General features: G+C 72.5%; 49 protein-coding genes and 2 pseudogenes (2 of these 51 cut by a window edge). 23 read left to right on the top strand and 28 right to left on the bottom strand.

What is annotated here, in order from left to right; all coding sequences use genetic code 11:
* The 3 genes in view from ettA to ACZ7GZ_RS02335 are tightly spaced (at most 6 nt apart) and all read left to right on the top strand, a layout consistent with a single transcriptional unit that may run on beyond the window.
* Nucleotides 1-53 carry the 3' end of an energy-dependent translational throttle protein EttA gene (ettA, locus tag ACZ7GZ_RS02345; RefSeq protein WP_471020134.1) on the top strand. Its footprint begins 1612 nt before the window's first position, so the window shows 53 of its 1665 coding nt (coding positions 1613-1665); its start codon lies off the left edge, out of view; its stop codon occupies nucleotides 51-53.
* A 6-nt stretch (nucleotides 54-59) separates the two neighbouring features.
* Complete coding sequence (locus ACZ7GZ_RS02340) at nucleotides 60-473, top strand: acyl-CoA thioesterase (protein WP_471020131.1); 414 nt, start codon at nucleotides 60-62, stop codon at nucleotides 471-473.
* Nucleotides 470-1147, top strand: a complete 678-nt coding sequence (locus tag ACZ7GZ_RS02335) for a DUF8185 domain-containing protein (RefSeq protein WP_471020128.1) — start codon at nucleotides 470-472, stop codon at nucleotides 1145-1147. Before ACZ7GZ_RS02340 ends, ACZ7GZ_RS02335 begins: the two co-directional genes overlap by 4 nt.
* Nucleotides 1148-1159: 12 nt before the next feature.
* Here the strand turns inward: ACZ7GZ_RS02335 and ACZ7GZ_RS02330 are convergent.
* Together ACZ7GZ_RS02330 and ACZ7GZ_RS02325 are read right to left on the bottom strand one after the other, a co-directional pair.
* Nucleotides 1160-1366: pseudogene (locus tag ACZ7GZ_RS02330) on the bottom strand (ABC transporter ATP-binding protein); the annotation flags it as partial.
* 56 nt (nucleotides 1367-1422) lie between these two features.
* On the bottom strand, nucleotides 1423-1827 hold the full coding sequence (locus ACZ7GZ_RS02325) for a globin (protein ID WP_450794811.1): 405 nt from the start codon (nucleotides 1825-1827) through the stop codon (nucleotides 1423-1425).
* A gap of 79 nt (nucleotides 1828-1906) precedes the next feature.
* Between ACZ7GZ_RS02325 and ACZ7GZ_RS02320 the strand changes: the two genes are divergently transcribed.
* The gene (locus ACZ7GZ_RS02320; RefSeq protein WP_471020125.1) at nucleotides 1907-2881 is read left to right on the top strand and encodes a methyltransferase domain-containing protein; all 975 of its coding nucleotides are present in this window, start codon (nucleotides 1907-1909) and stop codon (nucleotides 2879-2881) included.
* Nucleotides 2882-2909: 28 nt separating this feature from the next.
* On the opposite strand, the gene ACZ7GZ_RS02315 is transcribed toward ACZ7GZ_RS02320, so the two are convergent.
* The 4 genes from ACZ7GZ_RS02315 to ACZ7GZ_RS02300 all read right to left on the bottom strand — a co-directional run bounded on the left by ACZ7GZ_RS02315 (nucleotide 2910) and on the right by ACZ7GZ_RS02300 (nucleotide 9761).
* Nucleotides 2910-4556 carry an FHA domain-containing protein gene (locus ACZ7GZ_RS02315; RefSeq protein WP_471020123.1) on the bottom strand — a complete coding sequence of 549 codons (1647 nt, stop codon included), beginning with the start codon at nucleotides 4554-4556 and terminating at the stop codon, nucleotides 2910-2912.
* 35 nt (nucleotides 4557-4591) lie between these two features.
* Complete coding sequence (locus tag ACZ7GZ_RS02310) at nucleotides 4592-5932, bottom strand: vWA domain-containing protein (protein ID WP_471020121.1); 1341 nt, start codon at nucleotides 5930-5932, stop codon at nucleotides 4592-4594.
* 100 nt (nucleotides 5933-6032) lie between these two features.
* The gene (locus ACZ7GZ_RS02305) at nucleotides 6033-7382 is read right to left on the bottom strand and encodes a PP2C family serine/threonine-protein phosphatase (RefSeq protein ID WP_471020120.1); all 1350 of its coding nucleotides are present in this window, start codon (nucleotides 7380-7382) and stop codon (nucleotides 6033-6035) included.
* Between the two features lie 3 nt (nucleotides 7383-7385).
* Nucleotides 7386-9761 (bottom strand): serine/threonine-protein kinase, encoded by a 2376-nt coding sequence (locus ACZ7GZ_RS02300; protein WP_471020118.1) that lies wholly within the window; start codon nucleotides 9759-9761, stop codon nucleotides 7386-7388.
* On the opposite strand from ACZ7GZ_RS02300, the gene ACZ7GZ_RS02295 reads away from it, so the two are divergent.
* On the top strand, nucleotides 9721-10032 hold the full coding sequence (locus tag ACZ7GZ_RS02295) for a hypothetical protein (protein WP_471020116.1): 312 nt from the start codon (nucleotides 9721-9723) through the stop codon (nucleotides 10030-10032). The two genes, ACZ7GZ_RS02300 and ACZ7GZ_RS02295, sit on opposite strands and share 41 nt — an antisense overlap.
* A gap of 19 nt (nucleotides 10033-10051) precedes the next feature.
* On the opposite strand, the gene ACZ7GZ_RS02290 is transcribed toward ACZ7GZ_RS02295, so the two are convergent.
* The 11 genes from ACZ7GZ_RS02290 to ACZ7GZ_RS02240 all read right to left on the bottom strand — a co-directional run bounded on the left by ACZ7GZ_RS02290 (nucleotide 10052) and on the right by ACZ7GZ_RS02240 (nucleotide 23654).
* Entirely contained in the window at nucleotides 10052-11326 is a 1275-nt protein-coding gene (locus ACZ7GZ_RS02290) for a coiled-coil domain-containing protein (protein ID WP_471020114.1), read from the bottom strand.
* Nucleotides 11327-11377: 51 nt separating this feature from the next.
* On the bottom strand, nucleotides 11378-12424 hold the full coding sequence (locus ACZ7GZ_RS02285; protein ID WP_471020113.1) for a glutamate ABC transporter substrate-binding protein: 1047 nt from the start codon (nucleotides 12422-12424) through the stop codon (nucleotides 11378-11380).
* Between the two features lie 8 nt (nucleotides 12425-12432).
* A complete protein-coding gene (locus tag ACZ7GZ_RS02280; RefSeq protein WP_471020111.1) occupies nucleotides 12433-13866 on the bottom strand; it encodes a hypothetical protein in 1434 nt (477 codons plus the stop codon).
* A gap of 220 nt (nucleotides 13867-14086) precedes the next feature.
* A complete protein-coding gene (locus tag ACZ7GZ_RS02275) occupies nucleotides 14087-15142 on the bottom strand; it encodes an RICIN domain-containing protein (protein WP_471020109.1) in 1056 nt (351 codons plus the stop codon).
* 109 nt (nucleotides 15143-15251) lie between these two features.
* Entirely contained in the window at nucleotides 15252-16238 is a 987-nt protein-coding gene (locus ACZ7GZ_RS02270; RefSeq protein WP_471020106.1) for an N-acetylglucosamine kinase, read from the bottom strand.
* Nucleotides 16229-17494, bottom strand: a complete 1266-nt coding sequence (locus tag ACZ7GZ_RS02265; RefSeq protein ID WP_471020103.1) for a 6-phospho-beta-glucosidase — start codon at nucleotides 17492-17494, stop codon at nucleotides 16229-16231. The genes ACZ7GZ_RS02270 and ACZ7GZ_RS02265 overlap by 10 nt, the downstream gene beginning before the upstream one ends.
* Before the next feature lie 6 nt (nucleotides 17495-17500).
* Nucleotides 17501-18334, bottom strand: coding sequence for a carbohydrate ABC transporter permease (locus ACZ7GZ_RS02260; protein WP_471020101.1), 834 nt, complete (start codon nucleotides 18332-18334; stop codon nucleotides 17501-17503).
* A gap of 3 nt (nucleotides 18335-18337) precedes the next feature.
* Nucleotides 18338-19279 (bottom strand): carbohydrate ABC transporter permease, encoded by a 942-nt coding sequence (locus ACZ7GZ_RS02255; protein ID WP_471020098.1) that lies wholly within the window; start codon nucleotides 19277-19279, stop codon nucleotides 18338-18340.
* 3 nt (nucleotides 19280-19282) lie between these two features.
* Nucleotides 19283-20581: an ABC transporter substrate-binding protein gene (locus ACZ7GZ_RS02250; RefSeq protein ID WP_471020096.1), complete on the bottom strand. Its 1299-nt coding sequence runs from the start codon at nucleotides 20579-20581 to the stop codon at nucleotides 19283-19285.
* 95 nt (nucleotides 20582-20676) lie between these two features.
* The gene (locus ACZ7GZ_RS02245) at nucleotides 20677-21888 is read right to left on the bottom strand and encodes an ROK family transcriptional regulator (protein WP_471020093.1); all 1212 of its coding nucleotides are present in this window, start codon (nucleotides 21886-21888) and stop codon (nucleotides 20677-20679) included.
* 656 nt (nucleotides 21889-22544) lie between these two features.
* Nucleotides 22545-23654, bottom strand: coding sequence for a mechanosensitive ion channel family protein (locus ACZ7GZ_RS02240; protein ID WP_471020090.1), 1110 nt, complete (start codon nucleotides 23652-23654; stop codon nucleotides 22545-22547).
* Nucleotides 23655-23980: 326 nt separating this feature from the next.
* On the opposite strand from ACZ7GZ_RS02240, the gene ACZ7GZ_RS02235 reads away from it, so the two are divergent.
* Nucleotides 23981-24517, top strand: coding sequence for an HNH endonuclease (locus tag ACZ7GZ_RS02235; protein ID WP_471020088.1), 537 nt, complete (start codon nucleotides 23981-23983; stop codon nucleotides 24515-24517).
* Nucleotides 24518-24894: 377 nt separating this feature from the next.
* Here the strand turns inward: ACZ7GZ_RS02235 and ACZ7GZ_RS02230 are convergent.
* Nucleotides 24895-25380, bottom strand: a pseudogene (locus ACZ7GZ_RS02230) (RNA polymerase sigma factor); the annotation flags it as partial.
* A gap of 146 nt (nucleotides 25381-25526) precedes the next feature.
* Here ACZ7GZ_RS02230 and ACZ7GZ_RS02225 point away from each other — a divergent pair.
* Genes ACZ7GZ_RS02225 through ACZ7GZ_RS02215 form a run of 3 tightly spaced genes read left to right on the top strand, consistent with a single transcriptional unit; the run spans nucleotide 25527 to nucleotide 28185 of the window.
* Nucleotides 25527-25760, top strand: coding sequence for a hypothetical protein (locus tag ACZ7GZ_RS02225; protein ID WP_471020085.1), 234 nt, complete (start codon nucleotides 25527-25529; stop codon nucleotides 25758-25760).
* Nucleotides 25761-27851: a 4-alpha-glucanotransferase gene (gene malQ, locus ACZ7GZ_RS02220; protein WP_471020083.1), complete on the top strand. Its 2091-nt coding sequence runs from the start codon at nucleotides 25761-25763 to the stop codon at nucleotides 27849-27851. It begins immediately after the preceding gene.
* Between the two features lie 58 nt (nucleotides 27852-27909).
* Nucleotides 27910-28185, top strand: a complete 276-nt coding sequence (locus ACZ7GZ_RS02215) for a hypothetical protein (protein WP_471020081.1) — start codon at nucleotides 27910-27912, stop codon at nucleotides 28183-28185.
* A 167-nt stretch (nucleotides 28186-28352) separates the two neighbouring features.
* Here ACZ7GZ_RS02215 and ACZ7GZ_RS02210 read toward each other — a convergent pair whose 3' ends face one another.
* Nucleotides 28353-28931 carry a TetR/AcrR family transcriptional regulator gene (locus tag ACZ7GZ_RS02210; protein WP_471020078.1) on the bottom strand — a complete coding sequence of 193 codons (579 nt, stop codon included), beginning with the start codon at nucleotides 28929-28931 and terminating at the stop codon, nucleotides 28353-28355.
* Between the two features lie 70 nt (nucleotides 28932-29001).
* On the opposite strand from ACZ7GZ_RS02210, the gene ACZ7GZ_RS02205 reads away from it, so the two are divergent.
* Entirely contained in the window at nucleotides 29002-29592 is a 591-nt protein-coding gene (locus ACZ7GZ_RS02205; RefSeq protein WP_471020075.1) for a dihydrofolate reductase family protein, read from the top strand.
* Nucleotides 29593-29624: 32 nt separating this feature from the next.
* On the opposite strand, the gene ACZ7GZ_RS02200 is transcribed toward ACZ7GZ_RS02205, so the two are convergent.
* The gene (locus ACZ7GZ_RS02200) at nucleotides 29625-30203 is read right to left on the bottom strand and encodes a TetR/AcrR family transcriptional regulator (RefSeq protein ID WP_471020072.1); all 579 of its coding nucleotides are present in this window, start codon (nucleotides 30201-30203) and stop codon (nucleotides 29625-29627) included.
* A gap of 156 nt (nucleotides 30204-30359) precedes the next feature.
* On the opposite strand from ACZ7GZ_RS02200, the gene ACZ7GZ_RS02195 reads away from it, so the two are divergent.
* A complete protein-coding gene (locus ACZ7GZ_RS02195) occupies nucleotides 30360-31829 on the top strand; it encodes an FAD-dependent monooxygenase (RefSeq protein WP_471020069.1) in 1470 nt (489 codons plus the stop codon).
* Here the strand turns inward: ACZ7GZ_RS02195 and ACZ7GZ_RS02190 are convergent.
* The gene (locus ACZ7GZ_RS02190) at nucleotides 31826-32332 is read right to left on the bottom strand and encodes a MarR family winged helix-turn-helix transcriptional regulator (protein WP_471020066.1); all 507 of its coding nucleotides are present in this window, start codon (nucleotides 32330-32332) and stop codon (nucleotides 31826-31828) included. The genes ACZ7GZ_RS02195 and ACZ7GZ_RS02190 overlap by 4 nt on opposite strands.
* A 100-nt stretch (nucleotides 32333-32432) precedes the next feature.
* On the opposite strand from ACZ7GZ_RS02190, the gene ACZ7GZ_RS02185 reads away from it, so the two are divergent.
* From ACZ7GZ_RS02185 to ACZ7GZ_RS02165, 5 genes are all read left to right on the top strand, one after another.
* Nucleotides 32433-33809 (top strand): MFS transporter, encoded by a 1377-nt coding sequence (locus tag ACZ7GZ_RS02185; protein ID WP_471020063.1) that lies wholly within the window; start codon nucleotides 32433-32435, stop codon nucleotides 33807-33809.
* The gene (locus ACZ7GZ_RS02180; RefSeq protein WP_471020060.1) at nucleotides 33806-34732 is read left to right on the top strand and encodes an EamA family transporter; all 927 of its coding nucleotides are present in this window, start codon (nucleotides 33806-33808) and stop codon (nucleotides 34730-34732) included. Before ACZ7GZ_RS02185 ends, ACZ7GZ_RS02180 begins: the two co-directional genes overlap by 4 nt.
* 40 nt (nucleotides 34733-34772) lie before the next feature.
* Nucleotides 34773-35699, top strand: a complete 927-nt coding sequence (locus ACZ7GZ_RS02175; protein ID WP_471020058.1) for a DMT family transporter — start codon at nucleotides 34773-34775, stop codon at nucleotides 35697-35699.
* A 62-nt stretch (nucleotides 35700-35761) separates the two neighbouring features.
* Entirely contained in the window at nucleotides 35762-36235 is a 474-nt protein-coding gene (locus tag ACZ7GZ_RS02170) for a hypothetical protein (RefSeq protein ID WP_471020055.1), read from the top strand.
* Nucleotides 36236-36273: 38 nt separating this feature from the next.
* Nucleotides 36274-37185 carry a LysR family transcriptional regulator gene (locus tag ACZ7GZ_RS02165; RefSeq protein WP_471020053.1) on the top strand — a complete coding sequence of 304 codons (912 nt, stop codon included), beginning with the start codon at nucleotides 36274-36276 and terminating at the stop codon, nucleotides 37183-37185.
* Between the two features lie 80 nt (nucleotides 37186-37265).
* Here ACZ7GZ_RS02165 and pepN (ACZ7GZ_RS02160) read toward each other — a convergent pair whose 3' ends face one another.
* A complete protein-coding gene (gene pepN, locus ACZ7GZ_RS02160) occupies nucleotides 37266-39842 on the bottom strand; it encodes an aminopeptidase N (protein WP_471020050.1) in 2577 nt (858 codons plus the stop codon).
* A gap of 112 nt (nucleotides 39843-39954) precedes the next feature.
* Here pepN (ACZ7GZ_RS02160) and ACZ7GZ_RS02155 point away from each other — a divergent pair, with 112 nt between their 5' ends.
* Nucleotides 39955-40461: a DUF1203 domain-containing protein gene (locus ACZ7GZ_RS02155; RefSeq protein ID WP_471020047.1), complete on the top strand. Its 507-nt coding sequence runs from the start codon at nucleotides 39955-39957 to the stop codon at nucleotides 40459-40461.
* Between the two features lie 133 nt (nucleotides 40462-40594).
* On the opposite strand, the gene ACZ7GZ_RS02150 is transcribed toward ACZ7GZ_RS02155, so the two are convergent.
* From ACZ7GZ_RS02150 to ACZ7GZ_RS02140, 3 genes are all read right to left on the bottom strand, one after another.
* Nucleotides 40595-41614: an aspartate-semialdehyde dehydrogenase gene (locus ACZ7GZ_RS02150; protein WP_471020044.1), complete on the bottom strand. Its 1020-nt coding sequence runs from the start codon at nucleotides 41612-41614 to the stop codon at nucleotides 40595-40597.
* 322 nt (nucleotides 41615-41936) lie between these two features.
* A complete protein-coding gene (locus ACZ7GZ_RS02145; protein ID WP_471020041.1) occupies nucleotides 41937-45224 on the bottom strand; it encodes a S8 family serine peptidase in 3288 nt (1095 codons plus the stop codon).
* A gap of 154 nt (nucleotides 45225-45378) precedes the next feature.
* Entirely contained in the window at nucleotides 45379-45921 is a 543-nt protein-coding gene (locus ACZ7GZ_RS02140; RefSeq protein WP_471020039.1) for a CGNR zinc finger domain-containing protein, read from the bottom strand.
* A 112-nt stretch (nucleotides 45922-46033) separates the two neighbouring features.
* On the opposite strand from ACZ7GZ_RS02140, the gene ACZ7GZ_RS02135 reads away from it, so the two are divergent.
* From ACZ7GZ_RS02135 to ACZ7GZ_RS02115, 5 genes are all read left to right on the top strand, one after another.
* A complete protein-coding gene (locus ACZ7GZ_RS02135) occupies nucleotides 46034-46480 on the top strand; it encodes a VOC family protein (protein ID WP_471020038.1) in 447 nt (148 codons plus the stop codon).
* Nucleotides 46481-46482: 2 nt separating this feature from the next.
* Nucleotides 46483-47442: a pyridoxamine 5'-phosphate oxidase family protein gene (locus tag ACZ7GZ_RS02130; RefSeq protein WP_471020036.1), complete on the top strand. Its 960-nt coding sequence runs from the start codon at nucleotides 46483-46485 to the stop codon at nucleotides 47440-47442.
* Nucleotides 47443-47451: 9 nt separating this feature from the next.
* Complete coding sequence (locus ACZ7GZ_RS02125) at nucleotides 47452-47940, top strand: NUDIX hydrolase (RefSeq protein WP_471020033.1); 489 nt, start codon at nucleotides 47452-47454, stop codon at nucleotides 47938-47940.
* 200 nt (nucleotides 47941-48140) lie between these two features.
* Entirely contained in the window at nucleotides 48141-49895 is a 1755-nt protein-coding gene (locus ACZ7GZ_RS02120; RefSeq protein ID WP_471020031.1) for a TIGR03767 family metallophosphoesterase, read from the top strand.
* 265 nt (nucleotides 49896-50160) lie between these two features.
* Complete coding sequence (locus ACZ7GZ_RS02115) at nucleotides 50161-51357, top strand: glycosyltransferase (RefSeq protein WP_471020200.1); 1197 nt, start codon at nucleotides 50161-50163, stop codon at nucleotides 51355-51357.
* 3 nt (nucleotides 51358-51360) lie between these two features.
* Here the strand turns inward: ACZ7GZ_RS02115 and ACZ7GZ_RS02110 are convergent, their stop codons facing one another.
* The 3 genes from ACZ7GZ_RS02110 to pepN (ACZ7GZ_RS02100) all read right to left on the bottom strand — a co-directional run bounded on the left by ACZ7GZ_RS02110 (nucleotide 51361) and on the right by pepN (ACZ7GZ_RS02100) (nucleotide 56187).
* Nucleotides 51361-52164, bottom strand: a complete 804-nt coding sequence (locus ACZ7GZ_RS02110) for an SGNH/GDSL hydrolase family protein (protein WP_471020029.1) — start codon at nucleotides 52162-52164, stop codon at nucleotides 51361-51363.
* A 171-nt stretch (nucleotides 52165-52335) separates the two neighbouring features.
* Complete coding sequence (locus ACZ7GZ_RS02105) at nucleotides 52336-53385, bottom strand: hypothetical protein (protein ID WP_471020028.1); 1050 nt, start codon at nucleotides 53383-53385, stop codon at nucleotides 52336-52338.
* 207 nt (nucleotides 53386-53592) lie between these two features.
* Nucleotides 53593-56187 (bottom strand): aminopeptidase N, encoded by a 2595-nt coding sequence (gene pepN / locus ACZ7GZ_RS02100; protein ID WP_471020027.1) that lies wholly within the window; start codon nucleotides 56185-56187, stop codon nucleotides 53593-53595.
* 138 nt (nucleotides 56188-56325) lie between these two features.
* On the opposite strand from pepN (ACZ7GZ_RS02100), the gene ACZ7GZ_RS02095 reads away from it, so the two are divergent.
* Nucleotides 56326-56346: the 5' end (the start) of a mycothiol-dependent nitroreductase Rv2466c family protein gene (locus ACZ7GZ_RS02095; protein WP_471020024.1), read on the top strand. Its footprint extends 624 nt past the window's final position; the window shows 21 of its 645 coding nt (coding positions 1-21); its start codon is at nucleotides 56326-56328; the stop codon falls past the right edge of the window.

The raw sequence follows: 56346 nt of genomic DNA, 5'->3' as shown, positions 1-56346 counted from the left end.
CGGACGCCGCGCGTCCGCACCGCGCCACCTACAAGAAGCTGACCCGGAGCTGATCGGTCTTGCGCCACATCTACCGCTGCCCGCTGCGCTGGTCGGACATGGACGCGTACGGGCATGTCAACAACGCGATCTTCCTGCGCTATCTGGAGGAGGCTCGGATCGACTTCCTGTCCCTGCGGGGCGAGGAGTCCAAGCAGGGGTCCGTGGTGGCGCGCCATGAGATCGACTACAAGCGGCAGCTCGTCCACCGGCCCACGCCCGTGGACGTCGAGCTGTGGGTCACGGAGATCAAGGCCGCGTCCTTCACCGTCTCCTGCGAGGTGAAGGACGCGGAGGCCGTGTACGTGCGCGCCCGCACGGTCATCGTGCCGTTCGACTTCGAGGGGCAGCGGCCGCGCCGGATCACCACCGAGGAGCGGGAGTTCCTCCAGAAGTACCAGGACGACGCCGACGAGGAGGCCGTCGCCGCATGACGGTGCTGCACCTGGCCGACGAGACGGAGGCGGCCGACTTCGCCGCCTTCCTCTCCCGGCTGCTCCACTACGACCGTGGAGCCGCGGTGCGCCTGCAGGCGGCCGGCACGGCGCTCGCCGTCTTCGGCCGCCCGCCGTCCTTCGAGGTGCTGGCCGTACGCGCGGTACGGCTGGCGAAGCCGTACGAGAACGGGCTCGAGGTCACCCTCGACGTGACCGTCTCCGCCGGTGAGCTCCTGGAGTCCGTGGACGAGCGCGCGGCCACGGCCGCCGTACCGGCCGCGGTCACCGGTCCCCCGTGGGCCGGGGTGCTGCCGCCGCGCGGCGGCTGGCAGGCCGAGCCGGGGCTGCCCGCCCCGGACGCGCTGCGGGCGACCGTCGCCGCGGCGGTCGCCGAGTTCCGCTCGCGTACGGAGGAACTGGCGCCGGACGGCCGTACCCGCGCGGAGCTGGACCGGATCGGGCGGGACATCTGGTCCCGGGACATAGCGGGCACCGGGCTTCCGGTGCGGGCCGTGCACGCCGCCCAGTCCCTGGGCTTCCTGCGGCCGGGCGCCGGTCCGGCCGACACCGGGCTGTTCTCCTGCGGGGCGTGGCTCCGGCTGCGCACTGCGTATGGGTCCGTCGCGGTACGGCGGGCCGGGCTGGGGTCCCTCGGCGTCAGCGTGCGCTGAACCGGCCGTGCATCACTCCCCGCGTCGCCTGCCGTCCGGCCATACCCCGATGTGGTCCGGTTCCAGCTCCAGGGCCACGCGGTCGCGCACGCCGAAGGCGCGCAGGTGGTCGGCGGGGAGCTGGAGGCGGCCCGCGCGGTCGAGCATGGCGTACCCGCGGGCGACGACCGTCTCGTGGCCGGTCGCGGCGTCGATCTCGCTGCGCCGCAGCACCTCGGTGTGACCGGAATGCGGCTGCATGCGACCCGAATCCGGCGTGCAGTGACGGCTGTTCGTCAGTCAGGCGTGTTGACCATCGACGCGGCGGCGTACGTCAGGTAGTTCCACAGCGTCGTCTCGTGCTCCTCGGACAGCCCGAGTTCGTCGACGGCCACCCGCATGTGCCGCAGCCAGGCGTCGTGTGCCGCCCGGTCCACCGTGAACGGGGCGTGCCGCATGCGCAGCCGGGGGTGGCCGCGGTTGTCGCTGTACGTCGTGGGGCCGCCCCAGTACTGCATCAGGAACAGGGCGAGGCGCTCCTCGGCCGGGCCCAGGTCCTCCTCCGGGTACATCGGCCTGAGGAACGGGTCCTCGGCGACTCCCTCGTAGAAACGGTGGACGAGCCGGCGGAAGGTCTCCTCCCCGCCGACCTGCTCGTAGAAGGTCTGCTCCTGAAGCGTGCCGCGCCGAATCTCATTCACCTGTACATCGTCTCAGACCGGGTGACCCAGGACTCAAGGCTTAGGACCCCGGGGAGCGGCTCGCCCCTACTGTGGACCCATGGGCGCCTACGACACCGAGACCGACCGCCTGGCCGCCGTCGCGCGGGCCGCGCTGGTGCGGGAGATCGACGCCGACGGGGCCTTCGCCGAGGACCCGGTGTGGCGGGAGACGTTCGCCGCGGTGCCCCGGCACCTCTTCGTGCCGTACTACTACGTCGCCGGTGCGCGCGGCTATGAGCGCCGCTGGGGCGAGAGCCCCGACCCCGACGCCCGCGCCCGCTGGGTACGCGGTGCCTACGCGGACATACCGCTCGCCACCCGGCTGCGCGACGGCGAGCTGCTCTCCTCCAGCAGCCAGCCCTCCCTGATGGCCCGGATGCTGGTCGCGCTGGAGGTCGAGGACGGCAACCGGGTCCTGGAGGTGGGCGCCGGCACCGGCTACAACGCGGCCCTGCTCGCCCACCGGCTCGGCGACGACGACCTCGTCACCACCATCGACCTGGAACCGGAGATCACCGAGGCGGCCCGCCGGCACCTGGCCGCGGCCGGACACCACCCGGCCGTCGTCACCGGCGACGGCGCGCGCGGGGTGCCCGAACGCGCTCCCTTCGACCGGATCATCGCCACCTGCGAGCTGTCCACGATCCCGCGCGCCTGGCTCGCCCAGTGCCGCCCCGGCGCCCGGATCCTGACCCCGCTGGCCACCGGCCTGCTCGCGCTCACGGTGCGGGACGCGGCACACGCCGAGGGCCGTTTCCTGTCCTCGGCCGCCTACTTCGTACCGCTGCGCGGCGCGGGCAGGCCGCAGCCGGAGGTGTCGCTCGCCGGGCTGCCGGGCCGGGCCCGCGAGCAGGAGACGTTCCGTTTCCTGCTCGCCCTGACCCGGGGCACCCTCGATCCGCGGGACGCCTACGCGCTGTGGGAGCGCGAGGGCATGCCGGAGCGCGAGCGGTACGGCGTCACGGTCGGCGGTGAGCACACCTGGGCGTGGCTGGACGAGCCGGAGGGGCCGTATGCCTGGCCCCTGCCCTGACTCCTGCCAGCCGCGGCCCTGACTCCTGCTAGCCGCGGCGGATGGTGATCGTCGTCCAGGCGCCCACGTGCACCCGGTCGCCGTCCTGCAGCGGAACCGGCACGAACGGCTGGATCGGTTCCTCGGACATGTTCACGGTGGTCCCGTTGGTCGAGTTCTGGTCGACGACCGCCCAGCTGCCGTCCGGCTGCTGCACCAGCACCGCGTGCTGGTGCGAGACACCCGGGTCCTCCGGCGGCACCGCCAGGTCGATGTCGGGGGTGTCGCCGGTGGAGTGCCGGCGGCGGCCGATGGTGATCTGGTTGCCGCTGAGCGTGCGCTGCTGCTCGGGCGAGTACGCGGGCAGGTTCAGACCCGCGGCCTCGGGGCCCGAGCGGTGCATCATCGCCATGAAGTACGCGCGGTCCGGGCCGATGGTCGCCGTCCAGGTGGCCGGTCCCGCGGGCTGGTGCGGGAAGCCGGGGCCGCCCGGCGGCGCCTGCGTGGCACCGGGCTGCGGGTAGCCGTATCCGCCGGCCGGGCCGCCACCGGGGCCCTGCGGCTGCCCCGGTCCCGAGGGGCCGGCGGACGACGGCGGGGAGATCACCCAGTCGTCTTCACCGCCGCCGAAGGACGGGCCGCCGGCCGGGGGCCGGCCGGTCTCGTGCGGGAACGCGGGCGGCGCGGGCGGGCCGGACTGCTGGTACGCCCGCGGGGCACCGCCGGGACCGGCACCGGGGCCGGGCGGCGGGGGCACCGGACGCGAGGGGTCGCCGAAGCCGGAGGGGCCGGGCGCGCCGGGGCCGCCCTGGGTCGGCGCCGGGCCACCGGGGCCGGAGGGCTCACGGCCGTACGGGCCGCCCGGACCGGACGGCTCACGACCGAAGGACGGCGGACCGGCGGGACCACCCGGACCCGGGCCCTGCCCCTGCCCGGGGCCCTGTCCCTGACCACCGCCGAAGCCGGAGGGGCCACCGAAACCGCTCGCTCCCCCAGGACCAGCGGGCCCGCCGAAACCACCGGGCCCACCAGGACCACCGGGCCCCTGACCCTGGCCCTGTCCCGGGCCGCCGCCGAAGCCGGAGGGTCCGGAAGGGCCACCGGAACCCGGGCCCTGGCCCTGGCCGCCGAAACCGGACGGACCGCCGGGACCCTGGCCCGGACCGCCGCCGAAGCCGGCGGGGCCGGGCGAGGCCGGCGGTGCCGACGGGCCGCGGTCGCCGCCGCCCGACGGGCCGCGGTCGCCGCCGAACGGCGTCGGGCCCGACGGCTCGCTGCCGAAGGACGGGATCGGCTCGGCGGGCCGGTTCACCTGCGAGGGCCGCGAGCCCTGGTACTCGTACCCGTCACCGCCGCCGTACGTCGCGCTCGGCGGCTGGAACCGCGGCTGCGGCGAGCGCGGCGCGGCCGGGGTGTACGAGGTGGCCGTGTTGGTCAGGAAGTTCCACCGGCACTCCTCGCAGAAGGGCGCGCCGCCCTCACGGGGCGTACGGCACTGCGGGCACAGCTCCGGCTCCGGGGCCGACGCGGCCGGCGGGCGTCCGCCGGCCGGGCCGCCCTGCGGGGGCGGGAAGCCGTAGCCGCCCGCGGGCGGGGGCGGCGGCGGGGGCGGAGGTACGGCACCGGCCATGCGGTGACCGCAGACCTCGCACCAGTCGTCGGAACCCGACTGGTGTCCGTTCGGGCAGGTCGGCATGTCGGCGCTTCCCCTTCTCCGGATGCTCTACTGGGTCACTTCTTTACACGAACAGTCTTTGTGGACCGGGTCTCCAGAGTCATCTCATCCGCCTCCGCGACCTTCGTCTTCAACCGCACAGTACCTGTCGCGGCGTCGACCACGTCCACCACCTTCGCAAGCAGTTTCGCAGTATCGGCGTTCCCGGAGGCGTTGGCGAGCTGAACAGCGCGCCCCAGTTTGGCCGTTGCTCCATCGAAATCGCCTGCTTTGCGAAGGTCCAGCCCTTGCTGGATGGCTTGTGCCAGTTCGGCCTGCCCGGTGTAGTGGGCGACCTGGGGGTTGATCGAGGTGGAGGCCACCATGTCGTCGGTCCATACCGCGCGTACCAGGCCCTGCGCCCCCAGGTTCTGTACCGATCCGTCCGGTTGTGGCACGACCAGGGAGACCCGGGCGGCGAGCATCTCCTGGCCGAGCCCGGCCGGCGGGACCTGAACGCACAGGTGGTAGTCGCGGGACTCGTCGCCCCAGGACCCCGTCGGGTAGTCCCCGGCGCGCGGCCCGGCCTCGGTGCGGCGGTCGGTCAAGTCCTCGACCGCGGGCGCCACTTGCTTGACGAAGCGGATGCTCGTGCCGACCGGCGTCCACACCCTGAGCGAGACGTCGGCGACCTCCTTGCCCATCGCCGTCTCCATCATCCGCGTGAAGTCGGCGGCGAGGCCGGCCGGGTCGGCGACGATGTCGGCCGTGCCGAGCAACGCGGAGGCGATCCCTGTGACTTCTTTCACTTCCCAGTCGGTACCCACGCCCCGCGCGTCACAGGTGAACCGTCCGGCACAGGCCTCCAGCGTGGCCCTCAGATCCTCCGGCGACTCGTGCTCGTTGCGGCCGTCGGTGAGCAGGATGCCGTGCCGGATGGTGACGTCCGCCGAGTTCAGCAGCCGGTCCGCCAGGCGCAGCCAGGTGCCGATGGCCGTGCCGCCGCCCGCGCTGAGCCGCCGCAGTGCCTGCTTGGCCTGCTCGCGGGTGGCGGCGTCGGCGACCGCCAGCAGGCCGCCGCCCGGATAGACCTCCTTGGCCACGTGCGTCCCGCCGATCACCGCGAAGTGCGTGCCGTCGCGCAGGGCGTCGATCGCGGCGGCCGTGGCGTCCCGGGCGCCCCGCATCTTGGTCGGGGGGTAGTCCATGGAGCCGGAGCAGTCGACCATGATCGCCACCGCGGCGGACGGGCCGCGGCCCTGCGGGTAGACCGGGGCCGCGGTGCTGCCGACGGTGCCGCCGCCGGTCGCCGTCACGGTGACGATGGCGTTGACCTCGCGCCCGCCCTCGGGCAGGTACTCGTTCTGGTAGACGTCCATCGAGAACTGCGGCACCTGAGGCTTCGCGAAATTGGCCATGCGTACTCAAATCCCCCTCGACCGCCCTGCTGACACAGGGCGATGGCTGTGAAGGGACCGGTCCCCTCCGGTCCTTTGAGGCTTCCCCGCGTCCGCGGCCTCAGGCCGATCCTGCCCCCTGGGGCGGCGCGGGGAACGGCACGACGGCCACTGTTACGTTGTCGTGGCCCCCGCCGTCCAGGGCGTGGCCGACCAGGACCCGGGCGCTGTGCAGCGGGCGCGCGGCCGCGTCCGCGGGGATGACCTCGGACATCTCCTCGGCCGTCTCGGCGTAGTTCCACAGGCCGTCGGTGCACACCACCACGACACCGGACCGGTCCGGCTTGAAGGACGCGGTGTGCGGCTCCAGTTCGTAGGCGTCCGCGCCGAGCCAGCCGGTGATCGCGTGGGCGCGCTCGTCGGCATACGCCTCGGCCTCGCTCATCAGACCGGCGGCGACCATCTGCGCGGCCCACGAGTCGTCCTCGGTCAGCCGGGCCGCGGGGGCGCCGCGGTCGTCCGGCACCCAGTAGACGCGGCTGTCGCCGACCCAGCCGACGACCAGCAGCCCGGCGGCGACCACCGCGCCGACGATCGTGCAGGCCGGGGCGTTCTGGTGCGGGGCGTGCTCGCGGGCCGTGGCGGGTTCCTCGGCGAGCGCGTTGACGGCCTGGGCGGCGGCGACGATCGCCTCGTGCATCGCCGTCTGCGGATGCGTGCCGCGCGGCAGTGCGGCCAGCAGGGTGTCACCGGCCGCCTGGGACGCGGCCGTCGACGCGTCGTCGGGGCGGGTCGCGGAGGACACACCGTCGCAGACGATCGCGAGGACGGCCGGGGTGCCGTCGGGCAGCGTGGTCCGGCCGACGGTGAAGGCGTCCTCGTTGCGGTGGTGGCGCAGGCCCCGGTCGCTGACGGCGGCCACCGGGCCCGACTCGCGTTCCACGTGGTCGCGTTCACGGGGCTGGGCGTGCCCGCAGTTCTCGCAGTAGCCGTCGCTGTCCACCCGGCCCGCCCGGCAGGCCACACACACCTGTGCGGGCTCCTCGGGTGCGGCGGTGTTCTCGGGGTTCTCGGCCACGCGCGGGTCGGGCGCCTGCAGCGGGTACTCCTCGGGCTCCGCGGGCCGGTCGAAGCGCACCCCGGAACCGGCCTGCTGCTCCGCACCCCCTTGAGGACCGGACTCGTGCTCGGGCAGCGGTGTGCCGCCGGAGTCGGTGCCGGGCAGGTCGGCCGGCAGATGCACCGCCGGCGGGGTGCCGGAGCCCTCCGGCTCGGGGGCGGGCCAGTCCACGCCGTCCCCGGAGGAGCCGGTCGCGGAGCCGGTCATGGTGAGCGTCGGATGGTCCTGCGGCGGCGCGGGTACGACGGAGAGGTCGTACCCGCACGCTCCGCAGAAGAGGTCGCCCGACTCGACGGGCTCCGCGCAGCTCGGGCACTTCGACAGTGCGGCCTGCTGGGGCATCTGCGACATCAACTACACCCACGTCCGGGGGCGGTAACGGTTCGCCCGTTCCACCAGTTCGATCCTCTCCTCGCCGCCGGGCGCCAGCCGGGCCAGCGTGCGGTAGGCGCGCTCCAGGCCGAAGCGGAGGCCCCGCTCGTCCAGACCGCTGCCCAGCAGCACCCGTCCGCCGGCGGCTTGCCGGGTGCCCTGGCCTCCGGAGAGTATCCAGTCCAGCGCCGAGCCGAGCACTTCCGTGGCCAACTGTTCGCGCCGCGCCGGGTCCAGGCCGTACGCGTCCAGCGCCTCGACCTGCCCGGCGGCGGCGGTCAGGTCGTCCAGGAACGGTACGTCACCGCCGTCCGCGGTGCGCTGTCTGAGCCGCGCCCGGACGGCGGCGACCCGGGCGGCCGTGTAGTGGATGGAGGACTCCGGCACCGACTCCAGGGTCCGCACGGCGCCGTGCCGGTTCCCGGCCGCGAGCTGCACCCGGGCGAGCCCGAAGGCGGCGCTCACAAAGCTCGGGTCGGTCGCCCACACCAGGTGGTAGTACTCGGCCGCGTTGTCCAGCTGGCCCAGGATCTCCGCGCACAGGCCGAGCGCGAGCTTGGGCGCGGCCTCACCGGGGAAGGCGTCGTAGATCGCGTCGAAGGCGAGCGCGGCGCCCTCGAAGTCACCGGTGACCAGGGCGACCACACCCCGGTACCACACCACCCGCCAGTCGTCGGGCCGTTCCTCGTCCAGTGTGGCCAGGCTCATCAGCGCGGCCTGGTGGTCTCCGCTCTCCAGCCGGGCGCGGATCTGCCGGAGCCGGGTCTCCACGGTCCGCGCGGGCGCCGCGTCGAGCGCGCTGATCAGCTCGGCCGGCGCGGAGGCGAGCAGACCGGCCAGGAAGCCCGCGCTCGGGTCGCCCGGGTCGACCAGCGGGACCGGCAGGGCGAGGGCGGTGGCGGGGGTGTCGACGGCCTTGACGAGAGCGGCCGGAAGCGGCGCCGGGGCGCCGTGCGGCACGGGTGCCGGCACGGCCCCGCCGACTCCCGGACCGGGGGCTCCCGGCGCGGACCCGCCGGCGGCCGCGGCGGCTCCGGACCCGGACCCGGGACCGGCCGCCCCTGGCGCGAGCCCACCGGCTCCGGGACCGGGCGTCCCCGGCGCGGGCACACCGGCACCGGTGGCCGTGCCCGTGGCCGTCCGCTTCCGGCCCCGTACCTCGCGCGCCCCCAGCAGGGACACGTCACCGTCCAGCCTGGGGAACAACTCCCGGTCGATGACCCTGACTTCGGGACCGAACAGCGTCGACAGGGCGGGCCGCGCGTGCCCGGTCTGCAGTGAGACCACCTCCCGCAGCACGCCGGTCAGCTGCTCGGCCATCTCCTGCGCGGAGGCGAACCGGCGGGCGGGGTCGGGGTCGGTGGCGCGGACCAGGAGCCGGTAGAAGGACTCGTAGCGGCGGAAGACGTCGATGGTGTCCGGGTCGGGCAGGGAGTCCGCGTAGACGTTCGTGTAGCCCTGGAAGTCGAAGGTGAGCACGGCGAGCGTACGGCCCACGGTGTACAGGTCGCTCGCCACCGACGGACCCACCTCGGCGACCTCCGGCGCCTGGTAGCCGACCGTGCCGTAGATCGCCGACTCCTCGTCGTCCATGCGGCGCACCGCGCCCATGTCGATCAGCTTGAGCTGGTCCTCGGTCTGGATGGCGTTGTCGACCTTGAAGTCGCAGTACAGGAGGTTGCGGCTGTGCAGGTGACCGAGGGCCTCGAGCGCCTCGATGCCGTACGCGCAGGCCTGCTCCACCGGCAGCGGATCGCGCCGGCCGTCCGGCGTGCGGCGGGCGTTGGCGATCTCCTTCAGGGACTTGCCGCCGACGTACTCCATGACGATGTAGCCGTCGAGGGAGCCGGTGCGCTGGTCGAGGTGCTCGACGAAGTTGTAGATCCGCACGATGTTGGCGTGCTCGATCTCCGCGAGGAAGCGCCGCTCGGAGATCGCCGCCGCCATCGCGTCCTGGTCGCCGGTGTCCAGCAGACCCTTGAGGACCACCCACCGGTCGGAGACGGCCCGGTCCACGGCGAGGTAGATCCAGCCGAGCCCGCCGTGCGCGAGGCAGCCGGCGACCTCGTACTGGCCGTGCACGATGTCCCCGGCCCTGAGCTTGGGCACGAAGGAGTACGGGTGGCCGCACTTGGTGCAGAAGCCTTCCGTGCGCCCCGGGTGGTCGCCCCGGGCCCGGCCCACCGGCACCCCGCAGTCCGAGCGCGAGCAGAACCGCTTCCGCTCGGGCACCTCCGGGTTGTCCAGCACCATCGCGCGCGGGTCGGGCCGGGGCACCTGCGGCACGCTCACCAGCCCGGCGCCGAGCCGCCCGCGCGTGGAGGCGCCGGAGGAGGAGCCGGAGCTGCGCACCGACACCGAGCGCCCGGTGGACCGGCCCGACAGGGACCGGGAGAGCCGCCCGGACACCGAGCGGCGCGACTTCGAGGACTGCGAGGACGTACGCGAGCTGCTGCGGGAACTGCCGCTGTCCGCCGCGCCCTTGGTGAGCCCGGTGGGCGGTGAGCCGACCATGCCTCCCCCAGAGGGGGGACCCCCAGCCGACACCACCGGTGCCAGCCCGCAGGTGTCGCAGTACAGCTCACCGCCGCCGACGTCCTCGTACGACCCCTCGCAGGCCGGCCGCTGACAGGACTGCCCCGGCTGACTCATGGCTGCTCCCCCTTACGGACCTCCGGTGCGCCCGCGCCGCCGAGCAGCTCGGACGCCAGCTGCTGGTAGCGCAGCACGGCCTGTTCGGCCACCCGCAGGTCACAGGGCGCGCTCCACAGCATCCGCCGGGCCGCGTCGTACCGCTCGACCAGGAACGGGTCCTCGGCGAGCCCGTGCCGGGCGACCTTCGCCTTGTAGGCGTCCAGCCGGCCGCGCAGTTCGGCGCGGACCGCGAGCGGCGCGGTGACGGCGGTCAATGACTCGCGGGCGCGCAGCAGTTCGTCCTCGGCCTTCTGCTCCAGCGACTCCAGCAGCGGGGACAGCCGGTGCCACTGGGCCTGCCGCCGGTACTCGGCCGCCGTCGCCAGCTGCTCCTGCAGCACCGTCGGCGGGCCGCTGACCACCGGCACCTCGGTCGCCGCGATCTTCGCCAGCACCTCGCCGCGCGCGGTGCGGGCCTCGGCGAGGGTGCGGTCCGCGCGCGAGAGCACGTCCCGCAGCCGGATCAGCCGCGCCTCCGCGTCCTGCCGGACCGTCAGCACGGCGTCGATCTCCCGGCGCACCTCCTCCAGGGCGCGTGCCTCACGGTCGTACACCATGGTGTCCGGACGGCCGCCGCCCGGCGCCGAACTGCCCTCGGCCGGCACCCAGAAGGCGAGCGGGTCCGCGACGACGTCCTCCCGCAGCCTGGTGAGCGTGCGTGTGATCCGCTCCAGGTCGTCACCCGCCGGGTGCTCGCCGGGGCGTACGCCGACGGAGTGCGCGAGCGTCCGGGTGCGCTGGAGTTCCGCGGCGAGTAAATCGATCCGCGCGGGCAGCGCCGACCACACCGCGTCGGCGGCGACGACCAGGTCCAGGCTCGTCGCGTACAGCTCGTTCATCCGGTCCACCAGCGCGGCCAGCGAGAAGGACTCGCTGAGCCGGCCGTTCCCGGCGACGGTCACGGACTGCCCGCGCAGCAGCTCGGTCAGCTCCAGCAGGTCCTCACGGCTGGACCAGCGGCGCCGGGCGCGGATCTCCCGGGCGGAGCGCAGCGCGTCCGCGTAGGCGTCGAAGTACCCCCACAGCAGGGTGATCCGCGCCTCCGTGGCCTGCCAGCGTTCCCTGGTCACGCCGGCCAGTTCGGCGCCTTCGAGGAGTCTGCGGCCCGCGTGGTCCTGCAGCGCCAGCAGCGAGGTCTCGATCGCCTCGTGCTCCTGGCCGAGCCGCGCCAGCGCACGGTCCACCTCGTCCCGGTCCATTACCGGCCCGGCGGGGTCCGTGACGCCCATCGATCACCTCTCGCTGCGTTTCAGTGTTCCGGTCTTCCGGTCGGATGTGGCTCAACTCGTCCGCAGATAGCGCGGCGCGGGCGGCTTGGACGCGCTCGAGTCCTTCCCCAGTGTCGCCGACAGCCACGTGTCGTACGACGCCTGCCAGCCGCTGGCGCGGTAGCCCACCAGAACGCGATTGACCCGGCGTACCAGATCGGAGGCGTCCTTCTTCATCGCCACGCCGTAGTACTCGGCGGTGAAGGCCCCGCCCTTCAGTTCGACGGTCGGGTCCTGCGCGGCCTGGCTGGCGGCGAGCGCGCCGTCGGTCACCACCGCGTCCGCCTCGCCGAGTTGCAGCCTGACCAGGCAGTCCAGCTGGTTCGGGACGGTGGTGGAGATGTCGGTGGAGGCGGGCAGGGCGCCGCTCTTCCGGTCGGCGTCCAGCTTGGTGTACGCCGTCGAACCGGCCGCCGTGCAGACCCTCTTGTGCGCCAGGGTGTCGTTGTATCCCGTGATCGAGGACGACTTCGGCGCGAGGACCTGCTGCCCGGTCTTGAAGTACGGCGCGGAGAACGCGACCTGGAACAGCCGGTCGCAGGTGATGGTCATGGTCCGCACGACCATGTCCACCCGCCCGTCCTGGATCGCGGAGATCCGCTGGCTGGTCGGTATCGCCTTGAACTGCACCGCGTCCGGGTCGCCGAGGAGGTCCTGCGCGATCCGGTGCACCAGGTCGATGTCGAAGCCCTCCAGCTCCGTGCCCTCGGTGTTCGGGTTGCGGTAGCCCCAGTGGTAGCTGTTCTGGTCGACACCGACGATCAGCTTGCGCCGGGCGCCGGTACGGGCCTTGATCGCGTCGATGGTCGGCCCGTCCGCGCCGGACGGCGACAGGGTCTGGTCCTGCGCCTCGGAGTCCTTGCAGTCCCCGGCGCGGGCCTGGATGGCGGCGGCCACCGGCTGTCCGGCGGCCCTGCCCCCGGCCGGTGCCTTCTGGGTGCACGGCAGCAGCAGGGCGAAGGCGAGGGCGAGCGCGCACAGCACCGCCATCGCGCCGACCCCGCCCCAGCCCCGCAGGGAGGCCCGTACACGTGCCGCGTACGCCGCGTACATCGTCATGCCCCCTGTCACCGGTACTCCGAGAGTCTGCGCCCGATGCCGGCCAGCGCGCCGGCCGCGCCGAGCACCGCGAGCACGGCCGCGCCCGCCGGCAGCCCCGTCATCGCGTCCCGGCCGGCACCGGCGGCCCGCTGGAACTCGCCCTGCTCATGGTCGATGGCCTGGGCGAGATTGCGGTCGACGCTGTCGAAGCACTCACCGGTGGCGCCCTTGGCGCCGATGACCTTGTCCAGCGCCTGCTGGTAGTTGCCGTTCTCGTCCTCGGTGCGGGCGGAGGCGTGGCGCTGCTTCCACACCGCCATGTTCCCCTCGGCCGCCTTCACCGGCGTACGGCCGCCCTGGTCCTCGGCGAGGGTCTCCGCCCCGGTCAGGCCCTTGCCGAGCACGGCCATGTCCTTGTCGAAGTCGTAGTAGTAGGCGTCGTACGTCTTTCCGCCCACCGTGAGGGTCTCGGCGCCGCGCGCGACCAGGCTCAGGTTCTCGTTCCCGCGCGCCTTCAGGGAGGCGATCCGGGCGTCGTGCAGCACGGTCAGCGAGCGGACGCCGTGGTCGTAGGAGCCGTTCAGCTCCGCGCGGGCCACCGCGTGTCCGACGACCAGCCACAGCAGGGCGACGGCGGTGCCGGCGCTGGCCGCGACCAGGCCGTGGTTGAGCACGCGGTTCGTCCGCCGGTACGAGCGGTGCTGGGCCCAGCCGAGCGCGGCCAGCGCGAGCACACCGAGCGCGATGGCGATCCACGGGTACGGCGTCGCGGACGCGTAGTCGGCTTCGAGCCGGGTGTTCTCCTTGGTGTAGAGATCCTCCGCCGCCGGGAGCATGTCCTTCTGCATCTTCTCGTTGGCGTACCGCAGATAGGCGCCGCCGACCGGATATCCCTGCCGGTTGTACGTCCGGGCGCGCTCGACGAGCCCCTTGTACTCGGGCAGCAGCTTGTTCAGCTTGGCGATCGTCGCCTCGGAGGCCGAGCCCGGCTCGGCGTTGGCGGCGGCGGTCACCAGTCCCGCGGCGGCGGTCCGGATGTCCTTCTCGTACCGGTCCCGGGAGGCGGCCGTCTCCTGGCCGCCCGCCAGGAACGCGCTGGAGGCGGCCGTGTTGGCGTCGGCCAGCGACCGGTAGATGTCAGCGGCACCGGAACTGAGCGGCTGACTGCGGTGCAGCACGTCGTCGGCGGCGGCGGCCCGCTCACTGGCCTGCCAGGCGGTGACCGCGCCGAACGCCACGACCAGCAGTGCCAGCACGGCTCCGATGATCCGCAGCCGCCCCGGCTCGGTGGTCGCCGCGGCCCGCAGCCGGTCGACCCCCTCGGCGAGGGCGCTCCGCCGGGCGGGCGGCACGGGGGAGCCCACGGCGGCCGGCCGGGCGGGCTGCGCGGGGATGCCGGGGGCGGCGGGCACACCGGGGCCCGCCACCGGCGGTGCTGCGCTCTTCGGCGGGTGTGTCACTTGACCTCCCCCATGGTCATCCGTTCGCCGCCAAGTATCACCGCACGGACTGACATCCGCACCGGCCTTCACTGGATCTTGATCGGATCGCAGTGTGTCCGACGGCGTGCGGTGCCCGGCGCACCACCCCCTGCGAAGGAACACGCCGGTCCGGGCGGATCGGTTCCCCGGCCCGGCGGGTGCGTGCCGGGCCGGGGAACCGTTTCGCCCTGGCGGTGGCTCAGCCGGCGCTGTCGCAGCTGGTGAAGGTGTCGCTGGTCTGCGCGAGATAGATGCTGGCGCCGCCCCGGTCGTCGGTGCGCAGCGGGACCGTCAGGGTGTCGTCGGCGGTCCAGGCGTACCCGTTCACGTCGAACGTCCACGTGCCGGTGACCCTCGTCGCCAGCTCCGACAGGGCGACCCAGCCGTACTGCCGCGGCGGCACCGTGACGGTGAGGCTGTTGCCGAGGTCCTCGACGAGGTTCTGCGAGACGCTGCCGGTGATCTGCTGGCTGACCTGGGCGGTGACCGGGGACGCCCCGCCGGCGCCGAGCGAGGCGCTGAAGGTGAAGCCGAGCGTGGACGTCCAGCCGGTCGTCCGGTTCATGGTGAACGTCCACGGCACCGGCGCCGACGTGCCGTTGTACCAGACCGGCGAGACGCACTTCCTGGGCAGCGGCGCCGCCGGGGTCTGGGACCGGGTGCGCCAGGAGCAGCTGGAGGTGTCCTTCACGCAGCGCGCCGCCGCGTAGTCGACGGCCGCGGCGACGGCGGCGTCCTGGGCGCCGGCGGGCAGCCGCCACTGCTGCGCCCTGGTGCCGTTGCAGTCGTAGGTGTCGGTCCAGGCGTCGTCGTACCGGGCGTCGTACCAGACGTCCAGGCACTTGCCGTCGCGGGCGCCCCGGATCATGAAGGCGCCGGGGGTGCCGGTGACCGGCTGGAAGAACCAGCGTTCCGTGGCCCGGCCGTCACAGGACTGCTGTCTGAGCGGCAGCCCGGCGTCCGCGCACTTGCCGGTGTCGTTGTTGACGAGGGTGAAGGAGCCGTCGGTGCCGGTGAGGTTCGCGCTCCACCTCTGGTGGTGACCGGGGGCGGAGTTGGTGACCAGGAAGACACCGTCGCCGGTGTTGCCGTTCTGGACGTCGAGGTTGCGGTCATTGCTCAACGACGTCAGGGACAGGTCCTTCAGCGCGGACGGGTCCGCGCCCGCCTTCGCCGCGGCGCTCGCGGGGTGTGCTGCGAGTCCCACGAGCGCCGCGCTCGCGGCCAGAGCGGCGGCTGCCGTACGTCGGAACACAGGCTGTCCTTTCCTTGGCGGTTGGTGCAGACCTGCGTGAAGCTAGCCGTCGCGGTTCCCGGACTTCCCGGATTCCGGGCGATCTTGTGAACAAACCTGCTTTTTCAGGTCAGTGGCTGTTTCCGGACAGCTCCCAGTACCCCCGCGCCCGCGCCCGCGCCGCCGCCCCCGCGCCCAGCCGGTCCAGGCCCAGCAGGGCCGCGCCCAGGACCGGGCTCGCCGTCACCACGCGGACGTCGGCCTTCGGGGCGCGGGCCGTCAGCAGGTCGCGGATGCCGTCGTCGAGCAGGGCGTGGCCGGCCGTCAGGACACTGCCGCCGAGCAGGACCGGCGTCTCCTCGTCGAGCAGCTCCAGGCGGGTCAGCGCCACCGTGGCCATCACCGCCACCTCCTTTGCGAGCCGTGCGACGATCGCGCGGGCCACCGCATCGCCCCCGGCGGCCGTCGCGAACAGCACCGGAGTCAGCTCGTGCCGGCGGTCGTGGCCGACGTGCTCCAGGTGCAGCGCCTCGATCAGCGCGTACATCGTCGGCAGGCCGAAGTGCCCGGGCAGGGTGCGGGCCAGGGCCGTCGGCCCGCCCCGGCCGTCCTCCGCGCGGGCCGCGTGCCACAGCGCCTCCTCGGCCAGCCCCCAGCCCCCGCCCCAGTCACCGGAGATACGGCCGATGGCCGGGAAACGCGCGGTACGGCCGTCCGGGCGCATGCCGACGCAGTTGATGCCGGCACCGCACACCACGGCCACCCCGTGCGGCTCGGCGACGCCCGCCCGCAGGATCGCGAAGGTGTCGTTGCGGACCTCCACCGACGCACCCCACCCGCGTGCCCGAAGCGCGGTCGCCAACCGCTCCTCCTCCACGGGAAGGTCCGCGTTGGCCAGGCAGGCCGACACGTGCGCGACCGACGTGACGCCCGCGTCCGCGAAGGCCCGCGCGACCGGCTCGCCCAGCGCGTCCAGCGCCGCCGGCACGCCCACCGCGGGCGGGCGGAAACCGCCGCCGCGGGCCGTGGCCAGGACCTCTCCGGCGGCGGTGACCACGGCCACGTCGGTCTTGCTGTTGCCCGCGTCCACCGCGAGCACGGTCGAGGTCAGGCCCACGCGAGGTGCTCCCGGTTGTGTGCGATCAACTGGTCGGCCAGGGCGTCGGCGTACGTGTACTGGCCGATCAGCGGGTGGGCGAGCAGGGCGCGGAAGACGCGGTCGCGGCCGCCGCGCAGCGCCGCCTCCAGCGCCAGGTCCTCGTACGCCGTCACGTTCGCGATCAGCCCGGCGAACAGCGGGTCCGGCTCCGCTACCGGCAGCGGGGCGGGGCCGTTCGGACCGACCGCCGCCTGGACCTCGATCACCGCGTCGTCGGGCAGGAAGGGCAGTGTGCCCCGGTTGAACGCGTTCACCACCTGGTACGGGCTCCCACCACCGCCGAGCAGCGCCGCCGCAAGGTCCACGGCCGCCTCCGAGTAGTAGGCGCCGCCGCGCTTCGCGAGCAGCGCCGGCTTGTCCTCCAGGGAAGGGTCGCCGTACATCGTCAGCAGCTCACGTTCCATGGCGGCCACTTCGGCGGCGCGGGACGGCTTGGTGCGCAGCTCGCGGACGACCTCGTCGTGGGCGTAGTAGTAGCGCAGGTAGTAGGAGGGGATCACGCCCAGACGGTCCAGCAGGGGGCGCGGGAGGCGCAGGTCGCCGGCGATGGCGTCGCCGTGGTCGGCGAGGAGCTTCGGCAGGACGTCGTCGCCCTCGGGGCCGCCCAGGCGCACACCGGTTTCCCAGGTGAGGTGGTTGAGCCCCACATGGGCGAGATGCACATCCGCCGGGGTCACACCGAGCAGGCCCGCGAACTTCCGCTGGAAGCCGATCGCCACGTTGCACAGCCCGACCGCCCGGTGTCCGGCCTGGAGCAGGGCTCGGGTGACGATGCCGACCGGGTTGGTGAAGTCGATGATCCAGGCGCGGGGGTTGGTACGGCGGACCCGTTCGGCGATGTCCAGGACCACCGGGACCGTGCGCAGCGCCTTGGCGAGGCCGCCCGCACCGGTGGTCTCCTGGCCGATGCAGCCGCACTCCAGCGGCCAGGTCTCGTCCTGCTGCCGGGCCGCCTGTCCGCCGACGCGCAGCTGGAGCAGCACGGCGTCGGCGCCGTCGACGCCCGCGTCCAGGTCGGCGGTGGTGACGATCCGGCCGCCGTGGCCCTGCTTGGCGAAGATGCGCCGGGCCAGGCCGCCGACCAGTTCCAGGCGTTCGGCGGCCGGGTCCACGAGGACCAGTTCCTCGACGGGCAGGGTGTCCCTGAGGCGTGCGAATCCGTCGATGAGTTCGGGGGTGTAGGTCGAGCCTCCGCCGACCACGGTGAGTTTCATACAGGGTTAACCCTTCACTCCGGTGAGCGTGACGCCTTCCACGAACGCCTTCTGGGCGAAGAAGAACACGAGGACCACGGGGGCCATGACCAGCACCGTCGCGGCCATGGTGAGGTTCCAGTCGGTGTGGTGGGCGCCCTTGAAGGACTCCAGGCCGTAGGACAGGGTCCAGGCGCCGGGGTTCTCGGACGCGTAGATCTGCGGACCGAAGTAGTCGTTCCAGGCGTAGAAGAACTGGAAGAGGGCGACGGCGGAGATGCCCGGCCTGGCCATCGGCAGCACGACCCTGAGCAGGGTCCTGAGGTCTCCGCAGCCGTCGACCTTCGCCGCGTCCAGGTACTCGTTCGGGATCGTCATCAGGAACTGGCGCAGCAGGAAGACGGAGAACGCGTCGCCGAACGCCATCGGAATGATCAGCGGCCACAGCGTTCCGGACAGGTCCAGCTGCTTCGCCCAGAACAGGTACATCGGGATGACGATCACCTGCGGGGGCAGCATCATCATCGAGATCACCAGCATGAGCGACAGGTTGCGGCCCCGGAAGCGGAACTTGGCGAGCGCGTACGCCACCGGGATCGACGACACCACCGTCAGCACCGTGCCGAGGCCGGCGTAGATCAGGGTGTTCTTCCACCAGGTCACAAAGCCGGGCGTGTCGAAGACCTTCGTGTAGTTGGCCCACTCCCAGGTGTGCGGGACCAGATCGCGGCTGAGCGCCTGGGTGTCGCTCATCAGCGAGGTCAGGAAGACGAACACGAAGGGGAGCGTGAAGAACAGCGCGGCGGCCACGCCCAGGGAGTGGACCGCGATCCATTCGAGATGCGCCTTGCGGCGGGTCATACGTCAGTCACCTGCCTGGATGAGACCGCCCCGGCGCCGCATCAGCAGTGCGGTGAACACCATGGACAGCGCGAACAGCACCAGGGCCACCACACAGGCCGAGCCGTAGTCGAAGCGCTGGAAGCCGAGGTTGTAGACGAGCTGGGGGAGGGTGAGCGTGGACTTGTCGGGGTAGCCGGGCTCGAACTGGGTGCCCGCGCCCTGGATCACCCCGGAGGCGACCTTCCCGGCGATCAGCGGCTGGGTGTAGTACTGCATGGTCTGGATCACGCCGGTGACGACGGCGAACATGACGATGGGGGAGATGTTCGGCAGCGTGACGTACCGGAACCGCTGCCACGCCGACGCCCCGTCCAGCTCGGCCGCCTCGTACTGCTCGGCCGGCACGTCCAGCAGCGCGGCCATGAAGATGACCATCAGGTCGCCGACGCCCCACAACGCCAGCAGGGTGAGGGCCGGCTTGGACCAGGTGGGGTCGTTGAACCAGCCCGGCGCCGGGATGCCGGCCTTCTCCAGGACGGAGTTGACCGGTCCCGTGCCGGGGTTGAGGAGAAACGCGAAGGCCATGGTCGCCGCGACCGGCGGGGCGAGGTACGGCAGGTAGAACAGGGTCCGGAAGACCCCCGTCGCGGTTTTGATCCTGGTGATGAGCAGGCCGATACCGAGCCCGAAGACGACCCGGAGGGTCACCATGACCAGGACCAGCCACAGGGTGTTGCGCAGGGCCGGCCAGAACAGCGGGTAGTGCGCGAAGACGTAGGTCCAGTTCCTGCCCCCGCTCCACGTCGGCGCTCGGAAGCCGTCGTAGTGCATGAAGGAGAAGTAGACGGTCGAGATCATCGGGTACGCGAAGAAGACCGCGAAGCCGATCAGCCAGGGCGACATGAAGGCGGCCGTGCGAAGCGCCGAGCGGCGGCGTTTCGACGCCGGAGTGACCGTAGCCATCGGCTACTTCGCCTGCGCGATGTCCGTGTCGATCTGGGCGGCCGCTTTCCTCAGGCCGGCCTTCAGATCGGTGACCTTGCCGCTTTCGTAGTCGTAGCCGAGCTGCTGGATCGTCACCAGGTACTGGCCGCCGTTGAGGGAGGCGGGAGACGTGGTGGAGTCCGGGTCGGCGGCGATGTCGAGGAACGTCTTGAAACGCGGGTCGTACGTCAGCTTCGGGGACTTCAGGGCGGCCAGCGTGGAGGGCACGTTGTGGATTCCGTTGGCGAATCCGACCACGGCGTCCGTGTCCGTGGTGACGTACTTGACGAATTCCCAGGCCGCGTTCTGCTTGTGGCTGGTGGCGGCGATGCCCGCGATGGTGCCGGTGATGTAGCCCTTGCCGTACTGGCTCACCTGGTCGTCGGGGACGGGCAGCGGGGCGACGCCGATCTCGAAGTCCGGCTTGGTCTGCTCGGCCATTCCGAGCCGCCACTCGCCGTCCAGCTGCATGGCGACCTGACCGGTGTGAAAGGGGTGCTTGGGGCCCCACTCGTCGCCGAGCGTCGCCCGGAACCTCTCCAGCTTCTGGAATCCGCCGAGTTCGTCCACGAGCCGCTTCTGCAGCTCGAAGCCCTTCTGGAACGCCGGGTCCTCGGCGAGGTCCGACTTTCCGTTCTTGTCGAAGTACGTCGGCGAGAACTGCCCGAAGTAGTGCTCGGTGGTGGTCTCCCAGCCGTGGTAGTCCGGCATGAAGCCCAGCTGCTTGTAGGAGTCGCCGTCGGGCACGGTCAGCTTCTTGGCGTCGGCCTCGAACGCGGACCACGTCTTCGGCGGGTTCGCGATACCCGCTTTCCTGAACGCCGTCTTGTTGTAGTAGAGCCCGTACGCGTCACCGAGCAGCGGTGCCGTGCAGCGGTTGCCGTCGAACCGGGTGTACTCGTTCATCGGCTTCGGGAAGGTCGCCTGCGGATCGATGCCCGACTTCTTGAAGAAGGGGGAGAGGTCGACCAGCGCGCCGGAGGAACAGAACTTGCCGACGTTGTTGGTCGTGAAGGAGGAGATCACGTCCGGCGCTTTGTCACCCCCGGACCGCAGCGCCTGATTGATCTTGTCGTCGGTCATGTTGCCGACCACGTTCACGTGGATGTTGGGGTGCGCCTTCTCGAAGCCGGCGACCAGCGACCTGACGGCCTTCACCTCGTTCGGCGCGCTCCAGGCGTGCCAGAAGGTGATCGTCGTGTCCTTCGAGGCGTCGTCCGTGGCGCCGGAGCCCGACTGCCCGGTGCAGGCGGTGGCGAACAAGGCGAGGGACGCAGTCATGGCAAAAGCCGCTTTTCGGGCAGCGGAAGGTATGACTTCGGGCATGGCGAGGTCTCCCAGGGGACGGGGACGGGGTCGGGGAAAGCGGGGGTGCTCTAGCGCGAGGTGTCGAAGACTTCGTCGCGGGTGGTGACGAGCGCGGACTCCAACGCGCCGCGCAGTACGGGGTGTTCCTGGACGTCGCCGACGACCAGCCGGGGGCGGGCCGCGGCCAGCTCCTCCAGCTCGGCCTGGACGAGGGTGCGCAGCACCTCGCCGCCGGCCGTCAGCGCGGAGCCGCTGAGGACGACGAGTTCGGGGTCGAGGACGGAGACGAGCGAGGCGAGACCGATGGCGAGCCGCGTCGCGTAGCTCTCCAGCAGCTTCCGGTAGGGGCCGCTCGCGTGGTCGGCGGCACGGGCGACGAGTTCGGCGGCGACCTCCGTGCACGGCCCCGACGGCACGTCCTCGATGCCGAGTTCGCGGGCCAGCCCCGGTACGGCCTGGGAGCCGGCCAGCTCCTGGTAGCCACCCGTGTTGGCCTTGGCCACCTGGCGCACCAGGGGTGTCCCGGGCACCGGCAGGAACCCGACCTCGCCGGCGCCGCCGGTCCAGCCGCGGTGCAGCCGGCCGCCGAGGACCAGGGCGGCGCCGAGCCCCTCCTGGTTCCACAGCAGGACGAAGTCCCCGTGGCCCCGGGCGGCCCCGAGCCGCTGTTCGGCGAGGGCGACGAGGTTGACGTCGTTCTCGTACTCGACGGGCATGGGGAGCGCCGCCGCGAGTTCCCCGAGCAGTGTGGGGGAGTGCCAGCCCGGCAGATGGGAGGCGTAGCGCAGCCGCCCGGTGTTCGGGTCGAAGGCGCCCGGGGTGCCGATGACCAGCCGGTGTACGTCGGACCGCGCGAGCCGGGCCGCCTTCACGGCACCGTCGAGCGCGTCGGTGACCTGCTGGACGACGGGCTGCGCCGGGTGCCGCCCCGGTGTGGGCAGTTCGAACTCGCCCACCGTCCGGCCGGTGATGTCGGCGACCGCGGCGCGGATGCGGTCCGGGGTGACGTCGAGCCCGGCGGCGTGCGCGGCTGTGGGGTCGACGGCGTACAGCTGGGCGCTGGGCCCCGGCCGGCCCTCGCTGGTGCCGGTCACCCGGACCAGGCCGGCCGCCTCCAGGCGGGCCAGCAGTTGGGAGGCGGTGGGCTTGGACAGCCCGGTGAGCTTGCCGATCCGGGTGCGCGAGAGCGGTCCGTGCTCCAGCAGGAGGTCCAGTGCGGCACGGTCGTTCATGGCGCGCAGTACACGCGGGGTGCCCGGCGTACCGGCGGTTCCTGCCATGGAGTTCGACACCTGCCTTTCCAGCCACCCAGCTTTTCAGTGACTCGGGCGTGGCGTCCAGCCTTGATCACCGGCCGCGTGGAGATCACTGTTAGGAAAGTTTCCTATCGCGGTGGGAGGAACGTAAGCCCAGGACGAAGGGGGCGTCAATAGACAACGGCCCCGAGGCAACGGAGTCGTTATCTCGGGGCCGGGGCGTCGGGGGGTTCAGCCGTCGAGGAAGGGGGTGGTGGCGAGGGTGGGGTACGGCGCCGGGAGGGGGAGGGGGTCGCCGAGGGTGACCTTGGTGTCCGTCTTGTAGTAGGCCTCGGTCGGGTCGTCACCGGGGAGGACGGGGTCGGTATAACAGTGGGCGGTCTTCGTGTCGCGGTTGATCAGGACGTAGACGGGGATGCCGAGGCGGCATACTCCCCTCGGCGTACTCGGGTCGAATCGGCGCCACCGACGCCTCCTCGATCGCGATCAGCAGATCGATGGGGTCCTGCGTCATCACCGGCTCCGTAAGGGGTTCCGCGCTCGTCGCTGGTTCTCCTTGTCGCGCCGATGCCAGGCTAAGCCCGCTTCGGGCGCCCCGGCAGAACGATGGGGCACCCCGTGCGCACTGCGCGCCGGAATGCCCCACCTGTTCACTCGAACGTGTGTACTGAACCGTTCCGCTACTTCGCCGGAGGCGCCGGTCGCTGGGCAGCGATGGGTGCCGTCGCCGCCGACTGCGCCGAGTCCGCGTTGGCGTACACCGAAGGCGCCGCCACCGCCGCCGCCGGGTCCGGGGTGTCCTCCGCGTCCTCCACGGACGTCGCGCCGCCCATGATGCGGATGCTCGCCCGGTCGAACGCCCGCTTGATCCGCCAGCGCAGCTCCCGTTCGATCGTCAGCGCCTTGCCGGGCATCGTCCTGGCCGAGACCCGCACCACCATGGAGTCGATCAGGACGGAGTCCAGACCGAGCACCTCGACCGGGCCCCACAGCAGCTCGTTCCAGGGCTCTTCCTTGCTCATGTGCTCGGCGACGTCGTCCAGCGTGGCCTTGACCCGGTCCAGGTCCTCGCCCGCCTTCACGGTCACGTCCACCCCGGCCGTCGCCCAGCCCTGCGAGAGGTTGCCTATCCGCTTGACCTCGCCATTGCGGACGTACCAGATCTCGCCGTCCGCCCCGCGCAGCTTGGTCACGCGCAGCCCGACCTCGATCACCTCACCGGTGGCCACCCCCGCGTCGATCACGTCACCGACGCCGTACTGGTCCTCCAGGATCATGAACACGCCGGAGAGGAAGTCCGTGACCAGGTTCCGCGCGCCGAAACCGATCGCCACACCGGCCACACCGGCCGACGCCAGCAGCGGTGCCAGGTTGATCTTGAAGGTGGACAGCACCATCAGTGCGGCCGTACCGAGGATCAGGAAGCTCGCCACCGAGCGCAGTACCGAGCCGATCGCCTGCGAGCGCTGCCGGCGCCGCTCCGCGTTGACCAGCAGCCCGCCCAGCGCCGTGCCGTTCACGGCCTCGGCCGTGCGGCCCATCCGGTCTATCAGCTTGGTTATCGCCCGCCGCACCACCGCGCGCAGCGCCACCGCCACGACCACGACCAGCAGGATCTGCAGCCCCATCGCGAGCCAGGTCGACCAGTTCTGCTCGACCCAGCTCGCCGCGTTCGTCGCGCTCTCCTGGGCGTCCTGGAGCGACGGCACGGCCGGCGTCGAGACCGACGGGGACGGGGACGGGGTCGGCGACGCACCGGCGGCCAGGAGGACGGCGGGCAAGGACGACACGGCAGGTACCTCCAAGGTGCTGCGCGGTCCGTACCGGCGGGGCGGTCACGGTCTTCAAGGTCACGAAAAGGTCACCGGACGGACAGGACCACCACACTAACGGGGCATTGTGTGTGCCCCGCGCGGATCCGCCAAGGAGGGGCGCAGGAGAGACAGGGGTCACCCTGGCTTGAACCGGCCATGATCCGGGGGATGAATCGGATGTGGTCGAAAACACTCCCAGCCCGTTACCGGGACATGGTGGCGCTTCCACCAGGCATGAGGGGAAACTGACTGCAGATCGTCCCGGCGCGAGCCACGCGCCGCCGACGCCCAAGGAGGCACCCGTGCCGCATGTCCTGGTCCTCAACGCGTCGTACGAGCCGCTCGGCGTCGTACCGCTCCGCCGCGCGCTCGTCCTCGTACTGGAGAACAAGGCCGTCTCCCTCGAGGAATCCGGCGCCTATATGCACAGCGCGACCGTCACAGTCCCCGCACCCAGCGTGGTCCGGCTCAAGCGATTCGTACGGGTTCCCTACCGGGGGCCCGTTCCTCTCACCCGCCGCGCGCTCTTCGCCCGCGACGGGGGCCGGTGCATGTACTGCGGTGGCGTCGCAACCAGCGTCGACCACGTCATCCCGCGTAGCCGCGGGGGCCAACACCGCTGGGACAACGTGGTGGCCTCCTGCCGCCGCTGCAACCACGTCAAGGCCGACCGTCACCTCGTCGAACTCGGGTGGCGGCTGCGGCACAAGCCGGCTCCGCCGACCGGGCTCGCCTGGCGGATCATCGGTACCGGGCATCGGGATCCGCGGTGGTTGCCTTATCTGCAGCCGTTTGGTGCGGATGATGCCCTGGCCCGGATCGATGGCATCTCCGCCTGAGGTTCGGGCCGGTTTTCCGCGTCTGCCAGGGGCGTGGTGGTGGTTGTTCGGCGGCTGCGGGTTCGTCGTGGTTGCTCGCGCAGTTCCCCGCGCCCCGCACATCGGCTTTGCGCCCCTTGCCGCGCGTTCCTGTGCGCCGTGGCCGCCCCTGTAAACGGCTGTATACGGCGCTCGTCCCGATCACGGCCGACGCCGGCAGCGGGGCCGGCGCCACGAGCGGCACCCGGCGGCCGGGGTCCAGGTGGCCGTCCGGCTGCCCGGCGGACCACACCGCGGACGCGGTGGTCTGGGCGAGAGCGGCCAGGGTGAGCGGCAGGGCGCGGAAGCGGGCGGCCACCCTCTTGCGCAGCTCGGCCCGCGTGGTCCTGGTCCCACGGGGCGAGCGCGGCCCGCGGTTCGGCCCGGGCGCGCCGGGCGCGGGACTTGACCGTGCCCTCGGGTAGGCCGAGCAGCCGGGCCGCCTCGCGAGTGCTCAGCCCGTCCACGACGCTCGCGCGCAGCACCTCGCGCAGCTCGGGGGAGATCCGGTCGGGGGCGGTGCCGACATCGCCGTGCTCCAGCCCCGCCGGCACCGGGTCCTCGGCGGACTGCGCCGCGGCGGGCTCGTAGGAGCCGTCCGCCGGTTCCAGAGGCGCCGTCGCCACCCGCGCGGCCCGCTCCTGCGCCCGCAGGGCGTCGACGAGCCGGCGTGCGGCGATCGTCCACAGCCAGCCGCCGGCCTCTCGCCCGCGGTGCCCGGCCGGCGACCGCCCCACCGTGACGAACGTGACCTGCAACACCTCGCACACCACCTCGTGGCCGGCGCACCGGCGCGTCAGCCGCGCGTGCAAGCGGCCCGCCTGCCGGTCGTACGCGTTCGTCAGGCGCCCGCCAGGGGCTCCCGCAGGCCTGCGGCACGTGCTCCGAAAACGGCCGCGAGTGCGGACGCCGCCACGGGGTAGGCCTGCCGTAACCCGTTCAAAGCCGCATCATCCGACCCGAGCAACCGACCCACCCGAAGGAGGCCCCCGTGGCCGCACCGGCTCCACTCTCGATCCCGGCCCAGTGGAAACCCGTGGCGGAGCCGTCCGCCACGACCGCCGACGCACCGCTGTGCGTCTTCAGCGCGGAGGGCGCCTGCGCCCAGGCCCCGCTGACCAGCGAACCGCCCCTGCCCGACGCCGAGCCCCTGACCAGCGAGCCGCCGCTCGCCGAGGCCACCCCGCTGACCAGCGAGTCCGACGGCTTCGGCGTGGGGTTGTAGATGGCCGCGGCGTTCGAGGACCTCGCGGACGCGGAGCTGTCCCGGCTCGCCGACCTGCACGGGGTCGCCACCTGCTACAGCCCCGCCCCGGGCCGCAGCGTCCCGGTCCCCGCCTCCGCCGTGGTCGCCGCCCTGGCCGCCCTCGGCGTCGACGCGGCCGGCCCCGACGCCGTACGCAGTGCGCTCGCCGCCCGCGAACGCGAACTGCGCGAACGCCTGCTGCCGCCGACGGTCGTGCACTGGGCCGGCGACCCGCAGGGCCCCGCCGCCCTCGCCGCGCTGCCGCCCGGCACCCGCCTGCTCGTGAGGACCGAGGAGGGAGAGGAGCGGGACGGGATCTCGAACCTCCCGCTCGGCGTGCACCGCGTGAGCGCCGTCGCCCCCGACGGGCGCACCGGCCACACCCACCTCGTCGTCGCCCCCGACCGGCTGCCCGCCCCGCCCGGCCGCTCCCACGGCCTCCTCGTCCAGCTGTACTCCCTGCTCTCCCGCCGCTCCTGGGGCATGGGCGACCTCGGCGACCTCGCCGAGCTGGCCGGCTGGGCCGGACGCACCACCGGTGCCGGATTCGTGCAGGTCAACCCGCTGCACGCGGCCGTACCCGGCGCCCCCACGGACCCGTCCCCGTACCGCCCCTCCTCCCGCCGCTTCCCCGACCCCGTGCACCTGCGCATCGAGGACATCCCCGAGTACGCGTACGTGGCGGACCGGGAGCGGCTGAGCGGGCTGCTGGAGCGGGCCGGGCGGCTGCGTGCCGCCGTCCTCGACAAGGGCGCCCTCATCGACCGCGACGCCGTGTGGGAACTGAAGCGGGAGGCACTGGAACTGGTCCTGTCCGTCCCCCTGGGCCCCGGCCGGCGGGCCGCCTACGACGACTTCCGCGCCGCCCACGGCCAGGCGCTCGACGACCACGCCACCTGGTACGCCCTCGCCGAGATCCACGGCTCCGACTGGCACACCTGGCCCGAGGGCCTGCGCGACCCCCGCTCGGCCGCCACCGCCCGTGCCCGCGCCGAGCTCGCCGGCCGGGTCGAGTTCCACGCCCGCCTCGCCTGGCTCACCGACGGCCAGCTCCGAACCGCCCAGCGTGCCGCCCGCGAGGCCGGTATGCCGGTCGGGATCGTGCACGACCTGGCCGTCGGCGTGCACCCGGTCGGCGCCGACGCCTGGGCGCAGCAGGACGTGTTCGCCGCCGGCATGTCCGTCGGCGCCCCGCCCGACGCCTTCAACGCCCGCGGCCAGGACTGGGGCCTGCCGCCCTGGCGCCCCGACCGCCTCGCCACCTGCGGACACACCCCCTACCGGGACCTCCTGCGCGCCCTCTTCCGCTACGCCGGCGCCCTGCGCATCGACCACGTCATGGGCCTGTTCCGGCTGTGGTGGGTCCCGCAGGGCAGGCCGCCCACCGAGGGCACGTACGTCCGCTACGACGCCGACGCCATGCTCGCGATCCTCGCCCTGGAGGCCACCCGCGCCGGGGCCGTCGTCATCGGCGAGGACCTCGGCACCGTCGAGCCCGGGGTGCGCGAGAGCCTCGGGCGGCGCGGGGTGCTCGGCACCTCCGTGCTGTGGTTCGAACGCGACTGGGAGGGCGACGGCCGCCCGCTGCCGCCCGCCCGCTGGCGCGCCGACTGCCTGGCCACCGCCACCACCCACGATCTGCCGCCCACCGCCGCCCGGCTCACCGGCGACCACGTCGACCTGCGCGACCGCCTGGGCCTGCTCACCCGTCCGGCGGTCGAGGAGCGCGCCGAGGCCAACGCCGACACCGCCGAGTGGCTCGCCCTGCTCGGCAGCCTCGGTCTGCTGGACCTGACGGCCGCCGGTCCGCCCGGAACCGACGAGGAGGAGGAGATCCGCGCCGTCCACCGCTTCCTGCTGCGCACCCCGGCCCGGCTGATCGGCGTCTGGCTCCCGGACGGCGTCGGCGACCGCCGCCCGCAGAACCTGCCGGGAACCTGGGACCAGTACCCGAACTGGCGGCTGCCGATCGCGGACCGCGAGGGCCGGCCGGTGCCGCTGGAGGAGCTGACGGCCGCACCCCGGCTGCGCGCGCTGCTCGCTGTGTTCACGCAGCTCGGAGGCGGGTGAACGCCCGGTAGCGGACCCCGCGCGCGCGGCCTTCCGGGTGATTCGCTAACTTGAGACCGTGGACAAGAAGAACGCCCTGCGCGCCGGCGCCCTGGCCGCCGGTACGACGCTGATGATGCTGCTCATGTCGTCCCCCGCGCTCGCGCTGACCCGCGACGACGGCGACGACCCCGGCCCCGGCCTGAGCGTCGTCCAGACGCTGGGCCTCTACGTGCTGATCCCGCTCGCGCTGTTCGTCGTCATCGCCGGACTGGTCATGGCGCTGGACCGGTCCAAGATCAGGGTCACGATCCCCTCGTCCAAGGCGAAGTCCGAGGCCAGGGCCAAGGCCTGACCGGACACCGGTTCTTTCGCCGGGGGCGTCTGTCCTCCCGCCGGTACGCGCGCATCGCCGTACCCGGGTGAGACGGGCGCCCCCGGCGTTTTCCGTTCGGCGGGCACGGTCCGTCACTCCCGCGCAGGCGCGAGCCCCTCGCTGCGCACAGGGTGCGCCCCGGCGGCTTACTCCGCCGCCACGATGCGCTCGACGGCGGCCGTCACCAGGTGGTCCCGTTCCGCCTCCGTGAAGACGTCGGGCAGGGTGAGCTGCTCGACGATCAGCCAGTTGAACGCCAGCATGAGCAGCTTGACGGCCGTGGCGTCGCCGGGGAGGCCGGAGCTCTCGTGGTAGGCGACGTTGGCGTCGATGTCGGCCCGGACCCGCTCGGTGAGGACCTTGCGCAGCTCGGGGCGGCGGGTGGCCTCCAGGCGGAGTTCGAGCAGTGCGAGGTAGCCGGTGCGGAAGGCGGCGACGCGGTCGACCAGTTCACGCATCAGCTCGGCGTAGGTTTCCCGGTCGCGGCCGGCCACCTGCTGGCGGGCGATCGTGGCGTCGTCGGGCTGGAGCCGCTCGTAGACCCGGGCGCCGGCCTGAGTGAGCAGGCTGTCGCGGCTGGCGAAGTAGTTCGACGCGGTTCCGACGGGTACGGCGGCCTCGGTGTCCACCGCCCGGAAGGTCAGCCCCCGTGCGCCTTCCCTGGCCAGGACCTCGATCGCGGCATCCACGAGTGCGGCACGCCGCTGCTCGTTCCTTCTCACCATTGACACCACTCCAGGTGTAGTACTACGGTCAAACCACTTCACACATAGTACTACGCATGGAGGATCAGAGATGCGAAAGCTCGTGTACTACGTCGCCGTCACGCTCGACGGCCGCATCGCCGGCCCGGGCGGCGAGTACGACTTCTTCCCCGCCGGCGACGACCAGCAGGCCGCCGCCTACGCCGCCTGGAGCAACGCGCTGTACCCCGAGACCGTCCCGACCGCCCACCGCGCGGCCGTCGGCATCGCGGGCGCGCCGAGCCGGCGCTTCGACACCGTCGTCATGGGTCTGGGCGCCTATCGCCCCGCCCTCGACGCGGGAATCACCAGTCCGTACGCCCACCTGCGCCAGTACGTGGTGTCCAGCACGCTGGCGCTCGACACGGACCCGGCCGTCACCGTCGTCCAGGGTGACCCGGTCGGCCTCGTGCGGGAGCTCAAGCGGGACGAGACCGCCCTGGACATCTGGCTCTGCGGCGGCGGCAAGCTCGCGGGGGCTCTCCTGCCGGAGATCGACGAACTGGTGGTCAAGAGTTACCCGGTGATCGCCGGTGCCGGAATCCCGGCCTTCGACGGCGCCTTCGACCCCACGGTCTTCGACGTCGCCGAGCGCACCGCCTTTCCCAACGGCGTCACTCACACCCGCCTCACCCGCCGCTAGACGGTTTCGGCCCTGTCCCTCGGGGGGTTCGCTCAGGGGCTCGGCGCGGTCAGGTACCGCTGCACGGTCGGCCCGAGCCAGGCCAGCAGTTCCCCGTGGGTCAGCTCCCGTGCCGGCGGCAGCCGCAGTACGTAGCGGGTCAGGGCCAGCCCGAGCAGCTGGGCGGCACACAGGGCGGCCCGCGCGGGGGTCTGCTCGGGGTCGGGGCACACCTGCCGGGCCACCGGCAGCAGCTGGTCGCGGAAGATGCCCTGCATCCGCTCGGCCCCGGCCTGGTTGGTGGCGCCGACCCGGAGCACGGCCGTCAGCTCCTCGTTCTCCTCCCAGAGGCTCAGGAAGTGGCCCACCAGCGCCCGCCCGACCTCGTCCTTCGGCACCCGCGTCAGATCGGGCAGCCGCAGGTCCAGCGCGACGGCCGCCGCGAACAGCCCCTCCTTGCTGCCGTAGTAGCGCATCACCATCGACGGGTCGATGCGCGCCTCCTTGGCGATCGCGCGGATGGTGGCCCGCTCGTAGCCGTCCGTGGCGAACCGCTCGCGGGCGGCGTCGAGGATGGCGGTGCGGGTGGCGTCGGAGCGGCGCGCCTGGTTCGTCCTGGTGCCGTCGGTCATGACGACGAGCGTAAGTCAACATCCGTAGGCCAACAAGTGTTGACCCCGTCGGGGTGCCGCTCTAGGCTTGCCAACAAGCGTTGACCAACAGATGTTGGCCAACAACGTTGGCGAACGCCCGTTGACCAATGGGCGTTGGCACCCAGGAGGCCCACCATGACCGGCACCACGGGAAACAGCACGCGCAACGTCGACGGCAACGTCATAGTCGTCGGCTCCGGCCCCACCGGCCTGCTCCTCGCCGGTGATCTCGCCACCGCCGGCGTCCCGGTCACCGTCCTCGAAAGGCGCCCCCACGGCATCAGCAACCTCTCCCGCGCCTTCGTCCTGCACGCCCGCACCCTGGAACAGCTCGATGCGCGCGCCCTCGCCGACGACCTGGAGGCCGTGGGGCAGCCCCTCGACCGCCTCCGTCTCTTCGGCAGGCTCACCGTGGACCTCGCCGCCCTCCCCTCCCGCTTCCGCCACCTCCTCGTCCTGCCGCAGTACGAGGTCGAGAAGGTCCTGCAGCGGCGCGCGCTCGAGGCGGGTGCCGACTTCCGCTACGAGACCGAGCTGACCGGGCTCACCCAGGACGCGGACGGGGTGACCGTCGAGGCGCGCGGTCCCGAGGGGCGTACGCAGACGCTGCGCGCGGCGTACGTCGTCGGCGCCGACGGCATGCGCAGTGCCGTACGGGAGGCGATCGGGCTGCCGTTCCCGGGCAGGTCGGTGATCCGGTCGGTGGTCCTCGCCGACGTCAGGCTCGCCGAGGAGCCGCCGGCCCTGCTCACCGTCAACGCCGCCGGCGACGCCTTCGCCTTCCTCGCGCCGTTCGGTGACGGCTACCACCGGGTGATCGGCTGGCACCGCGGTCGCAACGTCCCCGACACCGAGCCGCTGGACCTCGCCGAGATCAAGGAGATCACCCGCCTCGCCCTCGGCCGGGACTTCGGGATGCACGACGCCCGCTGGATGTCCCGCTTCCACAGCGACGAACGCCAGGCGCCCGCCTACCGGGTCGGGCGGGTACTCCTGGCCGGCGACGCCGCGCACGTGCACACCCCGGCCGGCGGCCAGGGCATGAACACCGGGCTCCAGGACGCGGCCAACCTGAGCTGGAAGCTGGCAGCGGTCGTCACCGGCCGCGCGGACCCCGCCCTGCTCGACACCTACCAGGCCGAGCGGCACCCCGTGGGCCGGGCGGTGCTGCGCAGCAGCGGCGGGATCGTCCGCCTCGCCATGGCCAAGCGGCCCTGGACCCTCGCGGCCCGCGCCGCGCTCACCGTGTTCCTGAACGCCGTCGGCCCCGCCCGGCGCAGGGTCGCCGCCCAGGTCACGGGCATCGGCTACCGCTACCCCGCACCCCGTGGCACCCACTCCCTGACCGGCGCCCGTGTCCCGGACGTCGCCCTGGCCGGCGGCGGCCGTCTCCATGAGGCGCTGCGCGGCGGCCGGTTCGTGCTGATCGCCGCCGAGCCGTACGAGCCGGAGCCCGCCCGCGCGGACCGGCTGGCCGTGGCGCGCTGGGCGAGCGACCGCCGTACGACCGTGCTGGTCCGCCCCGACGGGTACGCGGCCTGGGCCGCCGACTCGGCCACCGCGGCGGACATCGAGGCGGCGGTCGCCGCGCACGTCGGCGGCTAGTGCCGGGTCTCCAGGGTTCCGGCGAGCAACTGCCTCAACAGGTCGGTCAGTTGGCCGACCTGTTCGTCGTCGAGGCGTGACAGGGCCTCCGTCTGGACCGCGAGGCCCGCGCCGACCGCCCGGTCGATGACGTCCAGTCCCTTCTCGGTCAGCGTCACCTTCAGGCCCCGGCGGTCGTGCGGGTCGGGGGAGCGGTGCAGCAGTCCGGCCTTCTCCAGCTTGTCGAGGCGACCGGTCATCCCGCCGGTGGTGAGCATGAGGGTGGCCGACAGCTGACGCGGCGAGAGGGTGTACGGCTCGCCGGCGCGGCGCAGGGTGGCGAGTACGTCGAACTCGCCGCGGGAGATGCCGTACGGCTGATACGCCTTCTCCACGCGGTCGCCCATGGTCCGGGAGAGGCGGTAGATCCGCCCGAAGACCTCCATTGCCCGGGAGTCGAGGTCGGGCCGCACGGCCGCCCACTGGTCGATGATCGCGTCGACGGGATCCTTCGCTGCACTCATGCGCCGAGTATCGCGCCGCGGACGGTCGCCAGCAAGAAAGTGGCTTGATGGAAAGTTGCTTAGTGCTAAGCTACTTCTCATCAAGCTACTTCCAGGGGGCATGATGGCCAGAGACAGCGAACGCATCCCAGGCGAGTGGGCCCTGCCGCTCACCGCCGCCGTCAACGGCGTCGGCACCGGTATGTACGTGCCGTTCACGCTGGTCTTCTTCCACGCCGTGACCGGGCTGTCCTTCACGGTCGTGGGCGCCGTCCTCACCGCGACCGGCCTCGCGGGCATCGCCGTACTGCCGCTCGCCGGGACGGCGGTGGACCGGTACGGGGCCAAGCGCGTGCAGTACGTGCTGTACGGCGTCCGGGTCGCCGGCTTCGCCCTCTACCCCTTCGCCCACTCCCTCGCCGCCTTCGCGGCCGTGGCCCTGGTCACGGCCGCCGCCGACCGGGCCTTCCCCGCCGTGCAGCAGTCCCTGATCGGCGAGGTGGCGCGCGGGACGGGACGGGACCGGCTGCAGGCGTCGACGCGCGCGCTGCAGAACGCCGGCAACGGCGCGGGCGCGCTGCTGGCCACGCTGGTCATCTCCCTCGCGGGCGGCTCCGGTTACACGTACGCGGCCTGGGGCAACGCCCTCTCCTTCGCGCTCGCCGCGCTGCTGCTGCGACCGCTGCGGCCGGTGCGTACGGCAGGTGAGGCCCCGGTCCCGCACCGGGCGGGCGCCGGCTACCGGCTCGTCCTCGCCGACCGGCCCTTCCTGGTCGTCACCGGCGCCAACCTCCTGAACGCCCTGAGCTATTCGGCCCTGTCGGTCCTCTTCCCGCTGTTCATGGTGGAGTGGCTGCACGGACCCTCGGTGCTCACCGGTGCCGCGTTCACCCTCAACACCGTGCTGTGCGCGGTGGCCGGGGTCGCCGTCGGCGCGCGGGTCCGCAGGACCGGTGCCCGGCGCACCCGGGCGGCGGCGCTGGGCGGGGGCCTGTTCGCGACCGCCTTCGCCGCGCAGATCGTGCTCGGCACCGTACGGCCGGCCTCGGTCACGGTCCTGGGCGGCGCCCTGGTCGCCGTGGTCGTCGTCTACACCCTCGGCGAGCTGATCCACAGCCCCGCCGCCCAGGTGCTCGCGGTCGAGGCGGCGCCCGAGGCGGTGCGCGGGCGGTATCTGGCGGCGTACCAGATGTCCTGGTCGCTGGCGAAGGCGGTGGCGCCCTCCCTGTTCACGGCCCTGCTCGCGCTGGACGCCCGGGCTCCGTGGGCCGTCCTCGTCCTGACCTCGGCGGTGGCGGCCGCCCTCCTGATCCGCACGGAACGCCACCTGCCGCCGGAGGCGGTACGCCCGCTGCCGGCGGATACGCCGCCGGCGCCGGTGGCCCGCGGCGGCGCCCCGGCCCGGGCCCGGGCCGCTGTTCCCGTCCCGGCCGCTGTTCCCGTCCCGGCCACTGCGTCTGCCCCCGTTCCCACCGACCCCGAAGGGACCCGGTCGTGAAGCGATCCGTCACCGTCCTGCTCACCGCGCTCGCCCCGGTCTCCTGGGGAACCACCTACGCGGTCACCACGGAACTCCTGCCGCCGGACCGCCCCCTGTTCACGGCGCTGCTGCGGGCCCTGCCCGCCGGACTCGTCCTGCTGGCGCTGACCCGGGTGCTGCCGCGTGGCGCCTGGTGGGGGAAGTCGCTCGCGCTGGGCGCGCTGAACATCGGTGCCTTCTTCCCGCTGCTGTTCGTGTCGGCGTACCGGCTGCCCGGTGGCCTGGCCGCCGTCGTCGGCTCGGTGCAGCCGCTGTTCGTCGTCGGCCTCTCGGCGCTGCTGCTCGGTCAGCGACCGTCCCCGCGCACGCTCGTCACCGGCGCCGTCGCCGCGCTCGGCGTCAGCCTCGTCGTCCTGCAGGGGGCCGGAAGGCTCGACGCCGTCGGCGTGCTCGCGGCCGTCGCCGCCACCGCCTCGATGGCCGCCGGCACGGTCCTGACCAAGCGGTGGGGCCGCCCGGACGGGGTCGGCCCGCTGGCGCTCACCGGCTGGCAGCTCACCGCTGGCGGGCTGCTCATCGCGCCGGTCGCGTTCCTGGCCGAGGGCGCCCCGCCCGCCCTGGACGCCCGGGCCCTCGGCGGCTATGCCTACCTGGCGCTGGCCAACACGGCGGTGGCGTACTGGCTCTGGTTCCGCGGCATCGGCCGGCTCACCGCCCCCCAGGTCGCCTTCCTCGGCCCGCTCTCCCCGCTGACCGCGGCCGTCGTCGGCTGGGCGGCCCTCGGCCAGGCGCTCACACCGGTGCAGGTGGCGGGCATGGTGCTGGCGTTCGGCGCGACGCTGGCGGGCCAGGGCGCAAGCCGCCCGGGATCGTTCGGTTTCTCTGAAAAGAAGAGTCGAAAACTTTCGATGGACCTGACAGATGGGCCGCTGCGACGGTAGGAGCACACCGCACCACGACCTCCTCACCGAAAGGACCCCCGTGACAGCCGTCCTGCACCGCACTGGCACCGCCGTCGCCCCGGCCGCCACCCGCCGCCCGCGCGAGGCCGCCCCCCTGCTCGGCCTCGCCTGCGCCGCGCTCGCCACGGTCGTCTGTTCGGGCAGCTTCGTCACCTCCCGCGGCCTGCACGACAGTGTCCCGCCCGTCCAGCACGCCTTCTGGCGCTGGGTGATCGCCCTCCTCGCCGTAGCGCCCGTCGGCGCGAGGCAGGCCTGGCGCCAGCGGGCCCTGCTGCGCCGCCACGCCCGCTACGTCCTGCTCGTCTCCCTCCTCGGCGTGGCCGTCTACAACACCCTCGTCAACCAGGCCGGACTGACCACCCCCGCCGCCACCATGGGCGTGATCATGGCCGCCTCGCCGGTGCTGATGGCGGTGTTCGAACGGCTGGGCGGCGTACGACTCGGCGCACGGCGCACCACCGGGTTGCTCATCGCCTGCGCGGGCGTGGCCCTGCTGGTCGGCGGCGGCGCGGACTTCTCGCCCGGCGACCTGTGGATGATCGCCGCGTCCTGCTGCTTCGCCGGCTACAGCGCGCTGCTGCGCCGCAAGCCCGCCGAACTCGGCGGCACCGCCTTCCTGTTCACCACATTCCTGACCGGCACGGTCCTGCTGCTGCCCGCGCAGGCGGTGAGCGTGACCGTGCAGGGCTCCTTCCACCCCGCCCCCGGCACGCTCCTGCCCCTCCTCTACGTCGGCGTGGTCTCCTCCGCGCTCGCCTTCTTCGCCTGGAACAAGGCCATCCTCCTGATCGGCGCGACCCGCGCGGGCATCGTCTACTACCTCCAGCCGGTCTGCGTGGCCCTGCTGTCCTGGGCCGTACTCGGTGAGGCGACCACCTGGCCGCAGCTGCTGTCGATGGCGCTGATCCTGGGCGGGGTCATCCTGGGTGCCGGCTCCCGGCGCTGACGGCGGCGGCGTTGCCGGCGTTGTCCGTGCTGTCTGCGTTGTTCGCGTGTCCCAGCAGGACCATGGCGTCGTGGTCCGGGCTGCCCGGCCCGGCCTGGTACACGATGCTCACGCCCGCGAGCGGCGCCACCTCCTCCCGGCGCAGGCCCGCCGTGCGCCGCCGGCCGGTGGTGGCCGGCCCGGCCGGCGCGGGTACGCGCTTCAAGCTGATCCTCAACGCACTCCAGGCCGTCCACCTGGCCGGCTTCGGCGAGGCGCTGCGGCTGGCCGAGGCGGCGGGCCCGGACACGCGCCAGGTCGGCGAGGCCCTGCTGGACCGTCCCGGAGGTGTGGTCACCCGGCTCGCCTGGGACAGCCACCTCACTCCGCCCGAACCCGTCAACTTCTCGGCGAGTGGGCCCACAAGGACCTCGCCTACGCGGCCCGCACGGCCGACGCGGCAGGACAGCGGCGCCACCCCCTCCTCGACGGTGTGCTCACCCTCTTCCCCGCGGCGCTCGCCGAGGGGCGCGGCGAGGAGGACTGGAGCACGGTGAACCCGGTCGCCCGGGAGACCGGCATGTAGCGTGCCCGCATGGCCGAGTGGGACATCCGGAAGCTGCAGATCCTGCGCACCCTGCGCGAGCGCGGGACGGTGACCGCGACGGCCGGGGCCCTGCACATGACCCCGTCCGCGGTCTCCCAGCAGCTCACCAACCTCTCCCGGCAGCTCGGCGTACCCCTGCTGGAGGCGCGGGGCCGCCGGGTCCGGCTCACCGACGCGGCACGCCTGGTGCTGGCCCACACGGAGCCGGTCTTCGAACAACTGGAGCGCACCGAGGCGGCATTGGCGGCGTACAGCCAGGGGGAGGCGGGGGAGGTGCGGGTCGGGGCCTTCTCCACTTCGGTCCCCGCCCTGGTCGTACCGGCCGTACGGGCCCTGCGCGAGACGCACCCCGGGGTGACCGTCCGCATACGGGAGGCGGAGGCCGCCGAGGCCTACGACCTGCTGGCCGCCGGAGAGGTCGACCTGGCCCTGTCCCTCGCGGCGTCGGCGCCCAGCGCCGCCGACCCCCGCTTCACCCGCCTGCCCCTGCTCACCGACCCCCTCGACATCGCCCTGCCCCCCGACCACCCGCTCGCCGGCGCGGACTTTCTGACCCTGACCGACCTGGCCGCCGAACCCTGGATCTTCGGCGGCAGCGGCCCGTGGTCCGACATCACCCGCCGCGCCTGCGAGACGGCCGGCTTCAGCCCCCACCAGGGTCACTCGGCCTCCGGCTGGACGGCGATCCTCGCCATGGTGGAGGCCGGCATGGGCGTGGCCCTGATCCCGAGAATGGCCGCGGCCCGCCGCGACGGCGTCGCCATGCGCGCCCTCGGCCCGGACGGCCCGGTCCGGCATGTGACGGCGGCGGTACGCAGGGGCGGGGAGACGGGCCGGGCGGTGACGCACGTACTCGAAGCCCTGCAGAACGCGGCCACGGCCCGGGCCACTCCGGGGTGAGCCCGTACCGCAGCCCGTGGACCACACACGTGAAGGGCGCCCGGCATGCTGCCGGGCGCCCTTCGTCGCCGTGCGGTGTACTACTTCGCGGTCGCCGCGTCCGCCGCCTGGGCCCGCAGCGCCCGTTCGACGCCCGCGCGGGACTCCGAGACGAGGCGGCGCAGGGCCGCGTTCGGGTCGGCGGTGGTCAGCCAGGTGTCCGTCTTGGCGAGGGTCTCCTCGGAGACCTGGACCGCCGGGTAGAGGCCGATGGCGATCTGCTGGGCGATCTCGTGCGAGCGCGCGTCCCAGATGTCCTTGACGACCTCGAAGTAGCGGTCCGCGTACGGCGCGAGCAGCTCCCGCTGGTCGGTCTGGACGAAGCCGCCGATCACGGCCTCCTGCACGGCGTTCGGCAGCTTGTCGGAGTCGACGACCGACGCCCAGGCCTCCGCCTTGGCCTCCGCCGTCGGGCGGGCCGCGCGGGCGGTGGCCGCGTGCCGCTCACCGGCCGCGGTCTTGTCCCGCTCGTACTCGGCCGCGATCTCCGCCTCGTCGAAGCGGCCGACCGCCGCCAGCCGCTCCACGAACGCCCAGCGCAGCTCGGTGTCCACGGCCAGACCCTCGATGGTCTGGGTGCCGTCCAGCAGGGCCTCCAGCAGGTCCAGCTGCTCCGGGGTACGGGCGGTCGCCGCGAAGGCACGGGCCCAGGCCAGCTGGTGGTCGCCCGCCGGCTCGGCCCCGCGCAGATGGGCCAGCGTGGCGTCGGTCCAGCGGGTCAGCAGGGACTCGCGGGCGGCCGGGTCGGCGTACAGCTCGATGGCGAGCTTGACCTGCCGGTGCAGCGACTGCACCACGCCGATGTCGGACTCCTTGCCGATGCCGGACAGGACGAGCGAGAGGTAGTCGCGGGTGGCCAGCTCGGCGTCGCGGGTCATGTCCCAGGCCGAGGCCCAGCACAGGGCGCGCGGCAGGGAGGCCTCGAAGTCGCCGAGGTGTTCGGTGACCACCTTCAGGGAGTCCTCGTCCAGGCGGACCTTGGCGTACGACAGGTCGTCGTCGTTGAGCAGCACGACCGCCGGGCGGCGCTTGCCCGTCAGCTGCGGTACGGCCGTCAGCTCGCCGTCGACGTCCAGCTCGATCCGGTCGGTGCGCACCAGCTTGCCGGAGCCGGCGTCGAGGTCGTACAGGCCGACGGCGATGCGGTGCGGGCGCAGGGTCGGCTCGCCCTTGGCGCCGGCGGGCAGGGCCGGGGCCTCCTGGCGGACGGCGAAGGAGGCGATGACCCCGTCGGCGTCGGTGGCGATCTCCGGGCGGAGGATGTTGATGCCCGCCGTCTCCAGCCACTTCTTCGACCAGGTCTTCAGGTCACGGCCGGAGGTCTCCTCCAGCGCGCCGAGCAGGTCGGACAGGCGCGTGTTGCCGAACGCGTGCGCCTTGAAATACGCCTGCACGCCCTTGAAGAACTCGTCCTCACCGACGTACGCGACGAGCTGCTTGAGCACGCTCGCGCCCTTGGCGTACGTGATGCCGTCGAAGTTGACGAGGACGTCGTCCAGGTCGCGGATGTCCGCCATGATCGGGTGCGTGGACGGCAGCTGGTCCTGCCGGTACGCCCAGGTCTTCATCGAGTTGGCGAACGTGGTCCACGAGTGCGGCCAGCGCGAGCCGGGCGCGGCGGCCTGGCAGGCGATGGAGGTGTAGGTGGCGAACGACTCGTTCAGCCACAGGTCGTTCCACCACTCCATCGTGACGAGGTCGCCGAACCACATGTGGGCCAGCTCGTGCAGGATGGTCTCGGCCCGGACCTCGTACGCCGCGTCGGTCACCTTGGACCGGAAGACGTACTGGTCACGGATGGTCACCGCGCCCGCGTTCTCCATCGCGCCCGCGTTGAACTCCGGCACGAACAGCTGGTCGTACTTCGCGAACGGGTACGCGTAGTCGAACTTCTCCTGGAACCAGTCGAAGCCCTGCCGGGTCACCTCGAAGATCGCGTCCGAGTCCAGGAACTCGGCGAGCGAGGGCCGGCAGTAGATGCCGAGCGGCACGGACTGGCCGTCCTTCTCGTACACGCTGTGCACGGAGTGGTACGGGCCGACGATCAGCGCGGTGATGTACGACGAGATGCGCGGGGTCGGCTCGAAGGCCCAGACGTTGTCCTTGGGCTCGGGCGTCGGCGAGTTCGAGATCACCGTCCAGCCCTCGGGCGCCTTCACGGTGAACTGGAAGGTGGCCTTCAGGTCCGGCTGCTCGAAGGAGGCGAAGACGCGGCGGGCATCCGGGACCTCGAACTGGGTGTAGAGGTAGGCCTGCTCGTCGACGGGGTCGACGAAGCGGTGCAGGCCCTCGCCGGTGTTGGTGTAGGCGCAGTCCGCGACGACCCGCAGGACGTTGCGCCCCTCCAGCAGCCCCGGCAGGGCGATCCGCGAGTCCTTGAAGACCTCGGCGGGGTCCAGCTCGTCGCCGTTGAGGACCACCTCGTGGACGGCCGGCGCCACCAGGTCGATGAACGACTCCGCGCCCGTGCGGGCGACGTCGAAGCGCACCGTGGTCACGGACCGGTAGCTGCCGCCCTCCTGCGCACCGGAGAGGTCGAGATCGATCTCGTACGAGTCAACGGTGAGCAGCTCGGCCCGCTGCTGCGCCTCTTCGCGAGTCAGGTTTGTGCCAGGCACGCGGTCATCTCCTCGTTATGTGTCGGTTGCGCCATCCTTCCATGGGACCCGCAGGGAGCGCGATGTCCGGTTCCCGCCGGTCAGCGAGGCGCCGCGGCGGGACGCTGGACCCATGACGACGACACCCACCCCGCGCCCCGTCCCGTCGCGCGTTCTGAAGGAGCTGCGGACCGCCGATGACGCGGGGCGCCCCATGGCCCCCTTCACCGACGAGGAGGGCGGCGCCCCGCTGCGCTGCTGCCTGCGCCGCAGCGAGCCCGGCGAACCGATCGCCCTGGTCTCGTACGCGCCGCTGCGCCGCTGGGCCGCCGAGACGGGCGCCGAACCCGGCGCGTACGACGAGCGGGGCCCGGTCTTCATCCACGCCGAGGACTGCCCGGGCCCGTCCGGCACCGCCGCCCTGCCCTTCCCGGACGCCCACCGCGTACTGCGCCGCTATGCGGCCGACGGCCGCATCCTGGGCGGTCGCCTGGTGGAGCCCTCGCAGAGCTTCGACGAGGCCTTCGCGGACGCCTTCGCCGACCCGGAGGTGGCGGTGGTGCATGTGCGGGCGGTGGAGTACGGCTGCTTTCTGTACGAGGTACGGCGGGAGGGCCGCGACGCCGGCCGACGCCGGTAGACGGAGGCCCCGGGCCTGACCGCCGTCCCGGGGTGACGGGGGCCCCTCTCACCGGGCTGGCGGCCCTCCTCCTGGGCCCGGCGTACGCGAGGGGCGGCCACGTGACCGTGACCGCCCCTTGCGTACGGGTGACCTACCTGGCGGACAGCTCCGCCGCCACCAGCTCCGCGATCTGGACCGCGTTCAGCGCGGCGCCCTTGCGGAGGTTGTCGTTGGAGATGAACAGGGCGAGGCCGTTGTCCACCGTCTCGTCGCGGCGGATGCGGCCGACGTACGACGGGTCCTGGCCGGCCGCCTGCAGCGGGGTCGGGATGTCGGAGAGGGCCACGCCCGGCGCCTTCGCGAGCAGCTCGGTCGCGCGCTCCGGGGTGATCGGGCGGGTGAAACGGGCGTTGACCTGCAGGGAGTGACCGGAGAAGACCGGGACGCGCACGCACGTGCCGGAGACCTTCAGGTCGGGGACCTCCAGGATCTTGCGGGACTCGTTGCGCAGCTTCTGCTCCTCGTCGGTCTCGTTCAGACCGTCGTCGACGATGGAGCCCGCCAGCGGGAGCACGTTGAAGGCGATGGTGCGCTTGTAGACGTTCGGTTCGGGGAAGTCGACCGCCTGGCCGTCGTGGGTCAGCCTGTCGGCCTCGGCGGCGGCCTTCTGCACCTGGCCGTGCAGCTCGGCCACGCCCGCGAGACCCGAGCCGGACACCGCCTGGTAGGTGGCGACGACCAGCGCCTCCAGGCCCGCCTCCTCGTGCAGCGGCTTCAGGACCGGCATCGCGGCCATCGTCGTGCAGTTCGGGTTGGCGATGATGCCCTTGGGGCGGTCGGCGACCGCGTGCGGGTTCACCTCGGAGACCACCAGGGGTACGTCCGGGTCCCTGCGCCAGGCGGAGGAGTTGTCGATCACCACGGCGCCCTGGGAGGCGACCTTTTCGGCCAGCGCCTTGGAGGTCGCGCCGCCCGCGGAGAAGATCACGATGTCGAGGCCGGTGTAGTCGGCGGTCGCCGCGTCCTCCACCGTGACACCGTCCAGCACGGTGCCGGCCGAGCGGGCCGAGGCGAACAGGCGCAGCTGCGTCACCGGGAAGTTCCGCTCCGTGAGGATCCCGCGCATGACCGTGCCGACCTGACCGGTGGCTCCGACGATTCCGACCCTCACAGTGACTCCCTCTTTGTGTCTCGTGCATGACCGGGGCTTTTCCATCATGCGGCCGACCCCGGTCCACCTGTCCAATTCTTTGCGAGGCGTGCCCGAAGAGTGGGACACGATCACCCGGCGGACGGTTCCGTACGTCCGCCCAGCACCCCGCTGAGCTGGAGAAATTCCCTCAGCCGGGCACCCGGGCCGCAAGCTGTGCTGTCCCGCCCCTGCCCGTCCGGGTCATGGCCACACGGCGGTGTGACGTACGCCTCTGCGGGCGGCCGACGCAGGTGGGGGCGGGTGCCCGAACGGACACCCCCCCCCACTGAGCCGCTCCGGGTTACGGCGTGACCTTCCCGATCTTCACGTTGCCGGTGCCCGCGACCGTGCCGCGTGCGTTCACCAGCTGGACCCGGCCGAAGAACTCGCGGCCGGCCGGTGCCTCGGCGGCGGCCGTGACCTGGCCGGAGACCGTGGCCGACGCGCCCGTGCCGAGTGCGACCGGCGTCGAGTCGTCCACCGTGACCGTGCCGAGCGTGGGGGAGAAGAACACGTCCCGGTAGTCGTAGTCGGTGGCACCCGACGGGACCGAGTATCCGACGACCTGGATGGTGTACGTCCCGGCGGCGGGGGACGGCACGGAGACCGCCTCCTCCGAGTCGCCGTCGGCGGACTGGGCGACCTGCTTGCCGCTCGCGTCGTACACGGTCAGGTCGAGGTCGGCCGCCGCGTCGGAGACGTTGCCGATCGCGACGTCCAGGGACTTGGCACCGGCCGGCACGTCCACCGTGGTGGTCTGCTTCTCACCCTGCTCGAGGGACGGGCGAGCCGTCCTGGCGGAGCCGAGCGGGCCGCCGACGAGCTTGCCGTCCAGGGCCGCGTACGTGTTCGTGACCTTCCAGGTGGCGGCAGCCGGAGTGCCCACCTTCGCCTCGGGCACGGTCACCGTCGCCGGGTCGAAGGCCGCCCCCAGGACGGAGACGTCCAGCGTGTACGGGTTGTCCAGCAGCGGGGACGTACGCCGGGCCTCGACCTCCACCTCCCAGACACCGGGCTGCGGATCGGCGTAGGAGCGCACGTCGGGCTTGCAGCCGTTGCCGTCCAGGTAGTTCGGGTAGCAGTAGGGGGTGCCGGTGTTGTCCACCGGGGTGCCGTACGGGTGGATGGCGATGAACCGGGTCTGGCTCTTGTCCTTCAGCCCGCCGATCGCGACCTCCAGCGACTTCGCGCCCTCGGGCACGGTCAGGAAGTACGACCGCGTGCTGTTGCGCTGCACCGAACCCTTCGCCGAGTAGGCGTACTTCACCGGGGTGGAGACGACCACCGTGGTGAGGATCTGCTGGTCGACGCCCTCCGTCCGCGGGTCGTCGACCTCCAGGACCGCGCTCTTGACGCCCGTGGACGCCGGGGCCGCCTGGACCCTCACCGTCACCGGCCGGTTCAGCGGCAGCCGCACCGCGTCGTCGCCGGCGATCCGGAAGGTGCGGCCGGCGTTGTTCGCGAAGTGCAGCTCGTGCCGGACCGGCTTGGCGGGGCCGGAGGTGCGGGTGACGGTGATGTCGTACGTCTTCTTCTCACCCGCCTTCAGGCCGCCCTCGCGGTCGTACAGACCGGTGCCGAAGCCAGGGGTCTTCAGGTTCTGGTCGAGCGCGGTGTCGACCGGCGCCTTCACCGTGTACGCGTGCGCGTCGGCGCCGTGCCGGATGGCGTCCCAGGCGTCCACGACGTCGATCAGGCCCGCGCCCTCCTCGTACGCCTGCACTCCGTCGATGTGGTCCGCCGTCGAGGTCAGCGCCGTGCGCAGCGTGGCGGGCGGCAGCGCGATGCCCTTCGCCTTGGCGGCGCTCAGCAGCAGCGCGGAGGCTCCCGCCGCCTGCGGGGAGGCCATCGAGGTGCCCTGGAGCATGGAGTAGCCGGCCGGCAGCGAGTAGCCCGCCTCCGCGACCGGGGAGCCGGGCAGCCAGGTCTGGGTGGAGTTGATCGCGGCCCCGGGTGCGACCAGGGTCGGGGTGAAGCCGCCGTCCTCCCGCGGGCCACGCGAGGAGAAGGGCATCATCTGGTACTTCTTCCGCACCGCCGAGCCGTAGTTCGCGGCCCACGTCTCCTTGGAGATGGCGGCGCCGACCGAGATCACCTTGTCGGCGAGGCCGGGGTCGCCGATGGTGTTGGCACCCGGTCCGGAGTTGCCGGCCGAGATCACCAGCTGCACGCCGTAGGTGTCGATGAGCCGGGTGTACAGCTCGGCGCGCGCGTTGTTGCCGTCGTTCAGGGCCGGCAGGCCGCCGATCGACATGTTGACGATGTCGACGCCCCGGCCCGCGACCAGGTCGATCATGCCCTCGGTGAGGGCGACGTTGGTGCAGCCGCCGGTCCAGGTGCAGGCGCGGGACGACACGAGCTTCGCGCCGGGAGCCGCACCGTTCATCTTCCCGCCGAACAGGCCGTTGGCGGCGGTGATGCCCGCGACATGCGTACCGTGCTCGGACTCGATGACGCCGATGTTGACGAAGTCCGCCTTCTTGCCGGCCCAGGTCCCGCCGTAGGGGTCCATCGGCACGTCCTTGCGGATCTGCACGACGAACGGCACCCGCTCGGCCACGTCGGTCTTCGGATCGTCGGTGCCGAAGTACCCGACCTGGTAGCCGTCCTTGTACGGCTTCATCGGCGTGTCGTCGGTGAAGTCGCGGTTGTTGTCCAGGTCGACGGTGACCGTGCCGGCCGCCGGGTCGTACAGCACGCCCCAGCTGTCGGTCGTGTCGCCGTCCCGGTTCAGGTCGCCCTTCTCGTCGCCGCCCGTGGTGGCGGACTCCTTGAAGGTGCTGATCTGGTACGAGCCGGAAGGCGCCGTCCAGGTCGCGCCGCCGTAGGAGAAGCCGGGCCCGGAGACCGCGGTGACCATCGGACGCCAGGTCTGGTCCCCGTCGGCGATCGGGTCGGTCGAGGTCACCCAGTCGACGATCTTCCGCTCGCCGGTGGTGGTCTTCTGCAGCGCCGGGTGGCCGAGGTCGACGCCGGAGTCGAGGATGCCGATGGTGATGCCCCGGCCGTCCGCCTTCGGGTGCTCCCTGACGAACTCGACGGCACCGGTCTCGAAGGAGGGGTTGTACGGGTTCGCGGCGGGGGTGTTCTCGCCGGGGCCGGGGTAAGCGGCCGTCACCGCACCGGACTTCGTGCCGTTCGGCGCCGGGTCGTCGAGCGGTATCTCCTGCTTGAGGTCGATGGCGTGGACCGAGGAGAGTTTCGCGGCGGCGGCGATGGCCGAGTCGGCCCCGGCCGTCGGCACGGTGGCGCGGACATAGCCGACCTTGTCGTAGGTACGGCCCACCGAGCCGCCCTTGACCGCGTCCAGTTCCTTGACGACCTGCTCGGTCTGCCCGGGGGCCGTCGCGATCATCAGCGTGACGTTCTTGTCGCCGTCGGCCTTGGCCTCGGCGAGCAGGCCGGCGTCGTCCGAACCCAGCTTCTCCTGGGCGGACTTGACGCCGGATCCGGCGGGCGGCGCGTCCGCGGCGAGGGCCAGGGGTATCGGCCCGGCCGCAGACAGGGCGGCCACCACGCCCACGGCCACGGCTATGCGGGCCAGGCGTCTCGGGCCGGGTATGGGATCACGCTCGTGCGTGCGGTTCATCGGCATCCCTCAGGTAAAGGAATTGAGCGGACGAGAGCGCTCAGCTTTACCCAAGGGGCAGTTCTTTGGGGATCGTTGACCGAATCGATATCGGTGTATGGGGAAAACCCGCTATGCCGCTACCGGTGTCGGCCCCGAACGGCCGGGGACGCGGTCAGTTCTCCTTCGAGCGCGCGTAATGCCGGGACGCCTTCGCGCGGTTGCCGCACGCGGCCATCGAGCACCAGCGGCGGGTGCCGTTGCGGGACGTGTCGAAGAAGTGCAGGATGCAGCCGCCGCCGGCGCAGGTCCGGATGCGCTCCGGGGCCCGGGTGATCAGCTCCAGGTAGTTCCGGGCGGCGAGCCAGGCCGGCCCCCACGACGGATCGGCGAACTCCGGGTCCTCGGCGGGGCCGTCGGGGGTCAGCCGGGCCCGGATCCGCCCGTGTGCCAGTACGGCGTCCACGAGCGGTGCCGCCTCCCGCGGCGACCCGTGCACCGCGACCCTGATCGCCTCGCGGGCCTCACGCAGATGCTCCAGTGCCTCCGGGCCCGCCGCATGGTCCCCGGCCAGCCGGTTGCTCGCGAGCCACACCGCCAGCCCCTCGGTGTCGGCGAGCAGGTCCTGGGTGACGCCTTCCCGGTTCCACCGGGTGTTGAGCAGATCGAGCGCGAGGGGCTCGCCGGTGAGGGGGCGGGGGTCGTGAGGGGCGGTCATCGGGCACTCCTTGTCCTCTAACCGCTCAATTGTATGTGAGCGGTTGACCGCCTTGCTTCTAACCCTCTAATGTGAATGACGAAGGTTATAGGCCGCCTAGAAGGGGAACACCATGGCTCCGCGCATCGCGCACGCAGGTCTGAACGTCACCGACCTCGACCGCTCGCTCGCCCTGTACCGCGACCTCCTCGGCTTCGCCGTGCTCGCCGAGGGCAAGGAGGACGACCAGCGCTGGGCGATGCTGGGTGAGAGCGGCGGCGCCCCGCTCGTCACGCTCTGGCAGCAGGCGCAGGGGGCGTACGACAGCGCTCGCCCGGGACTGCATCACCTCGCCTTCGCGGTCGACTCGATCGACCGCGTCCAGGAGTACGAGACCGCGCTGCGGGCCGCCGGAGCGGACTTCGCCCACGACGGCGTGGTCGCCCACCGCGAGGGCGGGACCTCGGGCGGGATCTTCTTCCATGACCCGGACGGCATCCGCCTGGAGATCTCCGCCCCCCTCGGCCCCGACGGCGCCCCGGCACCCCACACCTCCGCCCCGACCTGCGGATTCTTCTAGTCATGGGCACCTATCACGCGGGCTCGCTCGCCGTGCAGGAACTGATGGGCGTACGCGACCGCGCCGACCACGTGGGCCGCTCCCTCGGCCAGGACATCAAGCCGGTCGCAGCGGCCTTCCTGGAACTGCAGCCCCTGCTGGTCGTGGGCGCGGCGGCCCCGGAGACGGGCCGGGTGTGGGCATCCGCACTGACGGGCACGCCGGGATTCCTGCGGGCCACGGGCCTCAGGCAGATGTCGGTCACTACGCACACCGTGCGGGACGGCCCGCCCGAAGGGGCGCGGGGCACTGCGCGAGCAGCCACAGACGGCCCGCACGCGCGCGACGGCCTGCGCCACCCCCTCGCGACCGCGCTGAAAACCCCTCGCACCCCGATAGGCACCATCGCCCTCGACCCCCGCACCCGCCGCCGCATGCGCCTGAACGGCCGGCTGAGACCGACATCACGGGGCTTCGCGGTCGAGGCGGACCAGGTCTTCGCCAACTGCCCCAAATACATCCAGCGCAGGGAGTCGTACGAAACCCTTCCCGGCCGCACACCGGGCACCCCCCTCCTCCTGACCGAACTCACCGGTCAGGCAGCGCAGTTCATCAGGTCGGCCGACACCTTCTTCCTGGCCACCGCGCACCCCGGTGGAGTCGACGCCAGCCACCGGGGCGGCAACCCCGGCTTCGTCCACGTCGCGTCACCCCGCGAACTGGCCTGGCCGGACTACCCCGGCAACGCCATGTTCCTCACCCTCGGCAACCTGCGCACCGACCCCCGCGCCGGGCTCCTCTTCCTCGACTGGGCCACCGGCACCACCCTCCAGCTCACCGGCGAGGCACACACCGCCTTCACCGCCGCAGGCGACCGCACCATCCGCTTCACCCTCACCGAGGCCCTGTGGACCCCGGCCGCCCTGCCCCTGCGCTGGTCGGCGCCCGAATATTCACCGGCCAATCCGGACGTGCCGGGCTAACGTCCGGGAATGCGACGGAACCTGAGGGTGGCGGCCTACGCCGTATGCGTCCGGGACGGTCGGATCCTGCTCGCCCGTTCACCATCCCCCGACGGAACTCCCGAGTGGGTCCTGCCGGGCGGCGGCATGGAGCACGGCGAGGATCCGTACGACACCGTCCGCCGCGAGGTCACCGAGGAGACCGGCTACCGCATCGAGGTGACCGGGCTCCTCGGCGTGGACTCCCGGCGCCATCTCTTCCCCCGCCGAGGGCTGCGGCGCACCACCGCCCACCACGCCCTGCGTCTCCTCTACGCAGGAGAGGTCACCGGCGGCGAACTCCGGTACGAGGTCGGGGGGTCCACCGATTTCGCCGCATGGCAGGACCTCTCGGCCCTGCCGGACCTGAACCGGGTGCGTCTGGTGGACATCGCGTTGCGGCTGTGGCGGGAGCGTCCCGCAGACGGTCATCTCGCCGCCCGGGTCCCACTCCTACCCCAAGAGATGAACGAGGAGTAACCGCCCCTCGGCCACGCGCAATCCACTCCGTGACCGCGTCCCGTACCCCGTGATCCACGTACGGTGATCGGTGCTGCGCGTTGCCGCCGCGTTCACGCGCAGGTCATCCCGGGTGCCAAGCATCCAGAGTGAGCGGGGCGTTCGCGCAGGCGACGGCCCGCGACCACTGCCGACGCGTTCGCACCCGGGGAGATCGCGCCATGTCGCGCATACGCTCTGTCGCCACCTCCGCCCAGCAGGTCAACCGCCGTACCGTCCTCGCCGCCGCCGGAGCGGTCTCGCTCTCCGCGGGCGTCGGCTACGCCCTGCGCCCCACCGACAGCCAGGCCGCCACCTCCTCCACCGAGGCGCCCGTCGCCGCCTCCCGGAAGGTCTCCGCCGCGGCCTCGCTCGCCCCCTACACCAAGGGCACCACCCTCGCCTCCGTCGCCACCCCCCGGAACAGCTCCGGCTACCGGCGCCTGGCCGACGGCCCGGGCTGGAAGCGGGTGGTGCGCAGCGAGCTGGCCGCCCCCAAGTCCGGCCGTGCGGGCCGCCGTACGGCCCTCGCCGCGTTCGTCCAGTTCACCGACCTGCACCTGATGGACGTCCAGCACCCCCTGCGCTGGGAGTTCCTGCGCTCGGCCGATACGCACTCCTGGCGCCCGCACGAGGCGCTCACCGTGCCCGGCGCCATCTCGCTCGTCGAGCGGGTCAACGCGCTGCGGGGCGCCCCCGTCACCGGCGCCCCGCTCCACTTCGTCATGACCACCGGCGACAACACCGACAACAACGCCCACTCCGAGCTGGAGTGGTTCATGAAGGTGATGAGCGGTGGCCGTATCACCCCCGACTCCGGGGACCCCAGGCACTACGAGGGCGTGCAGAACAGCGGCCTGCAGCTGTACTGGCAGCCCGATTCCGCCACCCGCGACGGCGACAAGGCGCTCGGCTTCCCGCACCTGCAGGGCTTCCTGGCCGCCGCGATCCGCGAGGTCCGAAGCCCCGGCCTCGACCTGCCCTGGTACTCCACCGTCGGCAACCACGACGCCCTCCCGCTCGGCGCGTACGGCTCCCACGGCGACCCCTACCTCGCCGAGGCGGCCATCGGCGGCAAGAAGCTGATGAGCGTCCCCGCCGCCGACGCCAGGAAGCTCCTGGACGCCATCAACCACGCCAAGGACCCCAAGGGCACCGGCTACCGCGACTTCCTCAAGGCCCACGCCCGGTCCATGCGCTCGGTCACTCCGGACGAGAGGCGCGCCCCGTACACCCCGACCGACTACCTCAAGGCCCACCTGGACCCCGCCCACCAGGGCCACGGCCCGGTCGGCCACGGCTACTCCTCGGCGAACGTCGACGCGGGCACCCAGTACTACGCCTTCCGCGTCTCCGAGGACGTCATCGGCATCAGCCTCGACACCACCGACCCCGGCGGCCACTACAACGGCTCGATCGGCACCGCCCAGCTCAGGTGGCTCGACCGGACACTCAGGGACAACAAGGACTCCTACGCGGTCGTCTTCAGCCACCACACCAGCACGAGCATGAACAACACCCGCCCCGACCCGGCCCGCCCCGGCGAACGGCGCCACACCGGCGCCGAGGTGCTCTCCGTCCTCTCCGCCCACGCCCAGGTCCTGGCCTGGGTGAACGGCCACGTCCACAAGAACGTCATCACCCCGCACCAGACCTCCGGCGGCCGGTCCTTCTGGGAGATCTCCACCGCCTCGCACATCGACTACCCCCACCTGGCCCGCATCATCGAACTGGTCGACAACAAGGACGGCACGATCTCCGTGTTCACCACCCTGATCGAGTCCGCCGCCCCGCACCGCACCGACTACGCCGACCTCTCCCAGACCGGCCTGGCCGCTCTCTACCGCGAGCTGGCCTACAACGCGCCCGGCGCCAGCAAGACACTCGCGGGCGGCGCGGCCGACCGGAACACGGAGCTGGTGCTGAAGAAGGGCTGATTCCAACGGCGACCGGTCCGGCGACCAGCGCACCGCCGGAGGCTGCTGCCGCGGTGGGCATCGGCATCCTCTGTATCGATGTCCGGGGCGTCGTGGCGTAACGCGGCATGCGGAAATGCGAGGCCTCTTGTTCACGTATGCGTAACACACCCGCAATGTCCATACCGCCTCATATCGGCTAACCCGGTTCGGACGGGGATGGCTCGATCTTTTCGATCATTTATGCAAGGCGGGTGGTCGCGTGCGTCAGAGGCACGGACTGCGGGTGCTGTCGGTCTACGAGGGTTTCTTCTCCGGAGGAGCCCGGATCGTGCACAGCGACGTCGTACGGGGACTGGCCGAGGGCGGCCAGTCCCACCAGATACTCAGCATCCACGGCGAGGTCCGGCGCGAGGCCACCCGGCAGCGCATGGAGGACGACGCCTGCTACCGGGCCCTGACCGCCGACGGCATCGGCGTCACCTCGCTCGGCCGCAGCGCGGGCCTGGTGGACGGGGCTCTCGCGGCGAACGTTTTCAGCGGGCCCGAGATGGCCGAAACGGCCCGGGCGATGGCCGGGGCCGATGTGATCCTCTCCCTGAAGGAGCAGCCGCTGGCCCTGCTGAACCAGGCCGGCCTGCCCCGCCGCCCGGTCGTGGTCTGCCTGCACCGCTCGGACCCGGAGAACCAGGGCCCGGCACTGGACGAGCTGAAGGCCGCCATCACCGACGGCACCGTGGCCGCGTGCGTGTGCTGCGCCGAGTCCACGCGGGCCGCCTACGAGGCCGCCGGTATCCCGGGCCGGCTGCTGCACGTCATCCCCAACGGCGTCGACCTGCTCCGCTTCCGCCCGGACCCGGCGGCCCGGCTGGCGTTCCGCACGTCCCTGGGCATCCCGGCCGCCGCACCGGTGGTCGTCTTCGCGGCCCGCTACGCCCCGATGAAGAACATCCCGCTCCTCCTGCGCGCCGCCCGCGCCTGGCTCGCCCGCGAGCCCGAGGGCCACGTCCTGATGTGCGGCGCGGGCATGAACGACACGAACCCCGCTCTGTGGTCCGACATCGAGACCGCGTTCGGCGCCGACCGGCGGCTCGCGGAGCGGATCCGCCTGCTCGGCGTGCGCCGTGACATGGAGACCGTCTACGCCGGTGCCGACGTCGTCGCGCTGACGTCCGCCTCGGGGGAGGCGGCGCCGCTGTGCCTGATCGAGGGCATGATGTGCGGCGCCGTGCCGGTGACGACGGACGTGGGCGACAGCGCGGAGATCGTCCGGGGCCACGGATTCGTGACCCCGCAGGACCCCGACGCCGTCGCGCTGGCCTGGACGGCGGCGGTCGCCGGCCGCGCCGGTCTCGCCCCGGCACTGGCGGCGAGCCGCGAACGCTTCAGCCGTACCCGCATGATCGCGGCGTACGCCGCGCTGCTGGACGGCGTCCACACGAGCGGCGCCGCGCGGCTGCCGACGCTGCCCGGGCCGCTGTAGCGGTCAGGACACCCGGGTGAGGACCGGGAGGTAGCCGAGGGCCTGTCCCGGTGCCGTGGGGTGGTACGACTCGGTGATCGCCGGCACGTCGACACCGTGCAGCCAGGGGCTGGCCGAGCAGATCTCGTGGCCGGCGAAGGCGGCGGTGACGTCGGCGAAGGTGAAGCCGTGCTCGACGGCGCCTTTGGCGATCACCTCGTCCAGGTGGTCCACGGCGCCGTTGACGGCGGCGCGGTCCCTGTCCGCGAGGCCCAGTCGGCAGGTGCCCTGCAGGTGGTACAGGTGCGGATAGCCCAGCACCACGACGTGGGCGGCGGGCGCCCGGTCCCTGATCGCCGTGTAGAGGCGGTCGAGGTTGCGTGCGAGCGTCCCGTCCATCGAGGTGCGGGCACGGGAGACGGCGGACCGGCACCGGGTGTCGCCGCCCAGCGCGCAGGCCGTCATGACCGCGGCGAAGCCCGAGTCGCTGCCGCCGACGGTGAGGGTGACCAGGCCCGTGCGCGCGCTGAGGTGGCCGAGCTGGTCGGCCAGGACGTCGGTCGTCCGGGCGCCGTTGCAGGCGGCGAAGGTGAACGACGACGGCGCGTGGGCCTCGGCCCACAGGACCGGGTACGCCCGGGAGCTGCGCTTGCACTCCGGGCCGGAGGACAGGTAGTCGCCGGCTCCGACGCCGGCCGAGTAGGAGTCGCCGAGCGCGACGTAGCCGGTGGCCGCGGGCGCCACTTCCGCCGTCGCGGGGTCGGCGAAGGCGCAGGCAGCCGCCAGGAGGAGGGAGCAGGCACCCGCCGCTGTTCGGGACTGTCTCATGACTCCCCTCCTATCGCGGGCCCGCCCGGCTCCGCCCGCCGGGCTCGTCCGCCCGGGTGAACCCTCACCCGGGTGGCGCACCAGGAGTTGACGGGTGGCGGCACGCACGAGGAGGGGCCACCGGACGCGGTGGCCCCTCCTCTCCCCTCCTGGTGTCCTCTCCGGCCGTCACTACCGGGGAAGCACCACGACATAGGCGGCCGGGTCGCGGTCGGCCGACGCCATCAGGGCCGTACGGACCACCGCCGCCTGCTGTTCCATCCCGTCCCGCAGCTTCTTCGGGGTGAGGTACACGACCGTGATCCCCAGGCGTTCCAGGTGCTCGCGCTTGCGGGCGTACTCCGACCACAGCGCGTCCTCATCCTGCCGATGGCCTTGCCGGGTCGCGCGCGTGTCCAGCTCCACCGCCACCGCCTGGTCGGGCCAGTACGCGTCCAGGCCGCCGAGGTGCGGGCCGCCGGGCAGCCGCAGGTCGACGTTCCAGACCGGGTCGGGCAGCCCGTACTCGGCGACCATCCGGTACAGCCGGTCCTCGGCGATCGAGCGGCCCTCCGCCACGAGCGCGTCCACCGCGTCCACCACGTGCGGGCGGTTCAGCAGCTTGGCGTGGGTCAGCTCCCGTACGACCGAGGCCGGTTCGCAGTGGCCGCCGCGTACCGCCTCGGTCAGCAGCCGCCGTACCGCCTCCGCGTCCGTCAGCTCCGCCACCGCGTCCGCCAGCGCCCGCGGCACCGGCGCCACCGGCAGGCCCGTCACCGACCTGGGCCTGGGCAGGGACGGGGTGCGCAGGACGCGGACGAAGCCCGTGGAGCGCAGCCGGCGCAGCCGCGGGACCAGGACGTCGACGTGGTCCAGGGAGAGCAGCGGCGGGGTGGCCGAGAAACCGTAGAGGGTGAGGGCGGCCAGGCCCGTGATCATCGCCTCCGCGTAGACCGGGCGGTGCGGTTCCTCCGCCGTCGGCTGGGCCGGGACGCCCGGCGTGGACTCGCGGGCCGCGTACAGCAGGGCCCCGTGCAGACGCTCCTCGTTCGTCGGCGGTCCGGGGTGCAGCAGGACCACGTTCGGCAGCAGCAGCTGCCAGGGGCCGCCGGGACGGCACTGGTCGGTCAGCTCGTTCGTCGTCACGCCGTGGGCGCGGAGTTGAGCCGTCGTCAGGACGCGGCGGTGGACCTCGGAGAGGTGGCGGAGGGGGCGGGGGGAGAGCGGGGTGTTGTGCGTCATGGCGTCGGGATTCCCGCGCCGGGTCCCCGCTTTAACCGCTGTTACACGCCCGTCGAGAAATGCGGACAAGGTGGGACTAAAGGTCAGGTGTTCGGATGCCGAGTAGGGAAGCAAAACCCCTGGTCCGATCGGGTGCGGATCAGGGGTTACGGCTACTCTTGCCCGAATTTCGTAACGGTCACCGGCCGGGAAAGCTCAGGCCAAGGCTCAGTGGCCGGCGGCCGTCGCGTCGCACTCCTGTGCGCGCAGCGCCCGCGCCAGGTCGTCCCGCGCCTCCAGCACCAGCCGGCGCAGCGCCGGCGCCGCGTCCCGGTGGGCGTCCAGCCACGCGTCCGTCGCCCGAAGCGTCTCCGGGCGGTCCTGGAGCGCCGGGAACAGGCCGCGTACGACGTCCATGCCGATCTGGATCGACCGCTCCCGCCACAGCCGCTCGATCGCCGCGAAGTACTTCTGCGCGTACGGCGCGGTCAGCTCCCGCTGCGAAGGCTGGCCGAAGCCCGCGATCGTCGCCTCCACCAGGGCGTTGGACAGGGCGTCGGACTCCACCACCTGCGCCCACGCCTGCGCCTTCACCGCGGCCGACGGACGGGCCGCCAGGCAGCGCACCTGATGCCGCTTGCCGGACGCCGTGTCGTCGCGGGCCAGTTCCGCCGCCAGCACCGCCTCGTCCGCCACCCCGTGCGCGGCCAGCGGCTCCAGGAACGCCCAGCGCAGCTCCTGGTCCACCGCCAGGCCCTCGATCGTCGACGTGCCGTCCAGCAGCTCCCGCAGCAGCTTCAGGTCCGGCTCGGCAGCGGCCACGGACGCGAAGAACCGGGCCCAGGCGAGCTGGTGCTCGCTGCCGGCCCCGGCCGCCCGCAGCTCCCGCAGCGCGCCCTCGGCCAGCAGTTCCCCGCCGGTCTCCCGCCACTTCGGCGCCGCATAGTGCACCAGCGCCGAGTTCGCCCACGCGTGCAGCATCTGCAGCACACCGATGTCCGACTCACGGCCCGCGAACCGCAGCACCAGGTCCACGAAGTCGCGTGCCGGCAGCAGCGCGTCCCGGGTCAGGTTCCACAGCGCCGACCAGCACAGGGCACGGGCCAGCGGGTCGGTCAGCGCGCCCAGGTGCTCCTTGAGGGTGGCCAGCGAGGTGTCGTCGAAGCGGATCTTGCAGTACGTCAGGTCGTCGTCGTTGACGAGGACCAGCTCCGGGGCCTCGGCACCCGCCAGGTCCGCGACGACCGTACGCGGGCCCTCCACATCCGTCTCCACGCGCGCGTACCGCTCCAGCGCACCCTCGGGCGTGAGCCGGTACAGGGCCACCGCGACCCGGTGCGGACGCAGCTCCGGATGCTCCGCCGGGGCGAGGGGGGCCGCCTCCTGCACCACCGCCAGCTCGGCGATCCGGCCGCCCTCGGTGTCCAGCAGCACCTGCGGCGTCAGCGAGTTGACCCCGGCCGTCTGCAGCCAGGAGCGGGCCCACGCGCTCATGTCCCGGCCGCTGGTCTCGCCCAGCACCGACAGGAGGTCGGAAAGGCGCGTGTTGCCGTACGCGTGGCGCTTGAAGTAGCGGCGGGCGCCCTCCAGGAACGCGTCCTGGCCGACGTACGCCACCAGCTGCTTGAGCACCGAGGCGCCCTTGGCGTAGGTGATGCCGTCGAAGTTCAGCTTGGCGTCCTCCAGGTCACGGATGTCCGCCGTGACCGGGTGCGTGGACGGCAGCTGGTCCGCGCGGTAGGCCCAGGCCTTGCGGCGGTTGGCGAAGGTGATCCACGCGTCCTTGAAGCGGGTCGCGCCGACGTTCGCGAACGTACCCATGAAGTCCGCGAAGGACTCCTTCAGCCACAGGTCGTCCCACCACTCCATGGTGACCAGGTCGCCGAACCACATGTGCGCCATCTCGTGCAGGATGACGTTGGCCCGCGCCTCGTACGACGCCTGCGTCACCTTCCCGCGGAAGATGTACTCCTCGCGGAAGGTCACCAGACCCGGGTTCTCCATCGCGCCCAGGTTGTACTCGGGCACGAACGCCTGGTCGTACTTCCCGAACGGGTACGGGTAGTCGAAGTGGTCGTGGAAGAAGTCCAGGCCCTGCCTGGTGACCAGGAAGACGTCGTCGGCGTCGAAGTGCGGGGCGAGACCCCTGCGGCACATCGCGCCGAGCGGGATCTCCAGCTTCGTGCCGTCCTCGAACACCCGCTCGTAGGTGTCGGTGACGTAGTGGTACGGGCCCGCCACCACACACGTGATGTACGTAGAGATCGGCTTGGTCTCCGCGAACCGCCAGACTCCGTCGGTCAGTTCGCCCGCGCCGTTGCCCCACACCGTCCAGCCCTCCGGCGCCCGCACCTCGAAACGGTACGGCGCCTTCAGGTCCGGCTGCTCGAAGTCGGCGAAGACCCGGCGGGCGTCGGCCGGTTCGTACTGGGTGTAGAGGTAGACCTCGCCGTCCTCCGGGTCGACGAAGCGGTGCAGGCCCTCACCGGTGCGGGAGTAGGCGCACTGGGCGTCCACCACCAGCTCGTTCTCGGCGGCCAGGTCCTCCAGCACGATCCGGGTGCCGTCGAAGACCTCGCTCGGGTCCAGGTCCCGGCCGTTGAGGGAGACGGCGGTCACGCTCGGTGCGATCAGATCGGCGAAGCTCGTCGCGCCCGGCTCGTTGCAGCGGAAGCGGATCGTGGTCACCGAGCGGAACGTGCGCGGCTCCCCGCCCCCGTCGCCGACGGCGGACCTGAGGTCCAGGGACACGTCGTACCCGTCGACGGACAGCAGAGCGGCCCGCTCCCGGGCCTCGTCGCGGGACAGATTCTCACCGGGCACGGGCGGCACTCCCTTGTGATCGCGTGGATGAGGGCTGAACAGGACCGATCCTGCCATGTGCCCCTGACGGGCAGCACCGGGGAATGGCCGGGTCGACACGGGTGTTCGCCTGGAAAAGCGATTCTCTTGAGGAGAGACATGTCGGACAAGACCCCCGTT

It is taken from the genome of Streptomyces sp. NPDC037288 (genome assembly GCF_055603265.1).
This window is presented reverse-complemented; position numbering and strand designations above follow the sequence as displayed.

Bases quoted from the DNA above. Each gene is read 5' to 3' on its own strand.
- ACZ7GZ_RS02335 (WP_471020128.1), top strand. From the start codon at position 470: ATGACGGTGCTGCACCTGGCCGACGAGACGGAGGCGGCCGACTTCGCC.
- ACZ7GZ_RS02320 (WP_471020125.1), top strand. From the start codon at position 1,907: ATGGGCGCCTACGACACCGAGACCGACCGCCTGGCCGCCGTCGCGCGG.
- ACZ7GZ_RS02315 (WP_471020123.1), bottom strand. From the start codon at position 4,556: ATGCCGACCTGCCCGAACGGACACCAGTCGGGTTCCGACGACTGGTGC.
- ACZ7GZ_RS02310 (WP_471020121.1), bottom strand. From the start codon at position 5,932: ATGGCCAATTTCGCGAAGCCTCAGGTGCCGCAGTTCTCGATGGACGTC.
- ACZ7GZ_RS02305 (WP_471020120.1), bottom strand. From the start codon at position 7,382: ATGTCGCAGATGCCCCAGCAGGCCGCACTGTCGAAGTGCCCGAGCTGC.
- ACZ7GZ_RS02290 (WP_471020114.1), bottom strand. From the start codon at position 11,326: ATGGGCGTCACGGACCCCGCCGGGCCGGTAATGGACCGGGACGAGGTG.
- ACZ7GZ_RS02285 (WP_471020113.1), bottom strand. From the start codon at position 12,424: ATGACGATGTACGCGGCGTACGCGGCACGTGTACGGGCCTCCCTGCGG.
- ACZ7GZ_RS02265 (WP_471020103.1), bottom strand. From the start codon at position 17,494: ATGAAACTCACCGTGGTCGGCGGAGGCTCGACCTACACCCCCGAACTC.
- ACZ7GZ_RS02260 (WP_471020101.1), bottom strand. From the start codon at position 18,334: ATGACCCGCCGCAAGGCGCATCTCGAATGGATCGCGGTCCACTCCCTG.
- ACZ7GZ_RS02255 (WP_471020098.1), bottom strand. From the start codon at position 19,279: ATGGCTACGGTCACTCCGGCGTCGAAACGCCGCCGCTCGGCGCTTCGC.
- ACZ7GZ_RS02250 (WP_471020096.1), bottom strand. From the start codon at position 20,581: ATGACTGCGTCCCTCGCCTTGTTCGCCACCGCCTGCACCGGGCAGTCG.
- ACZ7GZ_RS02245 (WP_471020093.1), bottom strand. From the start codon at position 21,888: ATGGCAGGAACCGCCGGTACGCCGGGCACCCCGCGTGTACTGCGCGCC.
- malQ (WP_471020083.1), top strand. From the start codon at position 25,761: ATGGCCGCGGCGTTCGAGGACCTCGCGGACGCGGAGCTGTCCCGGCTC.
- ACZ7GZ_RS02210 (WP_471020078.1), bottom strand. From the start codon at position 28,931: ATGGTGAGAAGGAACGAGCAGCGGCGTGCCGCACTCGTGGATGCCGCG.
- ACZ7GZ_RS02205 (WP_471020075.1), top strand. From the start codon at position 29,002: ATGCGAAAGCTCGTGTACTACGTCGCCGTCACGCTCGACGGCCGCATC.
- ACZ7GZ_RS02200 (WP_471020072.1), bottom strand. From the start codon at position 30,203: ATGACCGACGGCACCAGGACGAACCAGGCGCGCCGCTCCGACGCCACC.
- ACZ7GZ_RS02195 (WP_471020069.1), top strand. From the start codon at position 30,360: ATGACCGGCACCACGGGAAACAGCACGCGCAACGTCGACGGCAACGTC.
- ACZ7GZ_RS02190 (WP_471020066.1), bottom strand. From the start codon at position 32,332: ATGAGTGCAGCGAAGGATCCCGTCGACGCGATCATCGACCAGTGGGCG.
- ACZ7GZ_RS02185 (WP_471020063.1), top strand. From the start codon at position 32,433: ATGATGGCCAGAGACAGCGAACGCATCCCAGGCGAGTGGGCCCTGCCG.
- ACZ7GZ_RS02170 (WP_471020055.1), top strand. From the start codon at position 35,762: ATGGCGTCGTGGTCCGGGCTGCCCGGCCCGGCCTGGTACACGATGCTC.
- ACZ7GZ_RS02165 (WP_471020053.1), top strand. From the start codon at position 36,274: ATGGCCGAGTGGGACATCCGGAAGCTGCAGATCCTGCGCACCCTGCGC.
- ACZ7GZ_RS02155 (WP_471020047.1), top strand. From the start codon at position 39,955: ATGACGACGACACCCACCCCGCGCCCCGTCCCGTCGCGCGTTCTGAAG.
- ACZ7GZ_RS02145 (WP_471020041.1), bottom strand. From the start codon at position 45,224: ATGAACCGCACGCACGAGCGTGATCCCATACCCGGCCCGAGACGCCTG.
- ACZ7GZ_RS02140 (WP_471020039.1), bottom strand. From the start codon at position 45,921: ATGACCGCCCCTCACGACCCCCGCCCCCTCACCGGCGAGCCCCTCGCG.
- ACZ7GZ_RS02135 (WP_471020038.1), top strand. From the start codon at position 46,034: ATGGCTCCGCGCATCGCGCACGCAGGTCTGAACGTCACCGACCTCGAC.
- ACZ7GZ_RS02130 (WP_471020036.1), top strand. From the start codon at position 46,483: ATGGGCACCTATCACGCGGGCTCGCTCGCCGTGCAGGAACTGATGGGC.
- ACZ7GZ_RS02125 (WP_471020033.1), top strand. From the start codon at position 47,452: ATGCGACGGAACCTGAGGGTGGCGGCCTACGCCGTATGCGTCCGGGAC.
- ACZ7GZ_RS02120 (WP_471020031.1), top strand. From the start codon at position 48,141: ATGTCGCGCATACGCTCTGTCGCCACCTCCGCCCAGCAGGTCAACCGC.
- ACZ7GZ_RS02110 (WP_471020029.1), bottom strand. From the start codon at position 52,164: ATGAGACAGTCCCGAACAGCGGCGGGTGCCTGCTCCCTCCTCCTGGCG.
- ACZ7GZ_RS02105 (WP_471020028.1), bottom strand. From the start codon at position 53,385: ATGACGCACAACACCCCGCTCTCCCCCCGCCCCCTCCGCCACCTCTCC.